This window comes from Sphingobacterium arenae (assembly GCF_014692505.1).
Classification (GTDB): domain Bacteria; phylum Bacteroidota; class Bacteroidia; order Sphingobacteriales; family Sphingobacteriaceae; genus Sphingobacterium; species Sphingobacterium arenae.
The window spans coordinates 230,686-288,356 of sequence record NZ_JACNYK010000002.1; the positions used below are offsets into that span (position 1 = coordinate 230,686).

The 57,671-nt window shown below is 42.6% G+C and carries 35 protein-coding genes (2 of these 35 only partly in view); 18 read left to right on the forward strand and 17 right to left on the reverse strand.

All coding sequences use genetic code 11. The features are described 5' to 3' along the window. Positions 1–1,226 carry the 5' portion of a bifunctional UDP-N-acetylmuramoyl-tripeptide:D-alanyl-D-alanine ligase/alanine racemase gene (locus H8B17_RS07445; RefSeq protein WP_223816422.1) on the reverse strand. 1,264 nt of this gene lie to the left of the window's left edge, so the window shows 1,226 of its 2,490 coding nt (coding positions 1–1,226); it begins with the start codon at positions 1,224–1,226; its stop codon lies beyond the left edge, outside the window. A 57-nt stretch (positions 1,227–1,283) separates the two neighbouring features. On the opposite strand from H8B17_RS07445, the gene H8B17_RS07450 reads away from it, so the two are divergent. The 3 genes from H8B17_RS07450 (at position 1,284) to H8B17_RS07460 (ending at position 2,721) form a co-directional block, all read left to right on the forward strand. Continuing rightward, positions 1,284–1,766: a regulatory protein RecX gene (locus H8B17_RS07450; RefSeq protein WP_190308573.1), complete on the forward strand. Its 483-nt coding sequence runs from the start codon at positions 1,284–1,286 to the stop codon at positions 1,764–1,766. 120 nt (positions 1,767–1,886) lie between these two features. Then, positions 1,887–2,183: a hypothetical protein gene (locus H8B17_RS07455; RefSeq protein ID WP_190308574.1), complete on the forward strand. Its 297-nt coding sequence runs from the start codon at positions 1,887–1,889 to the stop codon at positions 2,181–2,183. 106 nt (positions 2,184–2,289) lie between these two features. Further along, positions 2,290–2,721 carry a tail fiber domain-containing protein gene (locus H8B17_RS07460; RefSeq protein WP_190308575.1) on the forward strand — a complete coding sequence of 144 codons (432 nt, stop codon included), beginning with the start codon at positions 2,290–2,292 and terminating at the stop codon, positions 2,719–2,721. Positions 2,722–2,793: 72 nt separating this feature from the next. On the opposite strand, the gene H8B17_RS07465 is transcribed toward H8B17_RS07460, so the two are convergent. After that, positions 2,794–3,831, reverse strand: coding sequence for a porin (locus H8B17_RS07465; RefSeq protein WP_190308576.1), 1,038 nt, complete (start codon positions 3,829–3,831; stop codon positions 2,794–2,796). 537 nt (positions 3,832–4,368) lie between these two features. Here H8B17_RS07465 and H8B17_RS07470 point away from each other — a divergent pair. Next, positions 4,369–5,673 (forward strand): ammonium transporter, encoded by a 1,305-nt coding sequence (locus H8B17_RS07470; protein WP_190308577.1) that lies wholly within the window; start codon positions 4,369–4,371, stop codon positions 5,671–5,673. A 174-nt stretch (positions 5,674–5,847) separates the two neighbouring features. On the opposite strand, the gene dinB is transcribed toward H8B17_RS07470, so the two are convergent. Beyond that, entirely contained in the window at positions 5,848–6,894 is a 1,047-nt protein-coding gene (gene dinB / locus H8B17_RS07475) for a DNA polymerase IV (RefSeq protein WP_380933487.1), read from the reverse strand. Positions 6,895–7,230: 336 nt separating this feature from the next. On the opposite strand from dinB, the gene H8B17_RS07480 reads away from it, so the two are divergent. Genes H8B17_RS07480 through H8B17_RS07490 form a run of 3 tightly spaced genes read left to right on the forward strand, consistent with a single transcriptional unit; the run spans position 7,231 to position 10,280 of the window. After that, entirely contained in the window at positions 7,231–8,454 is a 1,224-nt protein-coding gene (locus tag H8B17_RS07480) for a porin (protein ID WP_190308579.1), read from the forward strand. Between the two features lie 11 nt (positions 8,455–8,465). Next, on the forward strand, positions 8,466–9,587 hold the full coding sequence (gene lpxB / locus H8B17_RS07485) for a lipid-A-disaccharide synthase (protein ID WP_190308580.1): 1,122 nt from the start codon (positions 8,466–8,468) through the stop codon (positions 9,585–9,587). A gap of 51 nt (positions 9,588–9,638) precedes the next feature. Continuing rightward, on the forward strand, positions 9,639–10,280 hold the full coding sequence (locus H8B17_RS07490) for a hypothetical protein (protein ID WP_190308581.1): 642 nt from the start codon (positions 9,639–9,641) through the stop codon (positions 10,278–10,280). Positions 10,281–10,287: 7 nt separating this feature from the next. Here H8B17_RS07490 and H8B17_RS07495 read toward each other — a convergent pair whose 3' ends face one another. Genes H8B17_RS07495 through H8B17_RS07510 form a run of 4 tightly spaced genes read right to left on the reverse strand, consistent with a single transcriptional unit; the run spans position 10,288 to position 14,741 of the window. Then, complete coding sequence (locus H8B17_RS07495; protein ID WP_190308582.1) at positions 10,288–11,568, reverse strand: M16 family metallopeptidase; 1,281 nt, start codon at positions 11,566–11,568, stop codon at positions 10,288–10,290. Continuing rightward, positions 11,558–12,811: a M16 family metallopeptidase gene (locus H8B17_RS07500; protein WP_190308583.1), complete on the reverse strand. Its 1,254-nt coding sequence runs from the start codon at positions 12,809–12,811 to the stop codon at positions 11,558–11,560. Before H8B17_RS07500 ends, H8B17_RS07495 begins: the two co-directional genes overlap by 11 nt. A gap of 16 nt (positions 12,812–12,827) precedes the next feature. Then, positions 12,828–13,730: an oxygen-dependent coproporphyrinogen oxidase gene (gene hemF / locus H8B17_RS07505; protein WP_190308584.1), complete on the reverse strand. Its 903-nt coding sequence runs from the start codon at positions 13,728–13,730 to the stop codon at positions 12,828–12,830. After that, positions 13,731–14,741: an NAD(P)H-dependent glycerol-3-phosphate dehydrogenase gene (locus tag H8B17_RS07510; RefSeq protein ID WP_190308585.1), complete on the reverse strand. Its 1,011-nt coding sequence runs from the start codon at positions 14,739–14,741 to the stop codon at positions 13,731–13,733. Between the two features lie 174 nt (positions 14,742–14,915). Here H8B17_RS07510 and H8B17_RS07515 point away from each other — a divergent pair, with 174 nt between their 5' ends. Then, on the forward strand, positions 14,916–17,585 hold the full coding sequence (locus H8B17_RS07515) for a cation-translocating P-type ATPase (RefSeq protein ID WP_190308586.1): 2,670 nt from the start codon (positions 14,916–14,918) through the stop codon (positions 17,583–17,585). Between the two features lie 29 nt (positions 17,586–17,614). Here the strand turns inward: H8B17_RS07515 and H8B17_RS07520 are convergent, their stop codons facing one another. The 3 genes from H8B17_RS07520 to H8B17_RS07530 are packed head-to-tail and all read right to left on the reverse strand — an operon-like array spanning position 17,615 to position 22,076. After that, positions 17,615–19,564, reverse strand: a complete 1,950-nt coding sequence (locus H8B17_RS07520) for a glycoside hydrolase family 97 protein (RefSeq protein ID WP_223816423.1) — start codon at positions 19,562–19,564, stop codon at positions 17,615–17,617. A gap of 35 nt (positions 19,565–19,599) precedes the next feature. Then, the gene (locus H8B17_RS07525) at positions 19,600–20,934 is read right to left on the reverse strand and encodes a BNR repeat-containing protein (RefSeq protein WP_190308587.1); all 1,335 of its coding nucleotides are present in this window, start codon (positions 20,932–20,934) and stop codon (positions 19,600–19,602) included. Positions 20,935–20,960: 26 nt separating this feature from the next. After that, positions 20,961–22,076: a glycoside hydrolase family 88/105 protein gene (locus H8B17_RS07530; protein ID WP_190308588.1), complete on the reverse strand. Its 1,116-nt coding sequence runs from the start codon at positions 22,074–22,076 to the stop codon at positions 20,961–20,963. Positions 22,077–22,460: 384 nt separating this feature from the next. On the opposite strand from H8B17_RS07530, the gene H8B17_RS07535 reads away from it, so the two are divergent. From H8B17_RS07535 to H8B17_RS07545, 3 genes are all read left to right on the forward strand, one after another. Continuing rightward, positions 22,461–24,362 (forward strand): family 43 glycosylhydrolase, encoded by a 1,902-nt coding sequence (locus H8B17_RS07535; RefSeq protein ID WP_190308589.1) that lies wholly within the window; start codon positions 22,461–22,463, stop codon positions 24,360–24,362. 18 nt (positions 24,363–24,380) lie between these two features. After that, the gene (locus H8B17_RS07540) at positions 24,381–26,747 is read left to right on the forward strand and encodes a glycoside hydrolase family 127 protein (protein WP_190308590.1); all 2,367 of its coding nucleotides are present in this window, start codon (positions 24,381–24,383) and stop codon (positions 26,745–26,747) included. A 142-nt stretch (positions 26,748–26,889) separates the two neighbouring features. Then, positions 26,890–30,867, forward strand: a complete 3,978-nt coding sequence (locus H8B17_RS07545) for a hybrid sensor histidine kinase/response regulator transcription factor (protein ID WP_190308591.1) — start codon at positions 26,890–26,892, stop codon at positions 30,865–30,867. 1 nt (position 30,868) lies between these two features. On the opposite strand, the gene H8B17_RS07550 is transcribed toward H8B17_RS07545, so the two are convergent. Further along, positions 30,869–31,723, reverse strand: a complete 855-nt coding sequence (locus H8B17_RS07550) for a glycoside hydrolase family 16 protein (RefSeq protein WP_190308592.1) — start codon at positions 31,721–31,723, stop codon at positions 30,869–30,871. Between the two features lie 346 nt (positions 31,724–32,069). Between H8B17_RS07550 and H8B17_RS07555 the strand changes: the two genes are divergently transcribed. The 6 genes from H8B17_RS07555 (at position 32,070) to H8B17_RS07580 (ending at position 45,631) form a co-directional block, all read left to right on the forward strand. Further along, positions 32,070–33,206, forward strand: a complete 1,137-nt coding sequence (locus H8B17_RS07555; RefSeq protein WP_190308593.1) for a glycoside hydrolase family 43 protein — start codon at positions 32,070–32,072, stop codon at positions 33,204–33,206. Positions 33,207–33,232: 26 nt separating this feature from the next. Next, positions 33,233–37,225: a hybrid sensor histidine kinase/response regulator transcription factor gene (locus H8B17_RS07560; RefSeq protein WP_190308594.1), complete on the forward strand. Its 3,993-nt coding sequence runs from the start codon at positions 33,233–33,235 to the stop codon at positions 37,223–37,225. 198 nt (positions 37,226–37,423) lie between these two features. Next, complete coding sequence (locus H8B17_RS07565) at positions 37,424–40,546, forward strand: SusC/RagA family TonB-linked outer membrane protein (RefSeq protein WP_190308595.1); 3,123 nt, start codon at positions 37,424–37,426, stop codon at positions 40,544–40,546. A gap of 10 nt (positions 40,547–40,556) precedes the next feature. Continuing rightward, positions 40,557–42,413, forward strand: a complete 1,857-nt coding sequence (locus tag H8B17_RS07570) for a RagB/SusD family nutrient uptake outer membrane protein (RefSeq protein ID WP_190308596.1) — start codon at positions 40,557–40,559, stop codon at positions 42,411–42,413. A 13-nt stretch (positions 42,414–42,426) separates the two neighbouring features. Further along, positions 42,427–43,104, forward strand: a complete 678-nt coding sequence (locus H8B17_RS07575) for a DUF3823 domain-containing protein (protein WP_190308597.1) — start codon at positions 42,427–42,429, stop codon at positions 43,102–43,104. Between the two features lie 25 nt (positions 43,105–43,129). Further along, positions 43,130–45,631: a sugar-binding domain-containing protein gene (locus H8B17_RS07580; protein ID WP_190308598.1), complete on the forward strand. Its 2,502-nt coding sequence runs from the start codon at positions 43,130–43,132 to the stop codon at positions 45,629–45,631. A 57-nt stretch (positions 45,632–45,688) separates the two neighbouring features. Here H8B17_RS07580 and H8B17_RS07585 read toward each other — a convergent pair whose 3' ends face one another. Then, positions 45,689–47,650 (reverse strand): family 43 glycosylhydrolase, encoded by a 1,962-nt coding sequence (locus H8B17_RS07585; protein WP_223816424.1) that lies wholly within the window; start codon positions 47,648–47,650, stop codon positions 45,689–45,691. Between the two features lie 25 nt (positions 47,651–47,675). Then, the gene (locus tag H8B17_RS07590) at positions 47,676–49,508 is read right to left on the reverse strand and encodes a BNR repeat-containing protein (protein ID WP_223816425.1); all 1,833 of its coding nucleotides are present in this window, start codon (positions 49,506–49,508) and stop codon (positions 47,676–47,678) included. Between the two features lie 217 nt (positions 49,509–49,725). Between H8B17_RS07590 and H8B17_RS07595 the strand changes: the two genes are divergently transcribed. Beyond that, positions 49,726–50,790: a glycoside hydrolase family 43 protein gene (locus H8B17_RS07595; RefSeq protein ID WP_223816426.1), complete on the forward strand. Its 1,065-nt coding sequence runs from the start codon at positions 49,726–49,728 to the stop codon at positions 50,788–50,790. A gap of 76 nt (positions 50,791–50,866) precedes the next feature. On the opposite strand, the gene H8B17_RS07600 is transcribed toward H8B17_RS07595, so the two are convergent. The 4 genes from H8B17_RS07600 to H8B17_RS07615 form a co-directional block, all read right to left on the reverse strand. Continuing rightward, complete coding sequence (locus tag H8B17_RS07600; RefSeq protein WP_190308600.1) at positions 50,867–53,464, reverse strand: alpha-L-arabinofuranosidase C-terminal domain-containing protein; 2,598 nt, start codon at positions 53,462–53,464, stop codon at positions 50,867–50,869. Continuing rightward, on the reverse strand, positions 53,464–55,425 hold the full coding sequence (locus H8B17_RS07605) for an alpha-L-arabinofuranosidase C-terminal domain-containing protein (protein WP_190308601.1): 1,962 nt from the start codon (positions 55,423–55,425) through the stop codon (positions 53,464–53,466). The genes H8B17_RS07600 and H8B17_RS07605 overlap by 1 nt, the downstream gene beginning before the upstream one ends. A 32-nt stretch (positions 55,426–55,457) precedes the next feature. After that, positions 55,458–57,002: an alpha-N-arabinofuranosidase gene (locus tag H8B17_RS07610; protein ID WP_190308602.1), complete on the reverse strand. Its 1,545-nt coding sequence runs from the start codon at positions 57,000–57,002 to the stop codon at positions 55,458–55,460. Positions 57,003–57,216: 214 nt separating this feature from the next. Continuing rightward, positions 57,217–57,671: the 3' portion of a RagB/SusD family nutrient uptake outer membrane protein gene (locus tag H8B17_RS07615; RefSeq protein WP_190308603.1), read on the reverse strand. Its footprint extends 1,255 nt past the window's final position; the window shows 455 of its 1,710 coding nt (coding positions 1,256–1,710); the start codon falls outside the window, past its right edge — the gene reads right to left on this strand; it ends in the stop codon at positions 57,217–57,219.

Consider the following 57,671-nt stretch of genomic DNA (forward strand, 5'->3'; position numbering starts at 1 on the left):
ACAATTATTCGCGTAAGATTTTGCTGTCTCAAGATAGAAAGAAGCTTTATTTGTAGCTTGTCATTCAGCCCTTCCATATCAGACAGAATAAGTGTCTTCTTCTTATGTTGCTGCTGCTGGTGCAAAAAATCTAAAGCGATTTGTAAAGACGCCAAATCATTTGAATACGTATCGTCAATAATGGAGCAATTATTTCGCCCCGTTTTTAGTTGCAAGCGCATCTCTAACGGACGTAATCTGCCGAGCTTATGCACAATCGCATCTAAAGAATAACCTAAAAACAACAGCGTGGTTAAGCAAATTAGCACATCTTCGACGGAACCCTTATCTACAAAAGGCACTGTAAAAGTTGCCATCTCCTGCCTATAGCTTACTTGTATAGACGAGCTACCATCCCGTCTTTCTTCTATGCGTCCTATTTTTACATCATCCCGATCAGACTCGCCAAACGTAAACGTGCGGCTTTCCGCAGGTAGGTATACCTCAAATCCGTAGCGCGAAGGGAAAATAACGTCTTTGGCATGCTTAAAAAGCTTTATCTTCTCCGTTATTTTCAACGCTTTGCTCGCGAAACCATCCGCATGCGCGACCCCAATATTGGTCATAATACCGATATCCGGGCATATCATCGCTTCTAGCTGGTCCATTTCATCCGGCAAACTAATCCCCGCTTCAATAATGGCACAATCATAGTCATCCGAAAGATCCCATAACGATAAGGCTACGCCCAATTGCGAATTATAACTTTTGGGACTTTGATAAACTTTCTTGTCCTCTTGTAATAGCTGTGTGAGCCATTCCTTTACAATCGTTTTGCCATTACTGCCTGTAATCCCAATAACCGGTTTATTAAACTTCTCGCGATGATAACGGGCTAATTTTTGTAAAGCAACCAACACGTCATCTACCCAGAAAAAGCTAGCTTCGGGATACAACATAACATCAATATCTTCACGCGACACAACAAAAGCGCGGACTCCTTTCTGATAAGCATCTGGAATAAAAGTATGTCCGTCACGAACATTCTTCAAAGCAAAAAAAAGACTATGTTCGGCATTTCTTATTTTACGGCTGTCGTAGGCCAAATCATAGATTGGCAGTTCCGTATCACAAATCAGGTGCTGTTTACTATGAATAGGGATAAGAATGGATCCAAGTGTGTACATGATAAATCTCAAAGAACAAATTTCATCAATATTTTCAACAACTAAAAATGAATTATGCATCGTATTTTGTTTTACGAGGTATTCAGGAATAATAGGCATTTTATTTAGGTTTGTGTTATGGAAGAATCTAAGAAACCAAGAAAGTTGTTAACTCCTCTTGAAGCAAAAAGAAAAGCTGAAAATTACTGTGCTTATCAAGAGCGAGCTCAACAGGAAGTAAGAAACAAATTGTATGAATGGGGACTTCATCAAAAAGAAATAGAAAATATCATCGCTCAGCTTATTGAGGACAACTTTGTCAACGAAGAACGATTTGCAAAAGCATACACTTTGGGTAAATTCCGTATGAAGGGCTGGGGGAAAATTAAAATAAAACAACACTTGAAGTTTAAAAAGGTTTCTGAGCCGCTCATCCGACTTGCACTAAAAAGCATAGATATGGATGAATACGACAAAAAAATAGAAGAAACAATACATAAAAAGATAAACAAATCCTTACCGGAACTCTCTTTTAACGAAAAATCAAAACTGGCTAATTATTTGCAATCAAAGGGTTTTGAGAATGACCTTATTTTTGAAAAAATAAATCATCAGGATTAGCGTTTCATTTTTGGCATAAAAAACACAACGATGATGTAATTTTCATAAAAACACCGTTTACACTAGGTTAAAAAATATAAAATTTGTATAATTGTACAAGAGGGAATTACTATTCATTATATGAAAAAAGTTTGGATAACATATATACTTATTCTTCTGGGAGGTGTACTTTGTTTCCAACTTATTCCCGTATGCACTGTGGATGAATATGCCATAAATACGGAGCAAACCTCCAATCAGAATAACGACGCCGAAGAAAGCGAAACAAGACTTAGCTTAGACGACGAGATTATCGCCGAAGCGCTTCTTTCTCCCTATCTTTTACCTCCACCTAAAGATTGCTTTTATCTTTTGCCGGGCAGGCCTCTCCCCTATATTAGTATCAGTCTGCATTTTCCGCCTCCTAACATAGCCTAGTTAGGCTCCTGTTTAAGGAGATATATTCAAAACATAGCACATATTTTGTGTTCGCAACACTGTGGACACCAATTTTTCATATAACATTTTTAAAACACATATTAGCATGAAGACATCTTTCATCATTAAAGGAATTTGTATATTAAGTATTACCATTGGAACCTTTACGTTCAGTCACGGTCAACAACTTCATAAAGACGAAATAAAAACCAATATTGTACAAATTGAGAACTCCACCGAAAAGTTAAAAAATTTAAATCCGATCGTTTATAATTACGATCAAGATAAATTCAAAAACCTTGACTTACCAGCGGGAAACCGTTATGGTTTTCTAACCCGTGACGTAGAAAATGTATTTCCAGATATGATACAAACATCTTCAAAGGTATATATAACTGGGAAAAATACAACTAAAACGGCCAAATACGATGACATTGACAATGAAAGACTAATTCCGGTACTCGTTGCTGCTATAAAAGAACAGCAGGAACAGATTGAGGCCCTGAAAAAAGAAGTAGAACAATTGAAATCCAAATAAATCGACCAGCTATAGGTTAATAACCTTAGGCCATAATATTTTGTATATGGCCTAAGGTATATATTAAGCTATCTAAAATGCGTAAACTAACGCTATTGATGCCTGAGAAGCGTTCTTCGTAGCAGTAAGCCCATCTTTCTTCAAGAAGCTTGACTGGTTATTGTTGTCGAGACGAATTTCCGGAATCAGTGTCAACCCACCGTGTTTCAACTGTGCAGATAGTGTAAATGATGTGAATTGTGCCCCTTCCAATTCTTCTACATCCTTCTCTTTAAAGTATTCCGCGCGAACACCCAAACCTATGTTTTCCGTAAAGTTGTACCGAGGATAAAGTGCTACACCGCTATACCCACCGTCGGACTGAAAAGTATAGTCGGCAGCATTCAGTCCTAAACTCACTTTCGGAGAGAAATCGTAACTAGCCACTAGATCAACCAACGTTCCAGAACTGTAATTGTCTTCGCCACCGTCCGACGAGCCGGTTAGGAAGTTTAAGTAGGCACTGAATCCTTCGATCGGTGTAAGCGCTAACTGCGCGCCTACGTGCGATATACCATTAAAGTCTTGATACACATTCCAATCGTTAAAAAGTCCAGCCATCAACGACACCTTGTCTGAGAAAGCATAAGTTGCTTTGATTCCGGCATTTTGAAATGGTCCCGCACCAAATAAATATGACGTAGAATAATGAAAATTTGAAGCAGGAGAAATTACCTCATAACCAATAAATGTCCCCATATAACCAGCTGTCATATTAAACTTGTCTGTAAAATCGTACGACATATACAGGTTTTGAATATGAAACGAATTGTCTGCATTGTCTGCATTTCCATCTCCGTTCAAGATACTTTGGTACTGCCCACGGGGACCGAAAGCAAGTTCACCGACAAAGGTCGCTTTACCAGTTGATTTTTTTAATCCTAAACCAAGCATACCCAGCGAAATGGAGTTATGATTATTTCCAAAGAACGTACCGATATTTTCTTGTTCTGCAAAATCATATTTCCAGTAGGCATCTGCATAACCGGTGATTTCCAAAGGCGAACTCTCTTGAGCATACGAAAATATTGAAATTAACACAAAAGCGAGTATAGATAACGATTTATTCATGATTTTTATTTGTTTTAATACGTTTTAAAATAAATTTATTAACACAAAACAATAAAAAACCATCAAACACTAAAAAAAAGGCACATAATACATTATTAAAATAAAGAACGAACATGAAAAACAAAAATAAATAACAAAAAATACGTTAGAATGTGATTTTTACTATTTATAAATGCAAATAAAAACAAAAAATATATAAAATATACAATTTTTGAACAAAAAAAATTAAAATTTTAAATAAAAAATCCAAAACAAATCAATTTTATCAGTAAAAATTAAAAATTTATTAGATTTTATGGTTTTTTATTTTGATATTTGAAGTGAAAAACAATTTTACATATCAAATAATCAAAAAAAACAAGGCAAAAATTACTAATTAATCAAAAAAATTAATCAAAAACCAGAAATGAAACCATTATGATTTTTCAAATCACGCAGTGGGATGTACAAACCGAGTTTACGAGCTCTGGAACACCCTCTGTAGATACAGGTGAAAAATCTGATTGCTTCATCAGCTTTAAAAACAAATTAAATAAGATGAAAAAGATTCTCCCATTTGGACTCCTCGCGTTAGCTGCAATCTTAGCATTGCTCGCTCCATCAACTGAGGTTACTACCGTCACGGAAAGCAATATCGATACAGGCGATACAGCCTGGCTATTGATGTCTGCAGCGCTGGTATTGTTAATGACACCGGGTTTGGCATTTTTCTACGGCGGTATGGTTCGCAAAAAAAATGTGATATCTACCATGTTACAAAGTTTCGTATGTATGGGCCTTATCACGATTATTTGGGTTGTATTTGGCTTTAGCCTTGCCTTTGGTGAAGATATTGGCGGCATAATCGGCAATCCTTCCACTTTCTATATGATGAAAGGTATGTTAGGCAATGACGCATGGTCGGCATTACCGACCATTCCAATAGCATTGTTTGCTATGTTTCAATTAAAATTCGCCGTAATAACTCCAGCACTCATTACAGGGGCCTTTGCCGAACGTATTAAATTCAATGCATATCTTATTTTCATTACTTTATTTGTTATCTTCATCTATGCTCCGCTAGCACACGCTACCTGGCATCCTGAAGGCCTTTTAGCCAACATGGGCGTGCTCGACTTCGCAGGTGGAACTGTTGTCCATATGTCGGCTGGTTGGGCTGCATTAGCTTCCGCATTATACTTGGGCAAACGTAAAGAACAGGTACATACACCTGCCCGTATCAGTTATGTCATCTTAGGAACGGGGTTACTATGGTTTGGATGGTTCGGATTCAATGCCGGTTCGGCAGGAGGCGCTAACGAAATAGCCGCTTCTGCGTTCGGAACCACAACCACTGCATCAGCCGCAGCAGCGATGGCTTGGATTTTCTTTGACATCCTGCGAGGGAAAAAGCCGTCGGCAATGGGGGCCTGTATCGGTGCAGTTGTTGGATTGGTAGCTATCACACCAGCCGCTGGTTTTGTAACGATCCCCCATTCATTGGTTATCGGTATTGTAGCGGCTGTTATTAGTAACTTAGTGGTTATCTGGAGAACGAAAAAAGGTATTGATGATACATTAGATGTCTTCCCTTGCCACGGTGTTGGTGGTATGGTGGGGATGTTGTTGACCGCCGTATTTGCACATAGCAACGTCAACAGTGCTGTGGAAACCAACGGGCTTTTCTTCGGTGAAACCGGACTTTTCGTTGCCCACTTAATTGCCCTTGTCGGTGCTTCGGCGTTCGCTTTTTTCGGGTCTTTACTTCTCTTGAAAGTAACTGATCTCCTGGCATCATTACGTGTTAGTGAAGAAGCAGAAAACGTAGGGCTGGACATGAGCCAACACAACGAAGAACTTTAAATTCATAAAACAAATTCATGAACTGGCGCAATTTAAATGAATTGCGTCAGTTCATTCATTAGACAAACGCAGTTAATAAAACCTACACATAATCATTTTTTGCTAATTCTTACAGACGATGTTCTCCATGTTAGATTCAGGGATATATCATAGACACAAAACACCATATTTAAACTAAAATAACCGCAATTGCGGATTATTTAATTTTTCCAAATCAGCATCGTAAAAATTAGAGATTGTCACCCCCAAAAGTCGTACTTTTTTATCTTCCATGTTTGCTTTGCTGAAAAGATCGGTTACCTGTTGAAAAATATCATCTGCAACATTTAGATAGAACATGCTTGTTTTACTTCTCGTTATCTGGGTAAAATCTGCAAATTTTATTTTCAAAGTTACGGTACGGCCTTGCTTTGCTTTTTCTTCTAGTCTTTTCTCCAATTTTCCGCACAACTTTTTCAGCTCTTTCAGCATCTCCTGTTCCTCTTTAAGGTCGGTTTCGAAAGTATCTTCTATGCTAATCGATTTGACAATCCTATTCGGCTTGACTGGACGACTGTCCTCCCCCCTGACCATGTGGTAAAAAAATTTACCTGATTTCCCAAATCTCCGAATCAACTCGTTTTCACTAAACTGCTTCAGTTCTTTCCCAGTATGTATACCCATACTTTTCATTTTATGAGCCGTTACTTTGCCTACGCCAAAAAACTTTTCGATAGGAAGCTGCTCTAAAAAAGCAATAATTTTAGAAGGTCCGATAAACGTTAATCCATCCGGTTTCTGATAATCCGATGCAATTTTTGCAATAAATTTATTGATAGACACACCTGCTGAAGCCGTCAGTCCTAATTCTTCACAAATGGCAGTTTTGATCGCTTTGGCGATTTCAATAGCCGATCCTATTCCCTGTTTATCTTCCGTCACATCAAGGTAGGCTTCGTCTAGCGAAAGTGGCTCTATCAAATCGGTATATCGCGTAAAAATTGCCCGTATCTGCTTTGAAACTTCCCGATATATATCAAATCGGGGTCGTGTAAACATCAGGTGCGGACAAAGTTGTAACGCTTGCCGGGAAGACATCGCCGAGCGGACTCCGTATGCGCGTGCCTCGTAACTCGCTGTCGCCACCACGCCTCTACCATCCGGCGAACCTCCTACTGCAAGTGCTTTGTTCCGTAATTCCGGAAAGTCACGTTGCTCCACCGAAGCATAAAATGCATCCATGTCAATATGGATTATTTTTCGCGTCTTTTCGCTCACAATTTTCTCCAATTATCTTATCTGTACTAGAATTGTACCGCCCATTCCTTAACAGTAAAGGTCGCATCCAAATGTTTTACAACTGCATAAACTCATTCTTGTACTATCCTTCATGTAAAACATTTGAAGCGACGATTTTTGCGCGTCTTTTTCTAAAAAAGACGCAAATAGAAGATTCCTATTTCTTTCCAAAATTAAAATGAAATTTCGTAACCAAGTATAGTATAAAGTAAAACCAATAAACATTATCTTTGGCATTTTGCTATACGTATTAAAAATACATTTTTTATAACCATACGCATGAAGATTAAAATTGGACTATTGTTAATGACCACAAGTAGCCTTTTATTTACACTCCAAAGCCGAGCGCAGGAACGAGATGACCGGGCAACTATCTTAAATTTCAAAGGGATACAATACATGAGTAATGACTCGTTATTTTACACCAATTTTAGATTTCGGATGCAAAATAGACTCGGCTTCAATAATGTGTTGGATAACGAAGACAACGATAAGTTCGACGCCCGAATCCGCAGACTACGTTTGCGGATGGATGGTTACATCTATACACCTAAAATTTCTTACTCTATCCAGTTAGCGTTTACGCGCGGTGATCAGGATTTTGACGATAGCGGTGTTCCAAATATCGTACGTGATGCAGTGATTTTTTACAATTTTACTGATGACTTTTACATTTCTTTCGGACAGAATAAATTACCCGGAAATAGACAACGTGTTAACTCGTCCAGTCAATTGCAATTTGCCGACCGGTCTTTGGTTAATAGCAACTTCACGGTCGATCGTGACTTTGGTATGTCGTTTAACCTAAGTAAAAAAATTGGACAGATGCCTATCAATGCAAAAGCGGCCATCTCGACGGGCGAAGGACGTGCAGCGTTAGGGACGGATAATGGTTTAGCATATACCGGTCGTGTTGAATTTTTACCCTTGGGAGATTTCACCAACGATGGTGATTATTCCGAAGGTGACCTTGAGCGTGAAGAAACACCGAAACTTTCCATTGGAGGTGGGTATAGTTACAACGACCGCACGACCAGAGAAGGCGGGCAGCTTGGACGGTATGTAAAAAATCCGTTCACACTTAAGACCTCTTTTGCCGATGCAATCTTCAAATATCAAGGATTTGCTTACCAGGTCGAATACATGCGTCGTGACGTGGATGATCCGTTTAACATTGTAGACGACCAATTCAACCAGGTTGACGGACCTGAAGAGGAGCTAACATATGCACAAAAGGGTTGGGGTGTAAACCAACAAGCCTCCTATTTACTCAATAAAGGTTACGAAATAGCTACGCGATATACCTACATAAAGCCAGATCAACAATTACGAGATTACGAAGACCAGCTAGAAGTCATCGAGCTCGGATTAACCAAATACGTGAAGGCACACCGGCTTAAATTTCAAATCAACGCAAATTATACCGTATCCCATGGTGATTTTGGTAACAACTATAACAAGAACGCATGGGGGGGAACTTTCCAGATTGAATTGGGGATATAAAAAGGAGAATTATGAAATATTACCTCATTGCTGGCGAGACCTCTGGAGATTTACACGGTGCTAATCTGATTAAAGCTTTAAAAAAAGAAGACGCAGAAGCTAGCTTCCGTATTGTGGGTGGAGATCAGATGTATGAGGCATCTGGACAAACGCCTTTGATACATACGTCGGAAATGGCATTCATGGGGTTTGTGGAGGTGATCAAAAATCTCGGAAAAATCCGAAAAAACCTAAGGTTGGTCAAAGAGGATATTACTACGGAAAATCCAGACACCCTGATCTTAATAGATTTCCCGGGGTTTAACCTTAAAATAGCGGAATTTGCAAAAAAAATCGGTATCCGCGTTTGCTATTATATCTCGCCAAAAATCTGGGCATGGAACCAAAGTCGGGTCCATAAAATCAAGAGAGTCGTTGACCACATGTTCTGTATCCTCCCTTTTGAAGTGGATTTCTATAAAAAATATAATTATGCGGTAGATTATGTTGGTAATCCCTTGTTGGATGCGATAAGTCAATACAAGTTCAATGCCGCTTTCAAACAAGACAACGGACTCAATGAACGTCCTATTATCGCCCTGCTACCCGGCAGTCGGAAAATGGAAATTGAAAAACTATTGCCCGTTATGGTTGATTTGTATTATCTTTTCCCAGCACATCAGCTTGTTATCGCCGGCGCACCCAATTTTGATAAAGATTACTATCGGCAATATATTGGAGATTTACCAATAAAGGTCGCTTTCCACCAAACATACGATCTCCTCAAATATGCGGAAGCCGCCGTGGTGACGAGCGGTACTGCTACATTAGAAGCCGGTATATTAAAGGTTCCGCAGGTTGTGGTGTACAAAGCGAATGCGCTCACTGTGTTTTTAGCTCGCCGACTGGTGAAAGTCGAGTTTATTTCCTTAGTGAACCTTATCAACGGTTTTTTATCTGTCCGGGAGTTTATTCAAGAAGAATGTAATACGCGCACTATTGCCGACGAGCTTGGTGAGCTGATTACGAATAAAGAACACCGCACCAGTGTAATGGAAAACTATGACTTACTAGCGGAGAAACTTGGTTCACCGGGAGCATCGGAAAAAGCAGCAAAACTTATTGTTCAATATTCTTCCGATGAAGCAAACTAAACTATTTGATTTTTTGTTATTCTAATATAACGTACGCAAATAGTAGAAGTCATGAAATTAACGCACGTATTAAGTATAATCTTCCTCTTCCTAGGCGTTTCATTCCTATCGTTAGGATATGCGCAAGAGGAACATATTGCTCGATTAGAATTGGGTAAAAAGAAAAAGAAAACCTTTAGCAGCCGGGATTCTTCTGCGGTTATCTATATTGATACACTGATCATGAAAGATAGGTCGTCTTTACAATTTTACGGAAAAAAAGATGTCAAATTGATTGTAAAACATGCAGAAATCGGAAAAGGTGCATTTATTAGCGGTATAGGTGGACGAAATAACGCTTCAGACTTCGATATCGACATCAAGCTTACAAAATTGGGTTCCTTATATGTCATTGCCCGTGGGCAAGATGCGATGAATGGAACGAAGACAGACCCAAACGGCGACGGTGGTCAAGTGAATTTCAAATACGATCCGAATGGAATTACACCACAAACAGAAGATAAAAAACAAGCGAACTACGTTTATATCGATGTGTCTGCCGGTGGCCGAGCCATTAACCCTCTCTCTGATCTAAATCAGATTTATTCACGTATAGCCACATCCGCCCCTGGTCTCCGTGGTTTACCACAAGGCCAAGTTTACTCAGGTTCACCAGGCAGAGAAGGAAAGGCAAATATTACAGTAAAAGAATAACGAAAGATTAATTATTTCTTCCTACTACAATTTTCAATAAGTTATCGTAATCAAAATACGTATTCGCTATACGTTGCACATCCGCAGTAGTCATGTTGCGGATGATTTCATTATAACGTGTATAATAGGATAAGTCGAGTCCATAGAAATACACCGCTTTAAACTTATCGGCATGCGAGAAAATAGACTCAATGGTTCCTAGAATGGAACCCAGAATATAATTTTTCACCAACGCAACCTCCTCTTCAGGAGCCTGGGTGTTGTGTAAAATATCAAACTCTTTTTCTATCTCTGCTAACGTTTTATGTGTATTTGTAATGTCTACTTCCGCGGCAATCGTAAAAAAACCCGTGTGTTGCAAACTAGCAAATGCAGAGCCAATACTATAGGTAAACCCTTTGTCTTCACGGATGTTTCGCATCAAACGAGAACCAAAATAACCACCAAGAAGTGTATTCACAAACTGTATTGCCGGGAAATCGGGATGTATACGATTAATGGCTGGCATACCTAGTCGGATAGCAGATTGTAGAGCGTCCGTACGTTCTTCTATAACAGTTTTCGGTATAAAAACTGGAAATTCGGGTGTCAGGATGTTGTTTATGCGTACAGTGTTTGCCCACTGAACGTCGAACAGTTCTCGTATTTGTTTTAAAACATCACCGGTGATATTTCCTGACAAAATCAATGTGCAGTTTTGGGGTTGTATTTGCTTTTGATATAAAGCAACCAAATCCTCCTTATTTAGCTTATCATAAGCTTCTTTGGTAGGAACACGGCCGTATCTACTTTCTCCAAACAAAGTTGTGAAAAACAGCCGTCGCGCTACATATTCATTTTTTTGTAAAGATATTTGTAGCGTCTGCTTATTGTTTCGAATATATGTTTCTAGCTCCGCTTCCGGAAAAATAGCATTATTCAATATATCGTGTACAACAGGTAAAACCGCACTTAGATGTTTATTCAATGAATAAAGTGTTAATGCCGTTTGATCAAAACTATATTCCGGCATAAGATAAGCACCATAAAAATCGATTTCCGCTGCGATTTGTGCACTCGTCCGTGTTTCCGTACCTTCTTTTAACATGTGGCAAGCACAGGTATGTAGAAGAGAATTTTCTGAACCGTCGAATATATTCTGAAAAATAAATTCAGCCTTTACCAACTCTTGTGTGGGTGCATTGAAAACAAAAACGCGTAATCCATTATCAAAAACCACCTCGTCTGGTTGGACAAGAGTAATATCCTGTATGTCATGACGTAACGGTGCTATAACTCTATTCAGCATGTTGTTGTTTTTTAGCATAATAAATAAGGGTGGACGAATTTTCTGGAATAAAAATTTCTTGCGCCATTCGTTGAATAGCAGACGGTGTTATGGCAAGGTATCGATCTACTTCTTGATTATACCAATCTGCATTTCCCAGCACTTCAAAAAAAGCCAAGTTCATGGCTTTATCCAAAATAGAAAGCTCTGCAAATACCATTGTTGATTCAATTTTGTTCTTCACCTTCTGCAATTCCGCATCGTTCATCAGCTCGGTTTTCAATATATCGAGTTGGTTCCACAACAATGTCTCTGCCTCTGCCATGTCTACATGCGGTAACGGTTTCCCTTCCACAACGATAAGATTCGGGTCAATAGAACCACACACATAAGCATTCACTTCGCTGAACAGAGGCTGGTCTTTCACCAAAGCCCTATAGAGTCTAGAAGAACTTCCACGCGAGAGTATATCCGACAACAAATCCATTATCGGATAATCCGGATGCGTACGCCCTGGACCATGAAAAGCAATGTAAATGCTATTTACCGGTACATCCGCATGTACTTCCTCTCGTCTCGGAGCTAATTGCTTGGGTTCTACAGGCAATTTCCGTATGGGCTTAGGTCGCATGGGGATATCGGCAAACCATTTTTCGGCCAATGCTTTTACTTGATTAAATGTTACGTCTCCAGCGACCACCATAATGGCATTGCTCGGTACATAATGCTTAAAGAAAAATGCTTTCACATCTGCCATAGTTGCCTCCTCAATATGGCGAAGTTCCTTACCGATTGTTGCCCAGCGATAGGGATGTTCTTTGTAAGCAAGTGGCCGTAAACGCAGCCAGACATCGCCATATGGTTGATTAAGGTAACGTTGTTTAAATTCTTCACTTACTACATTTCGCTGCACGTCCAGACTTTGCTCGCTAAAAGCCAGACTCAACATCCGATCACTTTCTAACCAAAATGCTGTTTCCAGATTAGCAGACGGCAGCGTAATATAATAATTGGTAATGTCATTGCTTGTAAAAGCATTATTTTCCCCACCAACTTCCTGCAGAGGTGTATCATAGTTTGGAATGTTGACAGAACCGCCAAACATCAGATGCTCGAAAAGATGGGCGAAGCCGGTTTTATCCGGAGATTCGTCTCGTGCTCCCACATCGTATACTATATTCACACAGGCCATCGCTGTGGTATGGTCTTCGTGTACCAATACACACAAGCCATTATCAAGTGTAAAACGCTGATAATTAATCATAAAAAACTATTATAGGTTAGACTGTCCAGTCTACTCCTTTTTTTAATAAAGACAATGTTCTTTCCTCTTCCGAACCAGCTTTCGGTTTAAAATCATACGCCCAATTGGCCTGTGCCGGTAAACTCATCAATATGGACTCTATACGCCCATTCGTTTCTAATCCGAAACGGGTTCCGGCGTCATACACCAAGTTAAATTCTACATAACGGCCTCTACGTAACAATTGCCATTCTTTCTCCTGTGGGGAGAATTTACGATGTCTGTTACGGTTCACCAATTCCGTATAAGTCGGTACGAAAGTTCGGCCCAGATCACAGGAGAATTTAAAAAGCTGTTCATCGGTCAGCCCTGTTTTTTCAGGTGTTAGCTTATCGTAAAATACACCGCCTACCCCTCGTGTTTCTTGACGATGTTTAATATAAAAGTAATTATCGGCCCACGTCTTAAATTCTGAATAAAAAGTAGGATTATGTCTGTCACATACGTTCTTCATCATGTGGTGAAAAAATCGTGCATCATCTTCAATTATATAGTGCGGAGTAAGGTCAATTCCGCCCCCGAACCAACGAATATTTTCCCCTAATTCAAAGTAACGTATATTCATGTGAATTATCGGTACCCATGGGTTATTGGGGTGAATAACAATAGAAACACCCGTCGCGAAAAATTCATCCTCTTCCACTTTAAAGGATTTTTTGACGGAATCCGGTAATTTACCTTGAACGGCAGAAAAATTAACACCGCCCTTTTCTAATATATCGCCATGTTGTATAATACGTGTTCGACCGCCGCCGCCGCCCTCCCGCTGCCATAATTCTTCGACAAAGGTGGATTTTCCATCTAAAGCTTCTAACCCATGCGTAATTTCATCCTGGATGGATTTATACGTTTCGGCTATCTGTTCTTTTGTTAAACTCATTTACGTTAATTTTTCTAGCAATTTCTTAACTTCTAAATTTGCTGGCTGCCGGTGATATAAGATTTCGTAGACCATTTGGCAAATCGGCATATCCAACTGATATCGTTGAATAATGTTCTGAATACATGCAGAGGCATAATAACCCTCGGCCACCATATTCATCTCCAATTGTGCCGATTGTACCGTGTACCCCTTCCCTATCATGTGTCCAAAAGTGCGGTTTCTACTGAATTGTGAATAGGCTGTTACTAGAAGATCACCAAGATACGCTGATGTCTTAATATCCCGATCAGTCTCCGGATCTATTGCCGATAAGCAGGTTTCCATTTCCCGGATCGCGTTTGAAATCAGTACGGCGATGAAATTGTCACCTAGTCCTAGCCCGTGACATATACCTGCAGCCAATGCGTATATATTTTTAAGTACAGCTCCATATTCTACGCCAAAAACATCACCGGAAAGAACGGTATTGATATACCGTCCGCGTATAAGTGTTGCAACACGTTCGACAGTACGTTCATCTTTCCCTGCCAAGGTTAAATAAGATAGCTTTTCTGAAGACACCTCCTCGGCGTGGCAAGGGCCTCCAATAACGATGATATTTTCTAAAGGAACCTGATACGTTCTAGTCAGGTAATCGCCGACGATAAGATTATCATTTGGAATAATTCCTTTGATAGCGGATACAACAATTTTATCTGAAAAATCCTTAATTTCAACCTCTTTTAGCGCTTCTTTTAAATATGCAGAAGGCGTATTTAATACAACAATATCTGATTGTTGAACAACAGATCTTACATCCGAAAATAAACGACCAGGCTTCACGGAGACATTTACAGCACTCAAATAACGGGGGTTATGACCATAAGATCGAATATATTCCAAATCTTCTTCCTTTCTAACCCACCATAAAATATCTTTCTTTTCTGCATTATCGCCAAGCATCTTGATCATAGCCGTTGCCCAACTTCCACTCCCTACGATGCCTATCTTTTTCACAGATTCATCCATATTAGCTTCTTCCTTATAAAGGTTACAAATATACGCTTTTACAATAGATTATTTTTCGTCCTGAAAAATTGCTAATTCATTCGAATACACATGCGAAATAAAGAGATAATCTTCTTTTTCATAATAAACAAATACCTCCTATAGCTGTTTAACCACGTATATAAGCACCTCAAAATGAACACAAAAGAAAACATACCTTTTCATATACAATCCATTGATGAATCCATTAACATGCTACAAACCGATGTTTCGTCGGGTTTATCGGAAAGCGAAGCCAAACAACGATTATCCACCTACGGTCCAAACCAGCTGCAGGCCCATAAGCGTAAATCCGTCTTTCTAATGTTTTTATCACAACTACAAGATGTATTGATATATGTGCTGTTTGTGGCTGTTGTCATCACTATGTTTATGGGCGAGTATCTGGACGGCATCATTATCATCATCGTTATTTTTATTAATGCCACACTGGGGGTCGTTCAGGAAATAAAGGCTGGAAATGCAATCGAAGCATTACAAAAAATGGCAACCCCAAGAGCATTAGTGAAGCGAGACGATCACGTCGAGGAAATAGCTTCGGAAGATATCGTGCCCGGCGACATCGTTGTTATAGAAGCGGGGCGCTATATTCCGGCTGATCTACGTCTTATTGAAAGTGCAAACCTACAAGTCGATGAGTCCGCCCTGACAGGTGAATCTGTCACGGTAGAAAAAGATGCATTAAAGGTGCTTTCAGATGCCCACATATCACTGGGCGACCGTATTAATCTGGGCTATATGTCGACGTTGGTAACTTATGGACGTGGTCTTGGGCTTGTTACCGGAACAGGGACACATACAGAAATCGGCAGAATCGCCGACATATTACGTCAAGGTGATAAAATCAAAACACCGTTGGAAATTCGCCTGGATCAACTCGGTAAGACACTTGGAAAGGGGGCGCTCGCGATTAGTATGCTCATTTTTGTTATCTCTTATTTTCAGGGAAGAGATATCGCCGAGATGTTTTTAACCTCAGTTTCCTTAGCTGTTGCTGCTATTCCAGAGGGATTAGCGGCGATTGTTGCTGTCGTACTCTCCATCGGGGTAACGAAAATGGCCAAGCAGAATGCCATTATCAAAAGGCTTCCTGCCGTCGAAACATTAGGCTCTGTAAACATCGTTTGTTCGGATAAAACGGGAACACTGACACAAAACAAAATGACCGTTCAAGAGTTCTTCACCTTTACAGACAAAACACAAAAGATTGATGATACGATCAACCTATCCGCAGAAGCCCATTTGCTTTCTTCGGCCATGGTGTTGGCTTCTGATGCTACGTTGGAAAACGGAGACAGCACGGGCGACCCTACCGAAATTGCACTGCTGCAGCTAGCGGACAATTTAAAAATCGACAGAAAAGATTTATGGTCATCACAACCAAGAATAGACGAGCAAGCTTTTGATTCCAAACGCAAAATGATGTCGACCCTCCATCAACAGGAAGATAAATTCATGCTTTATGCAAAAGGTGCAATAGACAGTCTTATTTTGAAATGCAAACATGTTGTAGAAGATGGTGAAATTATCCCCCTTACGGATACGCATAAAACCATCCTTACCCATGCCGCCGATGCCATGTCGGATAAAGCTTTACGTACATTAGCCGTCGCCTACAAACCGCTGGAAAGACAAATTGATCGTGAAGATTTCGAAAAAAACTTGGTGATGATTGGCGTCGTGGGTATGATAGACCCTCCTCGCGAAGAGGTTAACGATTCGATCGCAACAGCCAAAGAAGCCGGGATCAGTACGGTTATGATCACGGGAGATCATAAAAACACGGCCTTGGCAATCGCTAAGAAATTGGGCATCGCTTCTGAACGCTCGGAGGCAACAACCGGAGCGGCGATTGATAATATGCCACAAGAAGAATTGGAGTCGCATATTGGCGAATACAAAGTATTTGCTAGAGTCTCTCCTGAACATAAAGTAAATATTGTAAAAGCTTTCCGGGCAAAAGGCAATATTGTTTCGATGACCGGGGACGGTGTAAACGATGCACCTTCGCTTCATGCCGCAGACATTGGCGTGGCTATGGGAATAGAAGGCACGGATGTAGCCAAAAATGCTTCCGACATGATCTTAGCAGACGACAATTTTTCGACCATCATCGTCGCCATCGAACAAGGACGGAACATTTACAATAACATCAAAAAGTCCGTTGTCTTCTTACTCGCCTGTAATGTTGGTGAAGTCATTACCATGGTCGTGGCAATCGCTGTGGGTTTACCTATACCGCTCATTGCGACACAGCTGCTTTGGATTAACTTATTAACGGATACGCTACCCGCCGTGGCTTTAGGTATGGATCCGGGCGACAAAGATGTGATGAAAGAAAAGCCGAGACCATTAAATGACAATTTCTTCTCGCACGGAGCCGGAAGACGTATCATCTTGGCCGGTATCCTTATTGGTCTTCTGACAATCGTTGCTTTTGCAGGTGGCTATCACGCAAAAGGATACTCTCCTTTTGCCGATCATATTCCCGAAAACATTCACGAATATGCGCGCACGTTGGCCTTCCTAACCATCATTGGCTGTCAGCTATTCTATTCATTCTCTTTCCGCCATGAAAACAAATCCATCTTCCGGGTGGGATTCTTCTCGAACCGTTACCTGTTCGGCGCCGTAGTCATCGGTCTATTGCTGCAATTGATCGTGCTCTACGTACCTTTTATGACAGCGGCTTTTAAATTAAAGGCCGTGGGAATACAAGAGTGGCTTGCTGTTTTTGGATTAAGCATTATACCATTACTGGCCAATGAAGTAGTGAAAGTTTTCATCAGAAGAAACATGAAGTAGAGACGCAGCGCCTGCGTCTCTACTTCATGCTATTTTCCGAAAACAATAGCGGCACCATTGGGTTGCAAAGTCAGTTTAACCTGTTTGTCTTTCACAACCTTGACTTGATTTTGTTTCGGATTCAATTGATGATCATCCCAATACAATACCGCTTGACCTTCGGAAAGCATCGGTAAAGAAACGGATAGATTTTTAGCTTCTGTTTCCGCATTGACTCCGGCGATATACCACGTATCGCCATGTCGACGTGCCAAAACAACGTATTTGCCGGGATATCCGTCAAGAAACACCGTCTCATCCCATGTGGTAGGCACTTCTTTCATGAAATCAATCACAAAATTGGGGTATTCCGATAGGTTATTTGGCGTGACACCAAAGTTTTGCACCGGTGTTTGGAACAGGATTGCCGTTGCCAATTGAAAGGTTTCGCTCGTTTTGCGGATAGTCCCACCATTATTCTCACGGTTATGGCGTTTGTTCAGCAATACCGGCCCGAAATCCATTGAACCCACTGCATTCCGGATAAACGGATGCAAGGTTGCGTTATACGCTTCTGTGTCGTTCGCATGCTGGGTAAATATTAAATTTTCCGACGCCAATACCGCTTCACTTCCTACAAAATTGGGATACATCCGCTCCCATCCTCTCGGTAATGTACAACCATGAAAAATAACGACTAAACCGTGATCATTTGCATCCGACAAGATATCCTCGTATAGCTGCATCGTTTCCTGCTTATCGCCACCAAAGAAATCTACCTTGATTCCTTTAACGCCTATACCTTGCATCCATGCCATCTCTTTTTTCCGTGCCACCGACGTATTCATGCGGTTTTTAGGTCCTTGTGGCGCGTCATTCCAAAAACCATTGGAATTATACCACAGACAGATCCCGACATTTTTTTCTTTTCCATAAGCGACTAATTCCTCTACTTTGTCGTGACCAATTTTTGTATCCCACCAATTGTCTACCAACGCAAATTCCCAGCCCATATTGGCAGAGAGATCGATAAATTTCTGCTGATCTTCAAAATTGATACTGTTGTCCTGCCACAATAGCCAGCTCCAGGTAGAACGTCCAAATTGATAATCTTGAGTCGGTTCATAAAGTGGTTTTACCACATCAAAAGCAATAGTCGTTTCCACAATAGGTTTGAGGTCTTTCCCAACCGTCAATGTACGCCAAGGTGTGTAACCCGGCAAATTCAACGCAGGCTGCGTACTTCCCAGTCCATTATTTTCTCCTTCTTCCGGAAAAGAAATCTGGTAAAGCCCATCTGCTGTACCTTCGCTCAATTTCGCCCCGCAATAAAGGCTACCCACACCGGTTTCCGACACCAACACCCATCCGCGGTCGCCTATGTGAAATAATGCCGGGAAGGTATACCCTACACCATATTTAGAAGGTGTACCCATAGGCTCATCCGGTACATATTCCTCTTCATAACTGGGCTTCGTTTTCATCCAACCGATCATCGGTGTGGCCTGTGGTGTCAAAAATGTCGTCGTAACATCCGGAAAATCAAAACCACTTAGCTCCTTATGGATAATTGCATTTGCGGGTTCTCCGCTTTGTGGTATACCATAACGAAACGCTACGTTGTTGTTGCTGACCTGAAAAATGAGTTCCAGTTTGAGCTTATCATTATTCTCGAATGTAAAGCTATGCTCATTTGCCTGATAATGCACCGATTTCTTTTTAATCTTCGGTTCTTCGTAACGTTCGTCTATTTGGCGGGCCTGCTGATCAACCAAGCGTAGTCCGCTAGAAAGATCCCCTAAATGCGTCTGCAGACCTAACGGTGATTTTTCGAGCATTTCCTGCCCATCCAACATAACGGAATAATATAATCGGCCCTGTCCTGCTTCCAATTGCACCGAAAGCTGACCATCCGGACTAAGCATCTTCATTTTTTCCTGCGCTTGTGCAGTAGATAGAAAGAATATGCATAAAGCGCCGTACATAAATTTTAAGTTCATATAGAAATATTTTTTTTGAGATGAAGCCATCAATTTTATTTGTTTCTAAAATCAGGCTGCCACTCGATGACATGTACTGCTGTCGGCTCGGCATCAAGCAGACCTTCTCCATCTTTTTGATCCGTTTGCTGTACGTACAAGGCTAACCGTTTTTTATTTCGCCATAGTTCGGTATCATATGTTGGCTCCCAAGCCCCCACCGAACCGGATGACAGGTCTATTATCTCAAAATTATCTTCGCGGACATCATTCAGTTTCAACACCGAAACCTTACTACCGCGTTCCTGATCCCGAAAGAGCAATAGAAGTGATGTTTTATCTCCTTTACCCGTCACTAACAGCTGAGGCCTTGAAATCGGTATTTCTTTGGTTCCGTGTCCACTTAAAGAGAAAGCGGTTTCCCGAAAATCCAATGACTTTACCTTCCATTTGCCGTTCGCCAAATAGATGATTTTATATTGCGGAACCTGCGTATCTGCGGATCGCCAATAGGTCGCAATAAACGGATTTCCGTCTTCATCCGCCGTCATAGCCGTTTGGTTAATCAATTCACTTTGTTGAGGGATCCATGCCGCATACTCCGCATTTGTCGCTGTAATGGGCAAACTATACAACGTACCATCCGTCCTTTGCCACGTTAGTCCACCGTCTTTGGAACAAGCATACGCCATATCGTGATTGCTCGCCACATCGGGTGATTCTCGCCATACCCAAGAAACATGGATCGTTCCTTTTTGATCTACATAGGCCTGCCAGTAGGCATTCCGATGTCCCTCTCCGCTGATCAAATTGGTATGCAGACGTATCCATTTTTTCTGTGCGAATTCGTATTTGTTGATAATCAAGTTACCAGCTCCGGAGCCGCCATCCCGATAGAAAAAAAGAAGATCACCATTGGGTAACGCAAAAAACTCGGGATACGTCACCCGGCTTTCTTCCGATCCCACCATAATCTCCTCTTCTCCCAATTGCAATCCTTCCGGCTCGATACTCTTCGCGTATCGCAAACGCCCATTGTGGTGATCCCAAGCAACATGCAGATAACCGTCACCATCAACCATCATGCTGATGACGTTATGCGCATCCGCCGCATGACCGCTATATGGCGTTTGTTTTACCGTCCAGCTCACGCTATCCAACGGTCGTTTTCCTAACGTCAGGAAACCCTCCCCATCATAATAGGATATAAATTGAACATGGTCATTGCTGACTAAGGAGTTTTTTCTAAATACAACGGTGTTCACGGTATTTTTAGCCCAACCCAAACCAACGTCCATCACGCGGGCGTCTTGAGGCTGCGCCAGAACAGCAATTGGCATAAAAAATATACCGACTATTACCGTGATCCATATTTTTCTGATTATATACATATGCTTTTCATTATATACATGTGGTTTTATTTATCTAAATACCGGTACATTTCCGACCCCGCCAATAAAAAAGCGCCGACACCAAAACTCGCCGTTGAATGGGAATCGACCACCTGACCCGGTATCGCTTTTTCACCAATAGGTTGTACGTAGCCCACACGTCCATCAGCTTGCAGGGCTGTTTCACTCAAAAATTTCCAGCCTGATTGTGCGGTGCGGAGATAGTCTTTTTCCGCTAAAAAGCCATTATTTATCCCCCAAAGAAAACCATACGTAAAGAATGCCGTACCACTAGCTTCCGGTCCGGGTGCATGCTGTGGATCCAACATACTGCGTGTCCAATAGCCTTCTTTCTGTTGAGATGTAGCAACCGTCTCTGCCATATCCTGATAACGTTGCACATAATAATCGTAGTGCCGGTGATCCGTTGGCAAATCCTGAAGCACTTTCGCCAATCCCGCAAATACCCATCCGTCCCCACGCGCCCAAAAGTCTTTTTTTCCATTTTCAGATTTATGCTTCGGATAGACATATTTAGCATCCCGATAATACAAAGACTCCTGTTCATCATACATGATACTATCTGCATATTGCAAATAAACATACATTTTGTCAAGATACTGTTCATTACCCGTCAGCTTATATAATTTCGTCATCACCGGCATAACCATATACAAGCCATCTGCCCACCACCAATAATCGCTATTAGAGGTACCCATCTGGTATTCCATAACCTCTTTAGCCCGAGCAACCTTATGTGGTTGAGGATCCAGATTATATAGATCGATATAGGTCTGGAAACAGATCTGCCAATCACCAAAGAGAACATAGTCATCTTTTTCACCATACGAATACTTCCACTCCGTTTTGTTAGCAGATTTTGCTCCTTTCCAGGCATTATGTTCGGCCCAAGCTTCCGAATAAGCCCGATATGTTTCATTTTGGGTCAATTTATAGAGTTCCATATTTCCCGTATGGTATGCTGCGATATCCCAAAAGGACCACACAGTCGGTTTGTTATTTTCCTGCCAGTAGTTATTGACCAGGTTTAACTTCGACATCACATCCTCCTTGTTCAGCCGCTGACTAAATAGAGCTGAGGAATACAGCAATAAAAAACAAATGATAAAGTTTACACGCATCTCTTCTTTGGTTAAAATCTTTAGATTAACTTTTGTACACCCGTACGTAGCAAAGATATCTATCGTCCGTCAAAGCGATGTTCAAATAAAAACTATTTACCTCCTAAATTCAGCTCACGACGCGCATTTCTCTTTCTTTGAATCGTATTTAAACCTCTTTGACCCAAAAACCTATACTACAAACACCTTTACTGGCTAGCTTTGCATGAGCAGGCAGGAGTTTCTAAAAATAAATGTAAAAAAAACATTTAAAATAACGTGTATATTTTTTATTTTTAAACCACAATAGAAATGTACCAGCTCAGCTAGCCTCCATGTGTATTATACAAACAGATGCACCGAGGTAAACCTTATTCGATTGTAAATTATATTTGTTAGACATCCATGAATAAAAATTTGATTACATTCTGTTTGTTCCTATGCGGCACATTTTTGACACATGCACAGCCTGGCAAGCCCGTAGAGAAAGATTTTGTAGGCTATCTATTCCCTTATTTCACAGGAAATGCCGTAGAAGAAGAACAGGTACATTATGCCATTAGCAACGACGGTTTCCATTATACGGCGCTAAATAGCAATAAGCCTGTATTGAATTCCAAAGACATCAGTTCTACGGGAGGGGTCCGTGACCCGCATATCCTCCGTCGTCATGATAACGACGCTTTTTATATGGTCTTGACCGATATGACCTCTTCCAAAGGATGGGATTCCAACCGGGCACTGATTTTATTAAAATCGGAGAATCTGACGGATTGGACATCACATATCATCAATATACAACAAAAATATCCGAATCAGGAAAATCTAAAACGCGTCTGGGCGCCGCAAACGGTATTCGATGAGAAAGCGAAAAAATATATGGTATACTGGTCCATGCAGCATGGCGATGGCCCGGATATCATTTATTATGCATATGCCAACGCGGATTTTACAGATTTAGAAGAGGCACCTAAACCGCTTTTTATACCGAAAGACAAAAAACCTTGTATTGACGGGGATATTATCTACAAAAATGGCAGCTATCACCTTTTCTATAAAACAGAAGGACATGGTAATGGCCTAAAAAAGGCGATGACAGACGACTTGACTTCGGGCGTTTGGATTGAGCAGCCGGGATATAAACAACAAACGACGGAGGCCGTAGAAGGATCGAGTATTTTCAAACTGACGAATAGCGATAAATATATTCTGATGTATGATGTCTATATGAAAGGTACGTATCAATTCTGCGAAAGCTATGATCTGGATGAATTCCACGTCATCGACCAACAGATTAGTATGGATTTTCATCCACGACACGGAAGCGTGATCCCTATTACCCGGAAAGAATACCAGCACCTGTTGGCGACCTACGGTAAACCGGTGAACTTTCAGGCGGTGCAACAAAACAACCCCATATTGGAGGGTTATCATGCAGATCCCGAAATCCTTTACGCTGAAAAAACGGGTAAATATTATCTCTACCCCACCAGTGATGGGTATACCGGATGGTCAGGCGATTATTTCAACGTATTCTCCTCCGATAATCTGAAAGACTGGCAAGAAGAAGGAACCATACTAGATCTCAAAACCCAAGTACCTTGGGGCAACCGCAATGCTTGGGCTCCCGCCATCATCGAGAAGAAAGTCGGTAAAAACAAATATAAATACTATTACTATTTCACCGCAGCACAAAAAATCGGTGTTGCCGTAGCCGATCACCCTACCGGACCATTTACCGATTCTGGCAAACCACTTGTAGCGACAAAGCCGGAGGGTATACGTGGCGGTCAGGAAATTGACCCCGATGTTTTTCAAGATCCGGTAAGTGGGAAGTATTATCTCTATTGGGGGAATGGCTACGGAGCAGTTGCGGAATTGAATGATGATATGGTCTCCCTTAAAGAAAACACCACAAAAGTCATTACACCCGACGAAACATTCCGCGAGGGCTTCTACGTATTTTATCGTAACGGAACGTACTATTTCTTATGGTCAGAAGACGATACGCGCAGCGAAAATTACCGTGTGCGATACGGCATATCCAAATCTCCTACCGGCCCGATTGAGATTCCAGAAAACAACCTAATTCTGACTAAAAACCCCGAACTGGGTATTTATGGTCCTGGACATAATTCTGTTTTGCAGATTCCGGGAAAAGACGAATGGTACATCGTTTACCACCGTTTCAGTCGTCCGAATGGCATCAAAATGGGCGATGCGGCCGGTTATCACCGCGAGGTGTGTATCGATAAAATGGAATTTAACGAAGATGGCAGCATCAAACCGGTTATTCCGACGTTATAAATATTTTTCCTTACGCTTATGAAGTTAAAAAAATTGATCCGTATATGTTTCCTATCCACCGCAATAGGAACAACACTACAGGCACAGACACAAAAACAACTGGACTATTTCTCACTGAATGATGTCCGATTACTTTCCGGACCATTCAAACATGCCGAAGAGCTCGACCTGAATTACCTGTTGGAACTGGACGCTGACCGGCTACTAGCGCCTTTTCTACGCGAATCAAACCTACCTCCTCTCCGGAAAAGCTATACGAATTGGGAAAACACCGGTTTGGACGGACATATAGGTGGTCATTACGTCTCCGCCTTATCCTATATGTATGCATCCACAGGTGACGCTCGTATCAAAGAACGCTTAGACTACATGCTTGCGGGTCTCAAACGCTGTCAAGATGCCAATGGCGATGGCTATATTGGCGGTGTTCCGGAAGGGAAAGAGCTTTGGGATGAGGTTAGACGAGGCGAGATTAAAGCCGGTGGATTTAGTCTAAATGGTAGATGGGTTCCCCTGTATAACATCCATAAAACATACGCTGGTCTCCGTGACGCTTATTTAATGACGCGTGATGAGACTGCCAAGGAGATGCTGATCAAGCTGACCGATTGGGCAATCGCGCTGATAGACCAGTTGAGCGATGAGCAGATACAGGATATGCTACGCAGTGAACATGGCGGACTTAATGAAACGTTCGCTGATGTGGCGGCAATTACGCAAAACCCAAAATATCTGACACTCGCCCGTCAATTTAGTCAACGTGCAGTATTGCAACCGCTATTGGATCAAGAAGATCACCTGACCGGTAAACATGCCAACACGCAAATACCAAAAGTATTGGGTTTCAAACGTATTGCTGATATTGCCCATGATGAGCAATGGGCAGACGCAGCTCGGTATTTTTGGGAAAATGTCATCGAACGGCGTTCGGTATCTATTGGAGGGAATAGTGTCAGCGAACATTTTAATCCCGTAGACGACTTTTCCAAAATGCTGCAAAGCATCGAAGGTCCCGAAACCTGCAATACGTATAATATGCTGCGCCTGACCCGTATGTTGCATCAAACAGACCCCAGAGGCAAGTACCTCGATTATTATGAGCGAGCGCTATACAATCACATCCTCTCCACGCAACATCCGGAGACTGGAGGATTGGTTTATTTTACGCAAATGCGTCCGGGACACTACCGGGTATACTCGCAGCCGCATACCAGTATGTGGTGTTGTGTTGGATCTGGCATTGAAAATCATGCGAAATATGGGGAGATGATCTATGCACATCAGGATGACAACCTGTTTGTGAACCTATTTATTCCTTCCAAACTGAACTGGCAGGAGAAAAACGTCGAGTTCATCCAAGAAAATAATTTCCCCGAAGAGAACAAGACACAATTTACGGTCTATCCTAAATCTAAAACGAATTTTGCACTACATATACGTAAACCCAGCTGGGTAAAAGATGCACCCACAATCTTGCTGAATGGCAAACCGTTTCAAGCCTCTTCTGACAAAGACGGATGGATTACGATGGACCGTACATGGGCAGCAGGCGATCGGATATCCGTCGAGCTTCCGATGGGAATCTATACCGAGCAACTGCCCGATCGCTCAAATTACTACAGTCTCTTGTATGGACCGCTTGTATTGGCAGCTAAAACGGGAACGGAAAATATGGATGGCCTCTTTGCAGATGATAGCCGAATGGGTCATGTTGCCCATGGCAAACAGATTCCTTTGCGGACTATGCCCATCCTAACGACAGCGCCAGAAAACATTCCGAACTTGGTAGAGCAGGTAGAAAACACACCGCTACACTTTACGCTAACCGGGTTGTACAGTGGAACGGAACAGCATAGCATGGAGCTCCAGCCATTTTATCAAACACATGACAGCCGGTATATCATTTACTGGCCACAAGCTACCGCAGAGGAGCTTGCCGCCCTGCAAGAGAAAACAGAACGGGAAGAAAAAGAATCCTTACGCCTAGCCGACATCACGATTGATCGGGTCGTGAGTGGGGAACAACAGCCTGAGTCGGATCACTTCATCAAGGAAGAAAATACGCAAGCGGGAAGCATCGAGGATGTACGTTGGCGGGAAGCAAAAGGTTGGTTTAGCTATACGATCAAAACAAATCCAAAAGAAAATGTACAACTGTACATCAGGTACCTGGAAGAAGAAAATCGGAAAACAAACATCTTTATCCACGATCAGGAAATCGGAAAACTGAAAGCAGATCCAACTACATGGAATGAAGTGAAAACAGCTGTTATTTCGATTCCGCAGACATGGAACCAAAGCAGCCCTTTGGAGGTAAAAATTTCGACCGATGATGGTGCAACCAGTCATAAGATATTGGAGATACGCGTGATTAAAGAAGAATAAAGTTAGAACGTTAAAAACTCTCTAACTTCTTTAGTAACTTTAGCCAATTATATAAACATAAATAGTGACCAAAGCATTTTCATATTGTTTTTCTTTTTTTCTTGTTGTTATTAGTGAGATAGGCTCTTCCTTCGCACAACAGATGGGGATTACACCAGTAAAAATCGCGCAGGAACTCCCCTCATTGACCGTGAATAGAACGTTTCAAGATCACGAAGGTTATATTTGGTTTGCGACAGCCAACGGCCTTAGCCGCTTTGATGCTTTTAATCTCTTGACCTTCAAACTAGCCGATGAAAATGGGAATACCGTAACGAATCAAAATATATTGGCCATCAACGAGATAGACAGAAATATTTTATTGGGTACCGAAAACGGCGTGTTTATATTAGACAAGAGAACATACCGCATGACCCGCTTTCCGGACGAGCAACTTAAAGACCGTAGGGTTGCCGCGATTATGGTAGACAAACAATCGAGGGTATGGTTTGGAGCCGATAATGGGATTTATGTATATAACAAGGATTTACGCTTACACGACAAATTTGAGCAGGGATCCGACACAAAAAAATTCATCCCTCCGGGTACAGTGAATACCATCTTTCAAGATCGAGATGGCGAAATATGGACGGGTATATGGGCAGCAGGTCTTCACAAACTCGATACGAAGACAAACACATTTAAAGCTTTTCCGGCGATAGGTCAGTCAAACAGTCCTTTTAAAATTGCACAGGACGATCGAGGACAATATTGGGTCAGCACTTGGGGGGATGGTCTTTTTCTTTTTAATCCAGATGATCCGGAAAACATGTACCGGGAAATCATCATCAAAAATAAAAGAAGAGGCGTTGGAAAAGAAGGGTTGGTGTATAACATCGTACAAGATCATATCAAAAAATATATCTGGGTGCTATCTTTTTCGGGTATCTCCACCTATCGCTATACCGACGGTGGTGATATCGAAGAGGTAGACCTGTCCGATCTTTTTCAACATACGTCTAATTTTTTTCAAGATATCTATGCTGATCTTTCGGGTAACCTATGGCTTGCGATTAACGGAGAAGGCATTTCAACCATCAGCTTCGACAGGCCTGTTATGCGTAGTTTCACCTTACCACAGGTACAACAACGGTATCATATTTCTCCGAACATCAATATGCTATATCGAGACCGCGAGAATCAATTGTGGTTTAACCTAGAGCGTATCGGCCTTGGAAAATATACGCCTCAAAAAGACGAATTAGAGACATATAGCAACCTCCGCTTTAAAGATTTAATATCCTTACGCGCGGTCAATTGCGCGTTAGAATTGGCAGACGAACTATGGGTAGGCGCGGCATATGAATCTATAATAAACGTCTTTCATAAGCGAGGTAATGATATTTCGCTACACCGAAGTGTCAACTTATCGCAGTATGCCGACGATATAGGCATCCCGCGCCAGCTCTTTCCCGACAGCAAGAAAAATCTGTGGGTTGGCACCACCCGTGGCGTGGTATACAAAAAACAGGGAGAAGAACAGTTTTATCGGGTAGCGGATATTGACGGCGACATTGTCGCGATCGCCGAGGATCATCAGGGAAAAATATGGATTGCAACGAAGGATCACGGCATTTATCAAATAGATAGCCAGCTCTCCTGGAAGCCAACGAAACGAATCGGACAACAAACAGCTGGACTACACAGCGACCAGATCGAAACGATGGATGTGGATAATCGGGGATACCTATGGATAGGCACCAAAGACAACAGGCTACTTACTTTTCATACGGAGCGTGGAGAGATTGAAGAATATGCCAACAAGCAGCTTTTTTCCTCAAACCAAATTCTGCACGTCGTGTGTCTGGATAGTACCGTGTGGGTTTCTACAACCAGAAACGTTTATAAACTATTTCCTACAGATAAACGTATTTTTGAATACAGCGCCAGTGATGGGGTTCCGGTTAACATGTTTACAAAGGGAGCGTACGCCGTTGATAAGAAAGATAAAAACGTTTACTTTGGTGGGAATAATGGTATTGTCCAATTCTGGGAATCCCCTTTTGCACCGAGCCACCAATCGCCTGTTGTCATTTCCGACATTAAAATCAATAACCAATCTGCCCTCCTCTATTCTCTTCATAACAAATTCGATTTTCAAGGGAAATCACTGGTATTGGATCCGGAAGACCAAAGTTTGGAAATTCTGTTTTCTTCATTAGAATATACACATCCGAACAAACTACGATATGCCTACAAATTGGAGGGTGTAGACAAAGACTGGGTATATGCTCCGCGAGAACGCTTATTCGCAACCTATAACAATTTAGGCAAGGGAGAATATACCTTCCTGATCAAAGCAACAGATCTAGACAATCAGTGGCGTTCGGAAGTCACCCGTATACAAATCCGAAAGAAGCCGGCTTTTTATGAAAGTAATTTGGCCTACCTCTTGTATACGTTATGTGCCTTGGGCATGGCATATATCGCCATTCGGTTCTATACCAATCGTCTCCAATTGCGAAGCGATCTCCGGATTGCCCAAATCGAAAAAGATAATGCCCATAAACTGGTTCAAACCAAGCTAAGCTATTTTACAAATATCTCCCACGAGCTATTAACACCGCTTACCATTATCTCCTGCCTGATCGATGACGTGCAGATGATTACCAAAAGGAACCTGACACAATTTGATAAAATGCGTTTTAATCTAGATCGGCTAAAACGGCTTTTACAACAGATTTTGGATTTCAAACGAGTGGAGAATCAACAAATGGCACTACGTGTTGGTCGGGAAAATCTGATTACTTTTATTAGTAATATCTGCACCATCTATTTCAGTCCGTTGGCAAAACGGAAAAACATGGCGTTTGAAGTTATTCAAGGCGATTGCATACCTGAAGGCTATGTAGATGCCGACAAACTCGATAAGATTATCTTCAATTTACTTTCCAATGCATTCAAATACACGGCCGACGGTGGACGCATACAACTCTCCTTTCATACGGAGCACCTCAACGGAACTACACATCTGATCGTTAGCGTGCAAGACACCGGGATAGGGATCGCGCCGAGCGAACTCGACAAGATATTTATCCCGTTTTACAACAACAGGTTGGCTAGACAACAGGAGACTAACGGAATCGGGCTGGCCTTGACCAAGGAACTGGTAGAGCTGCATCACGGGACTATTGAAGTGGATAGCATCGTGGGTAAAGGATCGACATTTTATGTCCGAATTCCGGTTGAAAAAGAGGTCTATACCGCCGAGGAACTCCGCGAACTGCACGATAGCTTTATCGATTCGGACAATCTAATGACGGAAGCGAACGAGTTACCGCAGGATCTTTCCCAACAAGAAAAAGGTAAAAGTGACGTCCGGATATTATTGGTCGAAGACAATGAAGATCTGCTTCAAACCGTAAGAAGTCTGTTATCAAGAACTTATCAGGTTTATATTGCCCCACAAGGTGAAGAGGCTTTGGCCATTTTGAAAGACGAGGAAATAGATATCGTTGTCAGTGATATCATGATGCCGGTTATGGACGGACTAACGCTTTGTCGTCGGATAAAACAAGATTCGGAAATAAACCATATCCCGGTTATCTTACTGACTGCTAAAAACAGTATCGACGACCGGATTGAATGTTATCAGGCAGGTGCTGACAGTTACATCAGTAAGCCTTTTGACTTGAAAGTATTGGAAGCGCGTATACACAGTTTCTTAATCCACAAGCGCACCAAGCAGGAAGATTTCAAAACGAATCCACAGATTAATATCTCTTCGCTGGATTATACGCCACAAGATGAGCAGTTCTTGGAAAAAATGATTGCGGTGGTGGAAGAACACTTAACCAACGATCAATTTGATGTGGTTGCGCTTAGTCACGAATTAGGTTTATCGAAATCGACCTTGTATCGGAAGACCAAAGCACTGCTGGATTTATCGCCAAGTGAGTTTATCAAAAATATCCGGCTCAAGCATGCCTGCCAAATGATGGATAAAGACAAGTCCATTTCAGTTAGTGAAGTTGCTTTTGCGACAGGATTTTCAGATCCACGCTATTTCTCCACCTGCTTTAAAGCCGAGTTTGGGATGACACCTTCGGAGTATCAGAAGCAAATCGCGAAAGAAAGATAGACTACGGTTGTTGATACACCCGCACATAATCAACTTTATAGCGATTGGGGAATTTCGTATCGTTGAGTTCGCCCCCATTCATTCCTCCCATAGCCAGATTAAGTAAAATATAATGTGGCTGTTTAAACGGATTAAAACCCGAACCGTCTTTATTGTGTAGCTTGCTCATTGGTTCTTTGATCATCAGCTCATCATCCACATACAAAGCGATGTATTCCGGCGTCCAGTCCATTCGCCATACATGGAAATCATCGGCCCATGACTTTCCTCCCAACGCTTCGATACTACGGGTTTTACTATACCACTCAGCGTTCCAACGTGTAGATGTGCCACAGGCGATATTAGCTAAAATCTTTCCCTCGTAATACTCCATGATATCGATCTCTCCGTTGGATGGCCATTCTTTGTCGACACCCAATGTCCAGAATGCGGGCCACAAGCCATCACTGACATCAATCTTAGCCCGCATCTCAAAACGGCCATACAGCCAGCTTTTCTTCCCGCCGGTATTGATCGACGATGAGGTATGTGTAATATATTCCCTCTTTCTCCCCCAATGATTGGAGGAAGGATCATAGGTTGGGTTTTTCCTTTTTTCTGCTCTAGCTTCGATAATCAGGAGGCCATTTTCGCACCAAGCATTATCCTCCTGATACCATTGCAACTCCTGGTTACGGGCAAAACCATTTTCGAAGTGCCAATATGCAGGATATACCTTTCCATCCTGATCAAACTCATCAGCCCAAACCAGTTCGTATCCTTCATTTTTATATTTATTTGCGCTTTTTTGGGCTTCCGCCTGCATGGTAAATAATACTATGCAAGCGGTCAATATTGTTAATCTCAGTCTGTTCATATTTATCTGTTTATTGCTTTGATCTTATATGTTACTCAAAATTGGTCAATTTCAATGCTTTATATGTCGATTATTCATTCAAATATGTAGAAAACACAACCATCTTCCTGATTATACGCCGATAATCGATCAAAACAGGGGGTAAACTCGTCTTAAAACAAGGTTATTATCGTTTTTCCAATATTCTTGTTCAATCCATCTCGGCGACATCAAAAACAACAGTTTGAAACCAAATCAAACGATTTTGAAGCGATGTTCGCACTAACGAGACACACATTATACGTAAACTTGTATTGGAGTAAACAATAAAATAAACAGAAACGAATAGCATTAAAACGATTATCTCATGAAGAAAATGACCGGCGCGTATACATACTTAACCGTCCTACTCATAGCCTTGTTATCTTATAATGATATGATGGCACAGAATACAGCATTCTACCCCGGAAAACTATGGTTTGACAACAACCAGCGATTGATCAATGCCCATGGGGGCGGTATTTTATACCACGAGGGGCAGTATTATTGGTTTGGAGAACATAAAGGAGAGCGTTCTAATGCAACGTGGGTAGGCGTCACCTGTTATTCGTCATCCGATTTATACAATTGGCAGGATGAAGGAGTTGCTTTAGCTGTTAAGAAGGACGATAAAAGCCCGATTGCCGCAGGAAGTACTATCGAACGCCCCAAAGTCATTTATAATGCCGCAACGAAAAAGTTTGTCATGTATTTCCATCTGGAACTAAAGGGACAGGGATATGATGCCGCACATGTGGGCGTAGCGATAAGCGATACACCTACAGGCCCCTACCAGCTCATTAAAAACGGCCGGGTAAACGCGGGCAAATGGCCGTTGAACGTGACAGCCGCACAACAGACGGCGACAGATAAACCTGAAGATTATCAATGGTGGACAAAAGAATGGACAAAAGCTATTGAAAACGGACTGTTTGTACGTCGTGATTTTGAAAGCGGACAGATGTCTCGTGATATGACACTTGTTGTAGACGATGATAACAAAGGTTATCACATTTACGCTTCGGAAGATAACCTTACGTTACATATAGCGGAATTGACGGAAGATTATTTGGACTATACCGGAAAATATGTCCGGATTGCTCCGGCCGGGCACAACGAAGCACCTGCAATCTTCAAGAAAGACGGACGGTATTTTATGATTACCTCTGGATGTACGGGCTGGGATCCCAATGCTGCACATTTATTAACGGCAGACAATATCCTCGGCGAATGGACATTGCACCCTAACCCTTGTATCGGAAAAGATGCTGAGCTCACCTTTCATTCCCAAAGCACCTATATCCTACCGATAGCCGGCAAGAAAGAAGCCTTTCTCTTTATGGCTGATCGATGGAAACCAAACAATCCCATCGACGGGCGTTACGTTTGGCTGCCGATCTTATTTGAAGATGGCATGCCGGTGCTGAAATGGTTTGACAAATGGGATTTAAGTGCTTTTGATTAAAAAAAATCAGATAACATTTTTACAATATGCTTTTGGGAAAGTTTCAGTTGCTATTGGTATTATTTTTATTGGGATGGGGTATTTCCTTTTCCCAGCCCAAGCAGTACAAAATACTTTCACTTGAACAGGGTATATCTAACATCAACGCGCTCAGTGTCGTACAGGATGATCAAGGTTTTATATGGGTAGCTACCGAATTAGGGCTTAATCGGTTTTCCGGCAACTCCTTCAAGCATTATTACAAGTCGGAGCAATTAGATGGATCGTCTGTCAACAGCAATGAAATCAACAAGTTGCTATATGATGATGGCCATATATACATCGGTACGAGAGCTAACGGACTCAATATATTTGATATTCAGAAAGGTGTATTTTCTTATTTTACCCATGATCCCGACGATCAGAACGCTATCGCGACAAACGATATCACGGATATGATCAAAGGCATAGACGGCCACATTTGGCTATCTACCTATCACCGAGGTATACAACGTTTTGATATTGCCACCCAAACATTTACACATTTTGGTACGGAGACTATCCCTGACCTGCCGAGTAACAGTATATGGTCCGTGGCACAAGATCAGCAAGGCAAACTTTATAGTGGACATGTAAATCATGGTGTTTCTATATTTGATGCCAAAACAGGAAAATTAGAGAACCTCCATACGCAGAATACAGCTGGCGCTCTCCCCCACAACGAGGTGAAGATACTTTTTTGTGATAGCAGAAATAACATTTGGATAGGTACAAAAAAAGGTCTAGCGGTGTATACCCCTCACAACAAAAAAATTCGGCATGTACCGCTCCATTCTACAATAGGCAGTGCCAACGAGCCATTTGTACATACTATTCGGGAAATCGGCGAGGATATATGGGTGGGAACGGAACCTTCCCGCGTTTATGTTTTAACACCTCATTACAATAGAGATCAAGAATTCCTATACGTCGACAATGTACGTTCAGTTGATATTAGCAATTCCATTTCTGTTCAGGATATGATAGTCGACGAATTTGGAAATGTCTGGTTAGCCTTATACGGCAGTGGATTGGGTTTCGCCAGCCATTTTACACCCTTTTTCCAAACGCTTCCTGATTTAAAAGCCGTCGTTAGTGGAATAGTTATCGATCGACAAAATACAGGCTGGTTCATTACGGAAGGATCTGGACTGCTTAGATGGGTCGCGGATAAAAATCTTGTAGAGGAGGTTAAAGCACCCGACAACATACGCGATCACACTTTTCTAACGGCTTATCAAGATCGACAGGACAACATATGGCTAGGATTAGTCGATAAAGGTGTCACTCGGTTTCATACACCTACAAAACAATGGTACAAGATTGAACTCGATGGAGAATTGAATGAAGTACGCGCCATTCTGGAAGATCAAAACGGAAAGATCTGGCTTGGCACCATAAATGGATTGGTCATTTATGACCCCCTATCCCAAACGTTCGAAAAATTACGTATCAACATACCATCGTTGGGTGATTACGCTCCGCGTTCACTCGTAGAAGACAGTTCTGGGAATATCTGGGTGGGAACTTATGGACAAGGTGTTTATGTGTTTTCTGCCGAAAATCGTACATTGATTGCCCACTTCGATACCCATAGCGGACTTAGAAGCAACAGCATTAATCACCTGTTCCGGGACAGTGAAAACAACATCTGGATTGCGACCAATGAGGGTATGGCGGTGCAATACGCAAAACAAGAGCTCGGCACATTGAACAATATTATTCCGCCTAAACCCAACGCCTGGCTATTTATACAAGCCATTGCCGAAGATCGAAATGGAAATATTTGGTGCTCTACTAAAGCCGGCCTACTGCGGTACGTGCCAAAAGACAACCGTTTTTTTAGTTATGACCAAGACTTTGGTATCCCTTTAGGTGGGTTTAAAAACAGCAGTGTGGCGACTAATAAACAGCATTATCTCTTCTTCGGCATGCAAAATGGGATATGTTTTTTTGATCCAAAAGAAATACCTATTCAACTCCCCATATCCCCCCTCCATATTCGAAAGTTCACCACCTTCCGTAGCGGAGATTCTCCTTTACAGGAGGAGAAACAAACTTATGGCATCCAACAACTTCGGTTATCTTATCAGGAAAATAGCTTCAGTATAGAATTTAGTGCTGCCGATTATGCCCTACACGGACTGATGGAATTTAGCTACCAGCTTCAAGGCTTTGACAGCGACTGGACGAATATCGGAGGTGAACAGGTTTTGAATTTCAGAAATATTCCATACGGAAACTACGACCTACTTATACGTGCACGATTAAAAAATGAAAACTGGTCGGGTGATGTCACACGTCTATCGATCAATATTACGCCACCCTACTACCTTAGTTTGTACGCAAAGGCACTCTATATCCTAATGGCGAGTGGCATTGCTTTTGCCATTATCTTTTTTTATCATCGGAAGATCAAAGCCGAAGGGGAATTACGACTAAAAAAACGAGAACATCAACAACAGCAGCAGCTTGCAACAGAACGCCTGCATTTCTTCACCAATATCACACACGAACTGCGGACGCCACTCACGCTTATCTTAGGACCGTTGGACGATCTGCTACGCGAGAACAATCTATCCACAAAACAAAAAAAATTAGTACAGGTGGTTCAAAAGAGTTCGAACCGTCTGTTTAATCTGGTCAATCAATTGTTGGAATTCCGAAAAGTAGAATCACGACACAAACCACTTGTACTCGGTGAAGGCTATTTAGGAGAGGTGGTGCAAGATCTCGTTCATAAATATATGGAATTGAACGTCAAAGATACGCTACAGATACGTTGTAAGCTACCCTCTCCAGATTTACGTACGACGTTCGACGCCGAAATTATCCATATTATTTTAGACAATCTGTTGTCTAACGCCTACAAATATACCAACACGGGTGCGATCGATGTACAGCTAACGTATGAACAGGATCAGCTCAATACCTGGTCCGTGCTGCGTGTAAAAGATACGGGATGTGGCATTCCTGAAGAATATTTGGAACGCATCTATGATCGTTTTTTTCAAATTGATCATCAAGCACAACCGGGGACCGGAATTGGTCTGGCTATGGTCAAGGAACTGGTCGCCGTACATTATGGAAAAATCGATATAAAAAGTAAGGTTGGAGAAGGCACTGAATTTTGTGTCCGCTTGCTAACCAACCACATTGAAATTACACCTCAACATGAGAAAATGGCCGATGATACTATCCATTTGGAAAATGAAGATTCGCAACCGGTTATTTTAATCGTGGAGGACGATGTCGATTTAAGAAATTATATAGTCGCTTCTTTAGAAACACATTATACCGTCCTCTTGGCAAACAACGGCATCCAAGGCTTGGATGCCGCAACCAAACATATCCCAGATCTTATTATCAGCGATGTGATGATGACGGGTCTAGATGGATTTGAAATGGTCGGGAAGCTCAAGGAAAATCGTTCCACCAGCCATATTCCGATTATTCTATTTACAGCAAAAGATCAGGAGATAGACCGACAACGAGGATATGAGCTGGGCGTAGATTCATATTTAATTAAGCCTGTACATGCGGCTTTGTTGCATAAACGCATTGAAAATATTTTATCCAATCGAAAGAATATCCACAACTATGTGTTGCAGAAACTACCTTCAAAGACAGCGAAACCTACGAATGAATTGGATACCGACCTTTGGAAGGAAAATACCTTCGTTCAGGAATTTGTAGAAATCGTAGAACGCTACATGCAGGATGATGTATTAGATGCCGCCAAGCTAGCAGAAAAAATGAACATGAGCCAATCGACACTGTATCGAAAACTCAAAGCATTGACCGGAAAAAACATCAATCAGCTGGTTCGTAAGATACGTATTCAAAAAGCTGCCACCCTGCTTCAATCCGGCCGATACAATATTACTGAAGCTTCCTTTATGGTGGGGATACATAGTACTATTTACTTCCGCCAATGTTTCAAAGAGGAATTTGGCCTACTACCTTCCGAATATCTAAAAAACGCCTCAGAAAGCAAATAAAACCAATATTTTGACGAAAATACTATCGAAATCTGACGGATTTATATATGTCCCATAAGTCGATAATCTGTTATGTTTGAAGTGCGTTTTCAATTATAAATTTGATAATAATCTACACTGAAGAAAATAAGCTTCTTATACATTCCATGTTTCTTTATTAGCTATTGAACCGCAAAATAATTAACAAAACTAAATATTATGGTAAATTTTAAACCTATTCTTTTACATGTACTGGTATGGATACTACCACTATTTGTGCATGGACAGCAAACATTTACGGGGAGTGTCGTAAATAATAACAACGATCCCATATCCGGTGCCAGTGTACTTATTAAGGGTACATCAAACGGAACCACCACCGATGCTTCAGGACGATTTAAATTTACGGGACAAGGCGATTCACTGCTTATTTCCTACATAGGATATAAATCGCAAACGGTCTCTATCGCCGGAAGAACAAATTTCAGTATTCGTTTGGACAGTGATGATCAATTTTTATATGATGTAATCGTAGTGGGCTATGGTACACAATCCCGTCGAAATGTGACCGGTGCGGTAAGCGATATCAAATCAGAGGATATCGTTCGCTCCTCTTCCACCACAATGGCCGGGGCACTTGCGGGGAAAGTACAGGGTATCTCTGTACGGGCAAAAGATGCCCGTCCCGGAAAAGGAGCTGCCATTGAGATTCGGAATATGGGCACCCCTTTATACGTGATCGACGGAATTCCTTATGGTGGAGCTTCTGGTAACGACTGGGTCGGTTCGACAGAAGTTTCAGGAGCAGATGCATTCAACGCCCTTAATCCAGAAGATATCGAAAGCATCTCCATATTGAAAGATGCTTCTGCTGCCGTCTATGGCTTGCGGGCAGCAAATGGCGTTGTATTGGTAACAACAAAAAAAGGTACAAAAGGTGAAACGACCCGCGTAAACGTCAATGGCTATTTTGGCTGGCAAAACCTTACTCGATTTCCTACTCTGGCTAATGCCGCACAGTATGTAAGGGGAAAGATAGAAACCGCACAAAATGAGAGAAGAAATCCTGCGGAGGTCTATAGCCCCGAAGAATACGCGAAATGGCAAGCAGGCACAGAGCCTGGTTATCAGGGATACGATTATTACGATATGGTGGTCCGCAAAAATATTCCACAGCGCTATATCAATGCTAATCTCAATGGTGGATCGGAGAAATCAAATTATTTTCTTTCTATAGGCCGCACTGACCAAGAAGCTATGATCCGAGATTTCCAATATAACCGAACCAATTTACAGGCCAATATGGAAGCAACCGTTTTGAAAGGATTAACGATCGGTTCGCAAATCTCTGGACGACAAGAGAAAAGTGAAGATGTCGGTTTACCGGGAGGTGACGGCTATTTTTCTTCTATCTTAGCTATTTTTAAAAATCGTCCTGTCGTCGGTCCTTACGCAAACGACAACCCGGAATACCCAAATCATACACATGATTTTGCTTATAACCCGGCTATTTTTAGTAGGGATATCGCTGGCTACAAAGACAACTTGTACCGCAATGCCAATATCAACCTCTATGCACAATACAAATTTGATTTCGGTCTGTCGGCCAAGGGTACAGTATCCTATAATTACACGAACAATAAATTTGATGGATTTCAATACACGTATGACGTGTACACTTACGAAAATGACGCGTATCGTCGTAGTCATGGTACAGACTCCCGCTGGCGCTACCAAACAGAGCGCGAAGTCGTTAACCGATATGCGCAATTCCAATTAGATTATAACAAAACGTTCCGCGATCACGCCCTTTCTGCTACCTTCGGATATGAACGGTCTGATTACGATCGCAACTACTTGGAGATGGGATCCAACCCAAGCAATAATTATCTTCCATTGATGCAATTTGATGAAATGAACTCGTTTAACGATCGATGGAATTATGAAGCACGCGCTGGCTATATCGGTCGTGTAAACTATAATTATAAAGGTAAATATCTCGTCGAAGCGTTAGGACGCTATGATGCTTCCTACCTTTATGCGCCTGGGAAATACTGGGGGTTCTTCCCAGGAGTATCTTTAGGTTGGCGCATATCAGACGAAACCTTCTTTGAGTCCCTAAAAAATACCATTGACGATCTCAAGATCAGGGCATCTGTCGGACAGACAGGACTTGAACAGGGTGTGAACATGTTTGGTTTCTTAAGCGGGTATAATTGGAATCAGGGAAGTGCTGTTCTTGATGGCGAGTATGTGAATGGTTTACGTCCTCGCGGATTGCCAGTAACTAATCTTTCTTGGGTAAAAAATACAAACTATAATATCGGTCTTGATCTCGCTATGCTACAGTCGAGACTAACGGTAACAGCCGATCTTTTTAAGATTATCCGAACAGGAGCTCCGGCAGCACGCTATGATGTCCTGTTACCGAGTGAAGTAGGCTACGGATTGCCAAACGAGAACCTGAACAAAAACGGTTACTACGGTGCCGAAGGTATCATTACCTATCAAGATCGCGTAGGCGAATTAAATTATGTGGTGAGCGGAAACTTCACCTTCTCTCGATATCGAAGTATCGAAACTTATAAACCGCGTTTCGATAATTTCTGGAACGAATACCGAAATTCTGCGGAAGACCGTTGGGGAGGCGTTTGGTGGGGATATCAAGTAGTAGGCCGCTTTCAATCCGAAGAAGAAATTCGTAACCACCCGATAGATAACGATGGTCAAAACAATGCTAGCCAGCTTCCAGGCGATTTCATCTATAAAGATGTGAATGGCGATGGGATCATCAATGGCTTAGACGAGCGCCCTATCGGCTATCCGACAGGATGGGCACCAATGATGAGTTTCGGGGGGCGTATCGGATTAGACTACAAAGGTGTCGACCTAAATATCGATTTTTCCGGTGGGTCCATACAATCTTGGAACCAAGATTACGAGTTACGAAATGCTTTCCATGGCGGTGGAAATTCACCCGCTTATCTGTTAGAAGATCGTTGGCATCGTGAAGATCCCTATGATCCAAATAGCGAGTGGATTTCAGGATATTATCCTGCTATCCGCGAAGGCCATTCTGGACCTAACGCTAGAAACAGTGATTTTTGGCTCACCAATGTCCGGTACCTGCGTGTACGTAATTTAGAACTTGGGTACAGCTTGCCTAGTCCGATTTTAACGAAAATAAAAGCTAATAAAATCCGAGTATATGTACGAGGCTCCAATTTATTCTCGTTCGACAATGTAGGAAAATTCCAGATCGACCCTGAAATAGAAGCACCTGCAGCTGTAGTATATCCCCAACAGCGTACTTTCTTAGTCGGTTTTAACTTCACATTCTAACGTATAAGACATGAAAAATATATTTATTACAATATCTTTGATGACCCTGCTTCTCACAGCAGGTTGCAAACATGAGGATTGGTTGCATCGTGATCCAAAAGACATTATTACAGATGAACAATTATGGAACGACCCTGTATTGCTCACTTCTCTATTAGCCAACTATTATGATCGCCTTCCGCAATTACACGGCGTGTTCAATACAGGAGGCATGTCGGAGATCGACGATGCGATGTGGTCCGGTCACCGAGACCAGAACTGGCGAAATGATTTCCAATATGGGGATGATTACGGCCGCTATTGGGACTATGCACTAATCCGGGATATTAACCTTTCCTTGGAGAATATTGAGGAACATTCCGTAAGTATCGAACCGGAACAAAAGGAACTTTTCATAGCAGAACTGCGTTTTATACGAGCCTTCGTTTATTTTGAACTTGTAAAAAGAATGGGAGGCGTTCCCTTAGTTACCGAACAGTTGATTTACGACTTCGGAGGCGACCCTACTTATTTACAAATACCGCGTTCTAAAGAACATGAAATCTATGATTTTGTATACGATGAATTAGAGGCCATTAAGGATAATTTAGCCTTGAACAGTGGTAGCAGGACACGTGCTAACACCGTAACAGCTCTGGCCCTACAAAGTAGAGCTATGCTTTACGCCGGCTCTATTTCGAAATACAATGCGCTAATGGGCTCTCCAATATCCACTCCGGGCGGCGAGGTTGGCATTCCGGCATCGATGGCTAATGATTATTATACAAAATCACTTACTGCTTCAAAAGCGATCTTAAGCAATTCCACCTATAGTCTCTATGATGCCAACAGCGATAAAGGAACAAATTTTTATGATATGCTCAATACCAAATCGACGACGGAGGTAATCTTCGCCAAAGATTTTAAACAAGGTGTAAAATCCCATTGGTTTACGTATGACAACATCGTAAAAAGTTTCACAGAAGACAACGAGTCGTCATCTACCTTGACACCGTCGTTAAGCTTCGTCGAAAGTTTCGATTATTTAGATGGCAGCAAAGGTTCCTTGCGCATTAAAGACGGCTCGGGAGATTATATCCGTTACGAACATCCTGCAGATTTATTCGCAGACAAAGACCCTCGTTTAGCAGGAACCGTCGTATACCCCGGAGCAACGTTCAAAGGCCGTGAAGTAAGTATGCAGGCTGGCGTTGCTGTCTGGGAGAATGGACGCTACCAGTTCCGCACCTCCGCGCGCTTAGGTGATCAGTTTGAATATGACGACGGCGGTACAAAACGACAGGTATTATGGACCGGATTTGACGGTCCGTCTGACAATGCACAAGACGTTAGTAATACGGGATTTTACATCCGTAAGTTTGTGAGTGATGCTGCTGGTGCCAGTGCTAGAGGTATAGCCGCAGAAAATTGGTGGCCCTGGTTCCGTATGGGCGAAATCTACTTGAATGCGGCAGAAGCTGCTTTTGAACTGGGCGAGGCTAACGCTGTAGATTATATGAACACTTTACGGGAACGCGCCGGGTTTGAACCTAATAGCATACAACAACTGACTACGGATATCATCCGCAATGAGCGTCGGGTAGAACTCGCCTTTGAAGACCATCGATTTTTCGATCTGAAAAGATGGCGAATTGCACATCAGGTGTGGAACGGCTCGGAAAGTGGTGCAAATGCTGTCGTACGCGGATTGTATAGCTACCTTATTGTACGTCCGGGTCATCCAGATCATGGAAAGTACATTTTCGAGACGATCCGACCTGCACGATTCATCAGGGCACGTCTTTTCCGTATGGCGAACTACTACTCTTCGATAGACCAAAATGTGTTAAACAATAATCCAAAATTGGTTAGAAATCCATTCCATTAATTTCCAAAACGTTATGAAAATAAAAACATCCATTTTAACGATATTGATCACCACAACGGTAATATTTACAAGTTGTGAATATGATAATTTTGCCGAGCCTACCTCAATCCTCAGCGGGCGTGTCGTTTATGCCGGTGAGCCCGTAGGTGTTCGTACAAACGGTCCACAGCTTGAACTATGGGACGATGGACAGGAACTAAGTGCACAGTTTCCGATCCACATCGCACACGACGGCACTTTCTCTGCTGTTTTATTTGACGGCGAATACAAATTAGTACGCAAGGCCAATTCCCCTTGGCTTCCAGAATTGACGGATACCCTTGTCATTCAGGTAAACGGGCATACCGAAATAGACGTCCCGGTACAACCCTATTTTACAGTGAGCAATAGCAGTATCCAACAGAATGATGGCACGGTTACGGCGGACTTCACATTAAACAAAGTGGCAGAAACTGCGACTTTAGACAATGTAAATATCTACTTTGGCAAAAATATGCTAATCGATGATGTCCGCCATGACCATAAAACCTCGATACCTGCTGCCGACATTACGATAGACGGAACAAATAGTATAGCGGCCGAGATTCCAGCGACCCTAAGTAGTCTAGGATACATTTTCATACGGATAGGTGTAAAATCCACTGCTTCCGGAGAACTGTATTATACGCAGGTTCAAAAAATTAATTTATAGCATCTGATACTTGATTTGATATAGCATGATAAAAACAAAGTCTTTATTACCCCTAGCTTTCGCTTGGCTACTCACAGGTGGAATACCATACGCCGTCTTTGCACAACCGGGCTTCGGCCAGGCAGAAAAAATAAATAATAACTGGCGTTTCCATCTTGGCGATACCGACCAAGCTATCGCACAGGATCAATTGGGTCGCTCATGGCGTTCTGTTCAACTGCCGCACGACTGGGGTGTGAAACAGCCCCTGAGTCCTACCTTGGCAAGTGCCACCGGATACCTACCCGGCGGTATTGGATGGTATAGAAAGACCATAAACTTTTCGCAGAAAGACAAGGGTAAAAAACTCTATATCTATTTTGAAGGCGTGTACAACCGCAGTGAAGTGTTTGTCAACGGACAATCGATTGGCAAACGTCCGAATGGATATATCTCGCTCAACTACGACATTACACCCTATATCAAATATGGCGAAGAAAACACTATAGCGGTCAAAGTAGACCACAGCCAAGACGCCGACTCCCGCTGGTATACCGGTTCAGGAATCTATCGAGATGTATGGTTGGTACGTGCAAACCCAATCCATATAGAGCAATGGGGTGTGTACGCCTATCCGGAAGTTAAAAATAACCGGGGAACACTGCACGTACAAACGGCTGTACAAAATGAAACAGACCAAACAACATCGTTGTCTGTACTGACAGAACTTCTAGATCCCCAAGGTCAGGTCGTAGCAAAGAAAACCACAAAAACAACATTGGCGGCTGGTGGGCGTGAAGAGGTACAAACCTCACTGGACGTGAAAAACCCAAAATTGTGGAGCTTAGAAACGCCACATCAATATACATTAAGAACCCGCGTTCTACAAGGAAAAGAGCAGATCGACGAATCAGAAGTCAAAACAGGCTTCCGTACCTTAACTTTTGATCCTAACAAAGGCTTTGCGCTTAACGGTGAATGGATGAAAATGAAAGGGGTCTGTATCCACCATGATGCCGGTGTCCTAGGAGCCGAAGCCTATCCGGAAGTTTGGCGTCGCCGTTTATTAGCTTTAAAAGAACTCGGCGTGAATGCTATCCGTACCAGTCATAACCCGCAAGCTCCTTCTTTATATGCGTTGTGCGATGAGCTTGGCCTCCTCGTCATGAACGAAGCATATGATGAATGGGAATTTCCGAAGAGAAAATGGCTCGAAGGCTGGAACGTAGGAACGCCAGGATTCCAAGGATCGTATGATTTCTTTGAAGAATGGGGCGAAAAAGATCTGGAAGACATGGTGAAACGCGACCGCAACCACATCTCCATCTTCGCCTGGAGTATTGGTAATGAGGTAGATTATCCTAACGACCCCTACTCCCACCCCGTGCTAGATGGTGGTGCCGAAAGTGGGTTTACACAAGCCATGTTTGGAGGCTACAAAAAAGATGCTCCAGATGCCATGCGTCTGGGCGCTATTGCTAAACGTCTCGCAGCGGTCGTGCGCAAATTCGACAACCGCCCGATAACGGCTGGATTAGCAGGGGTAGCCATGTCTAATGAAACGGAGTATCCGAGTGCATTGGATATCGCCGGCTATAATTATACCGAAAGCTTTTACCATCGAGATCATGAGCGGTATCCCGCACGTGTTATTTACGGAAGTGAAAACCGCCACGACATGGGTGCGTGGAAAGCTGTACGTGACAACGAACATATCTTCGGACAGTTTCTTTGGACAGGTATCGACTATCTTGGCGAATCCGGCCGCTGGCCATCTCGCGGGTTCTATTCCGGATTATTGGATTTTGCAGGTTTTGTGAAACCACGTGGGCATTTCCGTCAAGCGCTATGGGCAAACAAACCCGTGGCACACTTAGGCACCTATCCGCTACAAGGTGGTGGTGCTGCGACCGATGTATGGTCCAGACTAGAAGCTGAACAAGGGCAACAAAAAGATCAGGCTCCATCCATGGATGCTTGGCCGACCTGGAATTATCAGGAAGGACAACAGATACGCGTGGTGTGCTACACCAACAGTGCACAAGCACGATTAGAACTCAACGGAAAAGTAGTTGGTGAAACCAAAGCCTACAACGATGAGCATGGAATTATTTATTGGGACATTCCATATACAGCTGGAAAACTGGAAGTGATCGGACTAGATGACAACAACCAAGAGGTAGTCCGTCAACATATTCAATCTAGTAAAAAGCCGCATGCTATCCAGATCATACCGTCGAATAGTACGTCCGTTCGCGCTCAAGGCGGTGTTGCACAGATCGAATTACAGATTGTCGATGAGGATGGCCTACCGGTTATCCTGGCGGAGGATGAAATCACCTGCCAAGTTGCTGGAAAGGGTAGATTGCTAGGCATGGAAGCTGGTAATAACTCCGATATGGGTGATTACACAGACAATAAACAACGTGTATACCACGGCAAAATGATTGTCTATGTACAAGCCAATGGGAATCCAGACGATAAATTGGCTGTGCGGTTTTCGGCCCCTTGGCTCGAAGCAGCCGATGTAGAGATTACGTTAAACTAATAAAGAAAAAAGCGCTGTGTTTTGTTACAGCGCTTTTTCTTTATTCATTTCTTTTCTTTATTGCACGCCTTCCGTAGTCATCACGATACGTTTGATGGTTCCATCCTCCTGATGGTATAACCGATCTATACAGATCGAACGACTGTAACTACCCCCGTCGGTATTGATACCGCCATTATGGTATATAAAATACCACTCCCCTTTAAATTGGACGATAGCCTGATGGTTCGTGTTGCTATTGCCAGCAATTTCATTGAGAATACCCTTATATTCATAGGGACCTTCGATATTGTCTGCCGTAGCATACGCAATTTTTTCGGGAAATTCCGTGGCATAGGTCAAATAATACTTGCCATTATAGGTATGGATCCATGGTGCCTCGGTAAAGCTAAAGCCATCAAATTGTACTTGTTTGATCTCGCCATCAATCTCGATCATATTATCTTTTAACTTCGCATAATAACACTCCCGGTTACCCCAAAAGATCCACGCCTGCCCGTCGTCATCGACAAATACCGCCGGATCAATGCAAGCCCAAGAATGGGTAGAAGCAAAGCAATCGTCGTTCGTCAACAACGGTTTTCCCAACGCATCTTTGAATGGCCCTTCAGGACGATCAGACACGGCGACGCCGATTCCCGACCAATTGGTGCTGATATACCAATAATATTTACCATCACGTTTCACCATATCTGCCGCAAAAGCATCCCCACTTTTTGCCCAGGGGAAATCTTCTATCTTCATCGGTACCGGATACTCTGTCCAGTTCTTCATATCGGTCGTAGAAAACACCAACCAGTCTTTCATCTTATATCCCCGCTGACCTCCCGCAAAATCATGCCCAGCATATAACCATAAGGTATCCCCTTGTACAAGAGCCGCAGGATCTGCCGTATAATGATGGGTAATAATCGGGTTGCCCTTGGCTTCGAAATGATAACGATCTCCAGTTTCAACGGGTTGTAGCAAAGCCGTCGGTACACCGCCCCATTTCGCATGCAAACGTCGAGCTTCCTCCTTCGTAATACCAATGACACTTCCATGTCGCGGATGGAAATTCTTATTAAATGATTCTGTTTCCGTTGTAAAGTCAAACAAATCCGTACTCCGTTGGAATTCATACCGTCCGTCAGCATAAAGATCATACATCAAGATATATTCATCGCTATCATTCAGCTTGAAGACACTCGATCCTTCAACCACAATAGATGTATCCGCATAGGCATCCAAATAGATAAAATCCTCTTTCCAAGGTCCTTTCAACGATTTACTGGTTGCTTGTTGAATGCCATTTTTGAATTCTTTCCCTTCGGCGTCTTTGGTATTTCCTTTATAAAAGAAGTGGTAAAGCCCATCTTTGTAAATAATATCACCATCGATACCGCCAAACTTGGGGCTAAACAACAATGTAGGCTCTTTTTCAAATCCTGTAAAATCTTTATTCGCATACGCGCCATAAAAATCAAGTTTGGTATTGTTATGCAAGCGAACGGTAAAATATACGAGGTATTTTCCTACTTTTTTATCATAGAAAACCTGCGGTGCCCATACCCATTTCACATTCCCAAACTTTTTAGGGTATAATTTAGCCAGATCCAAGATACTATGCTTCCAATCCAATAAGTCGTCCGACTTCATCAAGATAATCCCGGGATTGGTTTCCCAACCATTCTTTTTCGTAAACATATCCGTCGCGACCATATAGAAGCTATCCTCATTTTCACCTCGGTAGATATGCGGATCACGTATCCCCCCGGTCTGGGAAATATCGGTGGAAGCCATGATAGGCATGTTTCCATTTAACGCTGTCCAATTTACGGCATCTGCACTAACCGCAAAACGGAGCTGTTCTTGTTGCTCTCCCTTTCCGGTTCCTTCAAAATACGCGAATAAGTAGGCTTCAAATTTAGATTCGTGCGTTTGTGATTGTCCGTGTATATAGGGCGGGTGGAACAATAAACAAAAGAAAAACAATGCGCCCAATAGGATTTTCGATACTTGGTCTGAACTTTTCATCATATTTTGTCTGAATATATGTGTTAGATTAATGGAGGGCGATTATCTCCTGATTATTTAATACGCGATTATAAACGTGAATACCTTGAACCCAACTATTGGGGGATGTCCATTTAACGGCTGGTTGATTGATTTTCCCAATCACTATACATTGATCCAACAGACCATTGATATAGGTATACAAGATTCCTTTTTCATACGTTAAGATCAACTTGAAACGCTGTAGTTTTTCAGGAATATACCATTTTCCGCTTGTACCACGGTTATACTGTCTCCAGCTATCTGCAGAGCCAAGTACATTCGTGCTAGGGTATATTGTTCCTTTAAACTCAACTTGTGGTTTCAAGCTATTGCTATCCAACCGATAAGACAAATCTCCAATCTGGAACAACGTGCCTTCATAATTTGTCGTATCGGTCACTACATCCAATGAAATGGTAAATCTTTTGCCAAGTTTGCCTTGAAAACCATTCTCCTTGCTGACGACTCCTTTGGCAAGATCAACAGCCGTGTTCATGCCTTCAAAGTCACTGTGAATCGCCGTTGGATAACCCGGACGCGACTTGCTTACAATCCAATCATAATAATCCCCATGCATCCAAGTCAGTCGCAGCGGTATCCCCAGACTTCCCTTGATCATATAAGGTCGTATATTATTCTTAGATGAGTTGGAGGTAATCGCTTCCGTCGACAGGATATCACCGGCATCATCAAGGGTATATTTTATCAACTCATATACATATCCATGCGTACCATCCACTGGGACGGAACAATATACCTCATTTACCTTATCCGGATTAATTGCCATTCCGCCGCTATAACACATTTCTAAGTTTTCCGTCTGGTGAAAATGTCCGCCACCGTTTGCTAAAAACGTCTTTTCCCACGCTGCTCCTGTCCACCTCCCGTAATAATAATCGTGCGACTTCTTATCTTCACTAATCCGCACAAAGGCAATGACCGGAGAGCCATCTTTATCAATGGCCACCTGCCAAACCCAATCACGTTGTTGTGGATTATCCACCACGATGGTCGGAAACTCTTGTAGATATGCATCCGTTTTGTTGACACGAAAAGCCCCCTCTTCAATTTTCGCAAGTTCAGCACCTTGTACATCGTGCAATGTCAGACTATTTATATCCACATAACTGAAATACAAGAAGTTTGGATTTTCGTTATCCGGATGTCCTGTCGTATACGCGATATAGATTTTGTCTTTACCATTGGATACATATTTAGCATAAGGTCGGGAACCTGTAGATTGTACAATCTGACGTGGTTCACCTATAAAGGCTACGTTGTCTGCTGCATCCGGTAAGGACAAACGAGCGATCGTCGGATGCCAGTTCAGCCCTCGCCAACAGAGATAAAAATGGTCCGGATCGTCTGCCAAGATAAAAGGTGACGGATATGTTGTATTGTGATCTGTTTCCAGCCTTTTTTCTTCACCGAGTGTCGTGATATCACCTGGTTTTTGTGAAATCCGGTAATAAAAACAGCGTTCATCGGTGTGACGGGAATAAAATACCATCACCCGGTCATCGGGTAACACTAAAAACGTAGGATTATTGTGATCGTCGGGCTGAAACCAAGAGCGTACCAATACCTCCACCTGTTCGTTTTTTACGAAGTCGTACTGCATCGCCTTGATGTTGCCGTGCACATCAATATAACCGATGTATGTTTTTTGGATTTTCTTTTTGGGGTTTTCATGATGGATAGCTCTCGGATCGGCAAACCAACACCATGCTCCTTCGGGAGATACTTCATATCCTTGTCCGAAAACTGGAGCAGCAACATGCAAAAGATGCACTAAAAGAAGTAAAACTATGTAGCATATTTTTTTGACCATATTATCCATGTCATCTGATTAAGTCTATAAATTTGGATACTGCTGCACAAAAATGTACAAATATGCCCGTTTTTGTGTCTGTAAATCGCCCAAATAGGTTTAAAATACATTCATCCAAGCCAATGGCCATAGTGTGGAATAAAAATAAATGTTATTTTTACATTTGTCAAGTAAATTTCGTTTATTTAAGAAATTTTATTGTTACACCCTAGATGTAAACCTTTATATGATGAACACAAATTCAATAAAAAGACAGACTTATCTTAGCCCCCTCTTGTTTTTATGCTGTGTGGTTATCGGCGTCACACAAAGTAAAGCACAACAAGCTCCGACAGAAAAAGACATGCGTGCTTACCTCCTAGTTTTTCATAACGACGACACCCATAGTTTACATATGGCGTTAGGCCATGACGGTTATACCTTTACCGCACTGAACGACGGCGACCCCATTATCGCGGGCGATACTATTGCCGACCAAAAAGGTATCCGGGATCCACATATTTACCGGGGTCCGGACGGAGCCTTTTACCTAGCCATGACCGATCTGCACATCTATGCTCAGCAAGCCGGATATCGCGATGCCGAATGGGAGCGCGAAGACTATGGCTGGGGGAACAACCGCGGGTTGGTCCTCATGAAGTCTCCCGATCTGATCCATTGGAAACGCGCAAACCTACGGTTAGACAAACAGGCTCCCTTCTTTCAGGATATCGGATGTGCATGGGCTCCCGAGACCACCTTCGATGAAGAAGCCGGAAAACTGATGATTTACTTTACCATGCGGCACCGCACAGATGCCGCAAAATTATATTACGCTTATGTCAATGATGATTTCGACCGTTTGGAATCCACTCCGCAGATACTATTTGAATATCCCGACGAAAAAATCACTGCATTGGATGCCGATATTACCAAAGTAGGCGACGAATACCGGATGTTCTACGTTTCGCATGATGGGGTCGCGGGTATTAAGCAAGCCGTATCGGATCGTGCAAACGGAGGTTACGTGTTCGACCATCGTTGGTATGATCCGGAACCTCAAGCCTGTGAAGCTCCTAACGTATGGAAACGCATCGGCGAAGAAAAATGGGTACTGATGTATGATTGTTACGGGCAATCGGTTCACAATTTTGGTTTCAGTGAAACAACAGATTTCGTAAACTTCCAAAATCTCGGACAGTTCAACCAAGGCGTTATGAAAACCACCAATTTTACCTCACCCAAGCATGGCGCGGTTATTCATCTCACCAAAGCGGAGGCTGATAAATTAATTGAAAAATGGGGCCTATAGGCCCCAACTGTTTTATAGATTCACAACACTATTTGTGAGAATATTTCTTTTGGTAAGATGATCACGCAACGCTCTCCTATTTAGGATTAGCGACTCTAACTACCGTAAAAGAATACGGAGGAATCTCGTAAACCCAATCTTTCTCCACCGTAATCTCCGCTGTCACGGGCTGTGCTTTATCATCATCGGGTCGGCCGCTCAATACCATTTTTGTTGCCCTCGCAGTTTCCGTTAGCAAGCCGTCCAAAGTCACTTTACTACGGACACCTACAGGTAATAAATTTGCCAAGCGGATGATGATATCACCACTCTCCTCATCTTTTACAACCGAACAGGCAACGCGTTTTCTGACAGCTTCATCGGTATGGTTTAGTTCAATATGATTGGCAAAATATTCGTTTCCGGCATGCACACCGAATAGTTTTTGCACATAGTACCCTACCGTTGGTTTGATCTCGTCGTTGTTGAAGTAAATCAGATCCGGATTCCACTGCGTACGTTTTTCTTTGGCCAACAAAGGTGCATAACTGGTCATGCTCACTATATCGGCATTCCGTTCGATATTGATCAGGTGCAAGGCCTCCGTCAATGCTGTTTCTATATTGGTCGCACGGTTAGGTAAATGGGCTGCGTATTCTCCCACATACACTTTTGCTTTGCTGCGATCATAGCGATCATAAAAATCCTGATTGTGGATATACCATCCAGGAGTCTGGTAGTAATGTTCATCAATCATCGGTACACCCAGTTCCGTAGCGACTTCCCATCCACGCTCATAATCTGATCCTTCCGACCACGGCCCACTGGTACCGATCACAACGATATCCGGATATTTCTCCTTGATAGCGTCGAAAATCATTTGGAAACGCTCTATAAATACTTCCGATATCAAGTCTTCGTTTCCGACACCGATATACTTCAAGTTAAAAGGTTCAGGATGTCCAGCCTCCGCGCGCATCTTGGCCCATTTGTTTGTTTTAGGATCGCCATTTGCCCATTCAATCAAATCCAAGATATCTTGGATGTACGCACCCATATCTTCCAATGGAATTCCGCCCTGTTGCCCTCCGATCGGATGATCACATTTTTCCGAATTTTGACAAGGAACTCCAGCCGCTACGATAGGCATAGGCGCAGCACCGATATCCGCACAGAACTGGAAATATTCGTAATAGCCTAATCCCATCGACTGATGGTAGCCCCAAAGGTTGCGCTGTGGTTTACGAGCTTCCAATGGCCCGATCGTATTTTTCCAGTGGTAGATATTTTCTATACCCTGTCCGTGTGCAACACACCCGCCCGGAAAACGCACAAAGCGAGGTTTAATATCCGCCAATACTTGGGCTAAGTCCCGACGTAAGCCATTCTTACGTTCGTTAAACGTCTCCTGGGGAAATAAGGAAACCATATCTAAGGCAATCTTTCCTTCTGCTTGCGGGATTATTTCCAGTCTTCCGTTGGAGACATCTCCTTTCGCAACCAATACGGCTTCCTGTTTCTTCCAATTTTCAGTTAACGCACCAGTTATTGTTTCGCCATATACTGCACCGTGTTCATCTAGCAGGCGTATTTTCAAACGGGCGTCCTTTCCATCGATCGTTTTGGCGAGGACCGAAAAGTCGTATTTTGCATTCGCTTTTAAAGAAATCCCATCAAAGCCCTCATTCTGCAATCCAGCACCAACCTTGTTCACTGTCAAGACGGCATAGTGCTTATTATTTTCATGAATAGGCGATGCGGTTTCGATCGCAAAGGAAACATCCCTGTTTGTCGTTTTCCAAGCTGTCTTACTGTGCCAATTCGGGTCATTTTTTCTATCCGTCGGTTGGTACTCAAACCCTCTATTCTGCACGAGCTCGGCATATATCCCCCCATCTGCGGCGTAATTGATATCTTCAAAAAAAATCCCGATCAGCTTATCACTGATTGCCTTGGATTCGTTGGCCTGAACCGTAATATTGGCTTCTAGCTGATGGAGATCCCGAAAACGTGTTGGATCGTCACGCATTAACTCTGCATGCTGTGCATTTCTGTACTTGGAAACCTGTACGTGTTTAATCAATTTATCGATTACCTCCCAAGGAACCTTGTGTAAAGTACCAGTCTCTTCACGTCCCGCAATCGTCGCTTGACTTCTTTGCCCGATACGCGTATCTGCATCAGCCCGCCCCACATCAGCATACCTCCGAAAATCTTTTGTCGTCGTTTGGAAAAACTTCTTCTCCCCCGTCTGATTACCTATCCAAGATATACGATAACGATCCTGCGTTTGGTCGTACTCGATCTCCAGCGCCGTGCAGTTATCATGGTGATGCAGAATGGGATACTCTTGTGGAATCCATCGAACCAGATCAGGCGATTTCGCATAAGCGAATGTCGGATCCTGATCATTCACCGTCCATACCGCGTGCCAATAACCATCTGCACCTCGTGTCAATACCGGATCGAACATCCGCTTTTCTCCACCCCAAGTACCATAATCCGATTTTACAAACGCAAACTCGGGGCCGATAGTATGCCATGTCTTTTGGTCTCGGCTCCAGGCGAAATGCAATCCGGCCTTATTATCCTGCTTGCCGGTAGAATAGGCAAAAATATACGTCGAATCCGGTTCGTTGGCAAATAAATTCAGGAAAGGACTACTTGTCAAAAGCAATAAAAATATCCATTTCATTATTGTACAGGTATTTTAATAACAGTAAACGAATAAGGAGGAAAGGTATCCTTAATGGCTTTACCTTTATAATTCACCTGCTCTGTCTGTGGCTTTATTCTCAAAGGTTCTTCGAGGCTATTTACCACATTCAGATCGGCATTTGCCAATGTAATCTTGGTTGCATTCCCCTTCATTTTTTTCTTGGTATCCAGTTGGAAGTTGGCCTCAACAGACTGTTCGTTGTAGTTCACAAATTTAACGATCAGCTCTTTTGTATTAGCATCATACACAGCGGAAGCGTATAGACTGTCCTGACCAACAACATTTTGATCGCCAAGTTTTACAGGGATAATATCCGTACCTTTATTTAAGGAGTACAACTTCTGAACGTGATAACTTGGTGTACCATATACATTCAGGTTGTCTACCCAAATAAGGTCGGGCGACCATTGCCAACCGTCTACATGACCAAACAGCGGTGCATAAGAAGCCATCGTTACCACATCACCGTTACGTTCCAATCCCGTCAAGAAAGCTGCTTCGGATAATGCTGCCTCCCACGTACTTCTTCCTGGACCTTGTGGTCGCGTAGTATGCGATGCATATTCTCCGGCAAAGATCTTCGGTCCGTTACGATCGTAGTCGTCATAGCGATCTGCTCCTGAAAGGAACCATGCTGGTGGACGATAGTAATGTTCATCGATGATATCCACCTTCATGTCGCGGAGTTTTTCATCCAGATAGTCAAAGCGCTCCCCATTCGGATCTGTACCCGAGCTTGCGATGATCTGTATTTCCGGATGCTTCTCTTGCAAAATCTTTTGGAAGATCGCTAATCTTTCGATATACTGCGGGCCCCAGTTTTCATTTCCGACACCCAACATTTTCAAATTGAAAGGCGCTGGATGTCCCATCTCCGCACGGAGTTTACCCCAAGGTGTATGGGTATCGCCATTGGCAAATTCAATCAGATCCAAGGCATCTTGGATATATTCGTCCAATTCGTCCAACGGAACGACTTCTCCTGTATTAAACTGGCACGCCATTCCACAGTTAAGGATTGGAACCGGTTCTGCACCGATATCTTCCGATAGCAAGAAATACTCATAAAAGCCCAAGCCGAAGGTTTGAAAGTAATCGGGTGTTAAGCGATGGCTAAACTCTGTATTCCAACGATTGATAATCAGCTCACGCTCTTCGATTGGCCCGACGGTTTTTTTCCACTGAAAACGTGTTGCCAAGTCTCTACCTTCTACGATACAGCCTCCCGGAAAACGAACGAAATCAGGCTCCATATCTGCCAATATCTGCACCATATCTTTCCGAAGGCCTTTAGGACGGTTTTTCCAAGTATCTTGCGGGAAAAGCGACAACATATCCACTTCTACATCACCCACTCCTTCAAACCAGATGTTTAATTTTCCTTTTGGTGAGGTCTCCGACGAAGTGAACGTCACCGATCCGGTTTGCCAGTTGGCTCCTTGCGACAAAGGTAACGCCGCCGTACCGATTACCTGGTCTTGCTCATTTAGCAATTCCACTTTAATCCGTATACCCGGAGACGCCTGCCGATATAGCAACGAAAATTCGTAACCATCTCCTTTCTTCACGCCCATGCCGCGGAAACCTTCATTTTGCAGACCCGTTTTAAAGTCCGTTGGTTTATGTATTTTTAGTGATCTCGCATTTCCTTTGCGACGGCTGTCGTTGACAATCAAAAAAGTACCCTCCGGAACGTTCTCCAAACGTTTCCATCCCATCATCGGATGGTCAAACTCAAACGACCGGTTTTTAACAAGCTCCGCATAAATACCCCCATCAGCACCAAGGTTGATGTCTTCAAAGAATATACCCCACATGTGTGGTGATATTTTGCCAGAGGCATTATCTAGTTGGACTTTCAGATCGACAGCATTCTGGGCATATAAAAACGAGCCGCAAATAGCTAAAACAGTCGTTAATGATAGTATCTTCTTCATCTATATTAAGAATTTATATGTTCAATTTTTTACTAAATAAGTTCCAATACAATAACCGAATGTGCTGGAATATCGATCTCTAGCTGATTATCCTTCAATTTGGCATCTTTATATTCTTTCGGAAGTACCGTATTAGGTTGCTCAAATGTATTGTGTTCTCTTAAATTATTGGTAGTCAGAATACGCCCGGTAAGGTGTTTTGCCTTGATGCCCCCTAAGTCCAATGAAACTTTCTTTTTTGCTTTCGGATCAATATTCACGACAGAAATGTGTACTCTACCTTGTTTATCTTTTGATGCAGAAGCCGAGATAGCCGGGATTTCTTCTTCGCCATATTTATAGGTATCGCTGTGCAGTTCGATCGGGATCAACTGCGCATCTTGGTGCACCTTATACATTTCCATCACATGATAAGTAGGTGTCACGATCATATCTTTTCCATTGGTTAAGATAACAGCTTGCAACACATTGATAGTTTGTGCTAAGTTTGCCATTTTAACGCGTTTAGCATGGTTGTTAAAGATATTTAAAGTCATCCCAGCGATCATCGCATCGCGCATAGTATTTTGCTGATATAAGAAACCCGGATTTGTTTCCGGCTCTACTTCATACCATCCTCCCCATTCATCCACAACGAGGTCTACCTTTGCTTGGGGGTCGTATTTATCCATAATTGCGCTATGTTTTTCGACAAGCTCATTCATAAACCACGCGGATTTCATCGTTTTGAAATATTCCTCATCAGAAAATTTTGTTGACGAACCCTTTTTATTCCAGTTGATGACCGCATAATGATGCAACGCGACACCTTTCATAAGATGGTTTGGTATATTCTTCATGAGTGTTTCCGTCCAGTGGTAATCTGCACTATTCGCTCCGGATGCGATACGGTATAATCCACCACTGTTGTCCCAATCAGCCATAAAGGTTGCATATTTCCGATAGATATCGCTGTAATACTCGGCAGTCATGTTCCCACCACACCCCCAGGCTTCGTTTCCTACCCCCCAAAATTTAACGTTCCAGGGTTCTTCTCTTCCGTTTTCACGTCGGAGATCCGACATCGGACTTTTTCCGGCAAAATTGACATACTGCACCCAGTCGGCTAATTCCTGTACTTCCCCACTTCCTACATTACCCGCTAGATAGGGTTCCGTTTCCAACAGCTCGCACATGTTGAGGAAGTCGTGCGTGCCAAAGGAATTGTCTTCCGTAACGCCACCCCACCAGCTGTTGACGATGGAAGGGCGGCCTTCTTTTGACCCGATTCCGTCCTTCCAATGATAGGTATCCGCAAAACATCCTCCCGGCCATCTTAAATTTGGTATCTGTAATTTTTTCAGGGCATCGACCACATCATTCCGGACACCAGCAGTATGTGCAATAGAATCATTGGCTTCTCCTACATAAAAACCATCGTAAATACATCGTCCAAGGTGTTCGGCAAAATGTCCGTAAATGTGTTTATTAATCGTAATATCGGTTTGTGTGTCCGTTAGCTTAATATTGTTCTGTCCATAAGAAAGCGTGCAGACTGACAATAAAGCAATGCTCAGTTTTAATTTTCCCTTGATCATATTTAGTTGTTTTGTTTAAATACCGGTTTATAACACCTTTTGTAAGCACGCTCCTAGTAAGCCATAAAAGCTCATTTTTGGGTTAGCACTTAAAATTAGTGTCAAAATAACACTTATTTTCATAATCGCAAAATTTTTTTTGTATTCTATGCTAGATAAAAGTGAAGAAGCCGAAAGATTAAATCTTCCGGCTTTTCCGTCAAACGTATGCTTTTTATTTACTATATCCCGGATTCTGCGTCAACGGCTCTCCTTCCTTGTTATTCAGTTGAATTTCGCTCAACGGAATAGGAAGCAGAGCGTGGTAATCCTGAAAACCTGACGTAATCTTATTTGATGGCCCATCATCGCCATTCAATGCAATACGCTCTCTCAACTTTCCGGTACGCACCAACGTCATCCGGCGATTTTCTTCCGAAATCAGTTCTCTTGCGCGCTCATCGAGAATAAAGTCCAACGTGATATCCGCTGCACTTACCTGCCCCAGATTGGCATTGCCGCTTTCTTCGCGTGCCATTTTAAATGCCCGGTCGCGAAGTACATTGATATCATCAGCTGCTCCTCCGGTATTTCCTTGGCGTAATCTGGCTTCCGCACGTAAAAGATAGGTTTCTCCTAAGCGCATCACAGACCAGTCTTTCACCAGAGCATATCCAAAATCATCGGTTT

Excerpts from the sequence above, each read along its gene's own strand:
- H8B17_RS07450 (WP_190308573.1), top strand. The coding sequence starts at position 1,284 with ATGGAAGAATCTAAGAAACCAAGAAAGTTGTTAACTCCTCTTGAAGCA.
- H8B17_RS07455 (WP_190308574.1), top strand. The coding sequence starts at position 1,887 with ATGAAAAAAGTTTGGATAACATATATACTTATTCTTCTGGGAGGTGTA.
- H8B17_RS07460 (WP_190308575.1), top strand. The coding sequence starts at position 2,290 with ATGAAGACATCTTTCATCATTAAAGGAATTTGTATATTAAGTATTACC.
- H8B17_RS07465 (WP_190308576.1), bottom strand. The coding sequence starts at position 3,831 with ATGAATAAATCGTTATCTATACTCGCTTTTGTGTTAATTTCAATATTT.
- H8B17_RS07470 (WP_190308577.1), top strand. The coding sequence starts at position 4,369 with ATGAAAAAGATTCTCCCATTTGGACTCCTCGCGTTAGCTGCAATCTTA.
- dinB (WP_380933487.1), bottom strand. The coding sequence starts at position 6,894 with ATGGATGCATTTTATGCTTCGGTGGAGCAACGTGACTTTCCGGAATTA.
- H8B17_RS07480 (WP_190308579.1), top strand. The coding sequence starts at position 7,231 with ATGAAGATTAAAATTGGACTATTGTTAATGACCACAAGTAGCCTTTTA.
- lpxB (WP_190308580.1), top strand. The coding sequence starts at position 8,466 with ATGAAATATTACCTCATTGCTGGCGAGACCTCTGGAGATTTACACGGT.
- H8B17_RS07490 (WP_190308581.1), top strand. The coding sequence starts at position 9,639 with ATGAAATTAACGCACGTATTAAGTATAATCTTCCTCTTCCTAGGCGTT.
- H8B17_RS07495 (WP_190308582.1), bottom strand. The coding sequence starts at position 11,568 with ATGCTGAATAGAGTTATAGCACCGTTACGTCATGACATACAGGATATT.
- H8B17_RS07500 (WP_190308583.1), bottom strand. The coding sequence starts at position 12,811 with ATGATTAATTATCAGCGTTTTACACTTGATAATGGCTTGTGTGTATTG.
- hemF (WP_190308584.1), bottom strand. The coding sequence starts at position 13,730 with ATGAGTTTAACAAAAGAACAGATAGCCGAAACGTATAAATCCATCCAG.
- H8B17_RS07510 (WP_190308585.1), bottom strand. The coding sequence starts at position 14,741 with ATGGATGAATCTGTGAAAAAGATAGGCATCGTAGGGAGTGGAAGTTGG.
- H8B17_RS07515 (WP_190308586.1), top strand. The coding sequence starts at position 14,916 with ATGAACACAAAAGAAAACATACCTTTTCATATACAATCCATTGATGAA.
- H8B17_RS07520 (WP_223816423.1), bottom strand. The coding sequence starts at position 19,564 with ATGAACTTAAAATTTATGTACGGCGCTTTATGCATATTCTTTCTATCT.
- H8B17_RS07525 (WP_190308587.1), bottom strand. The coding sequence starts at position 20,934 with ATGTATATAATCAGAAAAATATGGATCACGGTAATAGTCGGTATATTT.
- H8B17_RS07530 (WP_190308588.1), bottom strand. The coding sequence starts at position 22,076 with ATGCGTGTAAACTTTATCATTTGTTTTTTATTGCTGTATTCCTCAGCT.
- H8B17_RS07535 (WP_190308589.1), top strand. The coding sequence starts at position 22,461 with ATGAATAAAAATTTGATTACATTCTGTTTGTTCCTATGCGGCACATTT.
- H8B17_RS07540 (WP_190308590.1), top strand. The coding sequence starts at position 24,381 with ATGAAGTTAAAAAAATTGATCCGTATATGTTTCCTATCCACCGCAATA.
- H8B17_RS07545 (WP_190308591.1), top strand. The coding sequence starts at position 26,890 with ATGGGGATTACACCAGTAAAAATCGCGCAGGAACTCCCCTCATTGACC.
- H8B17_RS07550 (WP_190308592.1), bottom strand. The coding sequence starts at position 31,723 with ATGAACAGACTGAGATTAACAATATTGACCGCTTGCATAGTATTATTT.
- H8B17_RS07555 (WP_190308593.1), top strand. The coding sequence starts at position 32,070 with ATGAAGAAAATGACCGGCGCGTATACATACTTAACCGTCCTACTCATA.
- H8B17_RS07560 (WP_190308594.1), top strand. The coding sequence starts at position 33,233 with ATGCTTTTGGGAAAGTTTCAGTTGCTATTGGTATTATTTTTATTGGGA.
- H8B17_RS07565 (WP_190308595.1), top strand. The coding sequence starts at position 37,424 with ATGGTAAATTTTAAACCTATTCTTTTACATGTACTGGTATGGATACTA.
- H8B17_RS07570 (WP_190308596.1), top strand. The coding sequence starts at position 40,557 with ATGAAAAATATATTTATTACAATATCTTTGATGACCCTGCTTCTCACA.
- H8B17_RS07575 (WP_190308597.1), top strand. The coding sequence starts at position 42,427 with ATGAAAATAAAAACATCCATTTTAACGATATTGATCACCACAACGGTA.
- H8B17_RS07580 (WP_190308598.1), top strand. The coding sequence starts at position 43,130 with ATGATAAAAACAAAGTCTTTATTACCCCTAGCTTTCGCTTGGCTACTC.
- H8B17_RS07585 (WP_223816424.1), bottom strand. The coding sequence starts at position 47,650 with ATGATGAAAAGTTCAGACCAAGTATCGAAAATCCTATTGGGCGCATTG.
- H8B17_RS07590 (WP_223816425.1), bottom strand. The coding sequence starts at position 49,508 with ATGGATAATATGGTCAAAAAAATATGCTACATAGTTTTACTTCTTTTA.
- H8B17_RS07595 (WP_223816426.1), top strand. The coding sequence starts at position 49,726 with ATGATGAACACAAATTCAATAAAAAGACAGACTTATCTTAGCCCCCTC.
- H8B17_RS07600 (WP_190308600.1), bottom strand. The coding sequence starts at position 53,464 with ATGAAATGGATATTTTTATTGCTTTTGACAAGTAGTCCTTTCCTGAAT.
- H8B17_RS07605 (WP_190308601.1), bottom strand. The coding sequence starts at position 55,425 with ATGAAGAAGATACTATCATTAACGACTGTTTTAGCTATTTGCGGCTCG.
- H8B17_RS07610 (WP_190308602.1), bottom strand. The coding sequence starts at position 57,002 with ATGATCAAGGGAAAATTAAAACTGAGCATTGCTTTATTGTCAGTCTGC.